This window comes from Kitasatospora sp. NPDC059327 (assembly GCF_042752535.1).
Lineage (GTDB): Bacteria > Actinomycetota > Actinomycetes > Streptomycetales > Streptomycetaceae > Kitasatospora.
The window spans coordinates 1-57155 of sequence record NZ_JBHYYB010000015.1 but is presented as its reverse complement, the minus strand read 5'-3'; the positions used below and the strand labels follow the sequence as shown (position 1 = coordinate 57155).

The 57155-nt window shown below is 73.6% G+C and carries 47 protein-coding genes, 2 tRNA genes and 1 pseudogene (1 of these 50 running past the window's edge); 39 read left to right on the top strand and 11 right to left on the bottom strand.

Annotated features, from left to right (window positions below):
- The 3 genes from ACFXHB_RS12190 to ACFXHB_RS12180 form a co-directional block, all read left to right on the top strand.
- Positions 1–745 carry the final stretch of a penicillin-binding transpeptidase domain-containing protein gene (locus tag ACFXHB_RS12190; protein WP_380573912.1) on the top strand. The gene continues 764 nt to the left of window position 1, outside the view, so the window shows 745 of its 1509 coding nt (coding positions 765–1509); its start codon lies off the left edge, out of view; its stop codon occupies positions 743–745.
- Between the two features lie 203 nt (positions 746–948).
- On the top strand, positions 949–2514 hold the full coding sequence (locus ACFXHB_RS12185; protein ID WP_380573910.1) for an amino acid permease: 1566 nt from the start codon (positions 949–951) through the stop codon (positions 2512–2514).
- A gap of 132 nt (positions 2515–2646) precedes the next feature.
- Positions 2647–4056 carry a glycosyltransferase 87 family protein gene (locus ACFXHB_RS12180; RefSeq protein WP_380573909.1) on the top strand — a complete coding sequence of 470 codons (1410 nt, stop codon included), beginning with the start codon at positions 2647–2649 and terminating at the stop codon, positions 4054–4056.
- A 24-nt stretch (positions 4057–4080) separates the two neighbouring features.
- Here the strand turns inward: ACFXHB_RS12180 and ACFXHB_RS12175 are convergent, their stop codons facing one another.
- Positions 4081–5850, bottom strand: a complete 1770-nt coding sequence (locus tag ACFXHB_RS12175) for a penicillin-binding transpeptidase domain-containing protein (protein ID WP_380573908.1) — start codon at positions 5848–5850, stop codon at positions 4081–4083.
- Positions 5851–6025: 175 nt separating this feature from the next.
- The gene (locus ACFXHB_RS12170) at positions 6026–7846 is read right to left on the bottom strand and encodes a dolichyl-phosphate-mannose--protein mannosyltransferase (protein ID WP_380573907.1); all 1821 of its coding nucleotides are present in this window, start codon (positions 7844–7846) and stop codon (positions 6026–6028) included.
- A 106-nt stretch (positions 7847–7952) separates the two neighbouring features.
- On the opposite strand from ACFXHB_RS12170, the gene rsmI reads away from it, so the two are divergent.
- The 8 genes from rsmI to ACFXHB_RS12130 all read left to right on the top strand — a co-directional run bounded on the left by rsmI (position 7953) and on the right by ACFXHB_RS12130 (position 16549).
- Positions 7953–8810 carry a 16S rRNA (cytidine(1402)-2'-O)-methyltransferase gene (gene rsmI, locus ACFXHB_RS12165; protein WP_380573906.1) on the top strand — a complete coding sequence of 286 codons (858 nt, stop codon included), beginning with the start codon at positions 7953–7955 and terminating at the stop codon, positions 8808–8810.
- A gap of 235 nt (positions 8811–9045) precedes the next feature.
- A complete protein-coding gene (locus tag ACFXHB_RS12160; RefSeq protein WP_380573905.1) occupies positions 9046–9471 on the top strand; it encodes a hypothetical protein in 426 nt (141 codons plus the stop codon).
- 151 nt (positions 9472–9622) lie between these two features.
- On the top strand, positions 9623–11245 hold the full coding sequence (metG, locus tag ACFXHB_RS12155; protein WP_380573904.1) for a methionine--tRNA ligase: 1623 nt from the start codon (positions 9623–9625) through the stop codon (positions 11243–11245).
- Positions 11245–12123, top strand: coding sequence for a TatD family hydrolase (locus ACFXHB_RS12150; protein ID WP_380573903.1), 879 nt, complete (start codon positions 11245–11247; stop codon positions 12121–12123). Before metG ends, ACFXHB_RS12150 begins: the two co-directional genes overlap by 1 nt.
- Before the next feature lie 70 nt (positions 12124–12193).
- On the top strand, positions 12194–12793 hold the full coding sequence (locus ACFXHB_RS12145) for a Uma2 family endonuclease (protein WP_380573902.1): 600 nt from the start codon (positions 12194–12196) through the stop codon (positions 12791–12793).
- A gap of 28 nt (positions 12794–12821) precedes the next feature.
- Complete coding sequence (rsmA, locus tag ACFXHB_RS12140) at positions 12822–13706, top strand: 16S rRNA (adenine(1518)-N(6)/adenine(1519)-N(6))-dimethyltransferase RsmA (protein ID WP_380573901.1); 885 nt, start codon at positions 12822–12824, stop codon at positions 13704–13706.
- Positions 13703–14629, top strand: coding sequence for a 4-(cytidine 5'-diphospho)-2-C-methyl-D-erythritol kinase (locus ACFXHB_RS12135; protein WP_380573900.1), 927 nt, complete (start codon positions 13703–13705; stop codon positions 14627–14629). The genes rsmA and ACFXHB_RS12135 overlap by 4 nt, the downstream gene beginning before the upstream one ends.
- A 114-nt stretch (positions 14630–14743) precedes the next feature.
- Positions 14744–16549, top strand: coding sequence for an ABC-F family ATP-binding cassette domain-containing protein (locus ACFXHB_RS12130; protein ID WP_380573899.1), 1806 nt, complete (start codon positions 14744–14746; stop codon positions 16547–16549).
- A gap of 101 nt (positions 16550–16650) precedes the next feature.
- On the opposite strand, the gene ACFXHB_RS12125 is transcribed toward ACFXHB_RS12130, so the two are convergent.
- Positions 16651–18672: an FUSC family protein gene (locus ACFXHB_RS12125; RefSeq protein ID WP_380573898.1), complete on the bottom strand. Its 2022-nt coding sequence runs from the start codon at positions 18670–18672 to the stop codon at positions 16651–16653.
- A gap of 361 nt (positions 18673–19033) precedes the next feature.
- On the opposite strand from ACFXHB_RS12125, the gene ACFXHB_RS12120 reads away from it, so the two are divergent.
- The 4 genes from ACFXHB_RS12120 (at position 19034) to ACFXHB_RS12105 (ending at position 24319) form a co-directional block, all read left to right on the top strand.
- Positions 19034–19609: a hypothetical protein gene (locus tag ACFXHB_RS12120; protein ID WP_380573897.1), complete on the top strand. Its 576-nt coding sequence runs from the start codon at positions 19034–19036 to the stop codon at positions 19607–19609.
- Positions 19610–19652: 43 nt separating this feature from the next.
- The gene (locus ACFXHB_RS12115) at positions 19653–21302 is read left to right on the top strand and encodes a WXG100 family type VII secretion target (RefSeq protein ID WP_380573896.1); all 1650 of its coding nucleotides are present in this window, start codon (positions 19653–19655) and stop codon (positions 21300–21302) included.
- A gap of 198 nt (positions 21303–21500) precedes the next feature.
- The gene (gene mycP, locus ACFXHB_RS12110; protein ID WP_380573895.1) at positions 21501–22817 is read left to right on the top strand and encodes a type VII secretion-associated serine protease mycosin; all 1317 of its coding nucleotides are present in this window, start codon (positions 21501–21503) and stop codon (positions 22815–22817) included.
- 161 nt (positions 22818–22978) lie between these two features.
- Complete coding sequence (locus tag ACFXHB_RS12105) at positions 22979–24319, top strand: MFS transporter (RefSeq protein ID WP_380573894.1); 1341 nt, start codon at positions 22979–22981, stop codon at positions 24317–24319.
- Positions 24320–24356: 37 nt separating this feature from the next.
- On the opposite strand, the gene ACFXHB_RS12100 is transcribed toward ACFXHB_RS12105, so the two are convergent.
- On the bottom strand, positions 24357–24959 hold the full coding sequence (locus tag ACFXHB_RS12100; protein WP_380573892.1) for a flavodoxin family protein: 603 nt from the start codon (positions 24957–24959) through the stop codon (positions 24357–24359).
- Between the two features lie 269 nt (positions 24960–25228).
- On the opposite strand from ACFXHB_RS12100, the gene ACFXHB_RS12095 reads away from it, so the two are divergent.
- The 4 genes from ACFXHB_RS12095 to galE all read left to right on the top strand — a co-directional run bounded on the left by ACFXHB_RS12095 (position 25229) and on the right by galE (position 27779).
- Positions 25229–25639, top strand: a complete 411-nt coding sequence (locus tag ACFXHB_RS12095) for a winged helix-turn-helix transcriptional regulator (protein ID WP_380573891.1) — start codon at positions 25229–25231, stop codon at positions 25637–25639.
- A gap of 144 nt (positions 25640–25783) precedes the next feature.
- Positions 25784–25859 (top strand) — tRNA-Thr (locus ACFXHB_RS12090).
- Positions 25860–26027: 168 nt separating this feature from the next.
- The gene (locus tag ACFXHB_RS12085) at positions 26028–26696 is read left to right on the top strand and encodes a LuxR C-terminal-related transcriptional regulator (protein WP_380573890.1); all 669 of its coding nucleotides are present in this window, start codon (positions 26028–26030) and stop codon (positions 26694–26696) included.
- 120 nt (positions 26697–26816) lie between these two features.
- Positions 26817–27779 (top strand): UDP-glucose 4-epimerase GalE, encoded by a 963-nt coding sequence (gene galE, locus ACFXHB_RS12080; RefSeq protein ID WP_380573889.1) that lies wholly within the window; start codon positions 26817–26819, stop codon positions 27777–27779.
- Positions 27780–27934: 155 nt separating this feature from the next.
- On the opposite strand, the gene ACFXHB_RS12075 is transcribed toward galE, so the two are convergent.
- Positions 27935–28594 (bottom strand): TetR/AcrR family transcriptional regulator, encoded by a 660-nt coding sequence (locus ACFXHB_RS12075; protein ID WP_380573887.1) that lies wholly within the window; start codon positions 28592–28594, stop codon positions 27935–27937.
- Between the two features lie 118 nt (positions 28595–28712).
- On the opposite strand from ACFXHB_RS12075, the gene ACFXHB_RS12070 reads away from it, so the two are divergent.
- From ACFXHB_RS12070 to ACFXHB_RS12055, 4 genes are all read left to right on the top strand, one after another.
- Positions 28713–29294 carry an NADPH-dependent FMN reductase gene (locus tag ACFXHB_RS12070; RefSeq protein ID WP_380573886.1) on the top strand — a complete coding sequence of 194 codons (582 nt, stop codon included), beginning with the start codon at positions 28713–28715 and terminating at the stop codon, positions 29292–29294.
- Positions 29295–29449: 155 nt separating this feature from the next.
- Positions 29450–30973, top strand: coding sequence for a DHA2 family efflux MFS transporter permease subunit (locus ACFXHB_RS12065; protein ID WP_380573885.1), 1524 nt, complete (start codon positions 29450–29452; stop codon positions 30971–30973).
- Positions 30974–31157: 184 nt separating this feature from the next.
- Positions 31158–32111 carry a LuxR C-terminal-related transcriptional regulator gene (locus tag ACFXHB_RS12060; protein WP_380573884.1) on the top strand — a complete coding sequence of 318 codons (954 nt, stop codon included), beginning with the start codon at positions 31158–31160 and terminating at the stop codon, positions 32109–32111.
- 61 nt (positions 32112–32172) lie between these two features.
- Positions 32173–33759 carry a polysaccharide biosynthesis protein gene (locus ACFXHB_RS12055; protein WP_380573883.1) on the top strand — a complete coding sequence of 529 codons (1587 nt, stop codon included), beginning with the start codon at positions 32173–32175 and terminating at the stop codon, positions 33757–33759.
- Between the two features lie 18 nt (positions 33760–33777).
- Here ACFXHB_RS12055 and ACFXHB_RS12050 read toward each other — a convergent pair whose 3' ends face one another.
- Positions 33778–34275: a MarR family winged helix-turn-helix transcriptional regulator gene (locus tag ACFXHB_RS12050; RefSeq protein ID WP_209417545.1), complete on the bottom strand. Its 498-nt coding sequence runs from the start codon at positions 34273–34275 to the stop codon at positions 33778–33780.
- Positions 34276–34386: 111 nt separating this feature from the next.
- On the opposite strand from ACFXHB_RS12050, the gene ACFXHB_RS12045 reads away from it, so the two are divergent.
- The gene (locus ACFXHB_RS12045) at positions 34387–35253 is read left to right on the top strand and encodes a methyltransferase domain-containing protein (RefSeq protein ID WP_380573882.1); all 867 of its coding nucleotides are present in this window, start codon (positions 34387–34389) and stop codon (positions 35251–35253) included.
- Here the strand turns inward: ACFXHB_RS12045 and ACFXHB_RS12040 are convergent.
- Positions 35250–35999 carry a TetR family transcriptional regulator gene (locus ACFXHB_RS12040; protein WP_380573881.1) on the bottom strand — a complete coding sequence of 250 codons (750 nt, stop codon included), beginning with the start codon at positions 35997–35999 and terminating at the stop codon, positions 35250–35252. The two genes, ACFXHB_RS12045 and ACFXHB_RS12040, sit on opposite strands and share 4 nt — an antisense overlap.
- Before the next feature lie 26 nt (positions 36000–36025).
- Positions 36026–36934: an acyl-CoA desaturase gene (locus tag ACFXHB_RS12035; protein ID WP_380573996.1), complete on the bottom strand. Its 909-nt coding sequence runs from the start codon at positions 36932–36934 to the stop codon at positions 36026–36028.
- Positions 36935–37233: 299 nt separating this feature from the next.
- On the opposite strand from ACFXHB_RS12035, the gene ACFXHB_RS12030 reads away from it, so the two are divergent.
- The 8 genes from ACFXHB_RS12030 (at position 37234) to ACFXHB_RS11995 (ending at position 43951) form a co-directional block, all read left to right on the top strand.
- Positions 37234–37307, top strand: a tRNA-Gln gene (locus tag ACFXHB_RS12030).
- Positions 37308–37446: 139 nt separating this feature from the next.
- Complete coding sequence (gene glmU / locus ACFXHB_RS12025) at positions 37447–38904, top strand: bifunctional UDP-N-acetylglucosamine diphosphorylase/glucosamine-1-phosphate N-acetyltransferase GlmU (RefSeq protein WP_380573879.1); 1458 nt, start codon at positions 37447–37449, stop codon at positions 38902–38904.
- A 201-nt stretch (positions 38905–39105) separates the two neighbouring features.
- Positions 39106–40083, top strand: a complete 978-nt coding sequence (locus ACFXHB_RS12020; protein WP_380573878.1) for a ribose-phosphate diphosphokinase — start codon at positions 39106–39108, stop codon at positions 40081–40083.
- A gap of 286 nt (positions 40084–40369) precedes the next feature.
- On the top strand, positions 40370–40966 hold the full coding sequence (locus tag ACFXHB_RS12015; protein ID WP_380573877.1) for a 50S ribosomal protein L25/general stress protein Ctc: 597 nt from the start codon (positions 40370–40372) through the stop codon (positions 40964–40966).
- Positions 40967–41073: 107 nt separating this feature from the next.
- A complete protein-coding gene (pth, locus tag ACFXHB_RS12010) occupies positions 41074–41655 on the top strand; it encodes an aminoacyl-tRNA hydrolase (protein ID WP_380573876.1) in 582 nt (193 codons plus the stop codon).
- 300 nt (positions 41656–41955) lie between these two features.
- Positions 41956–42282 carry a hypothetical protein gene (locus tag ACFXHB_RS12005; protein WP_380573875.1) on the top strand — a complete coding sequence of 109 codons (327 nt, stop codon included), beginning with the start codon at positions 41956–41958 and terminating at the stop codon, positions 42280–42282.
- A gap of 99 nt (positions 42283–42381) precedes the next feature.
- Entirely contained in the window at positions 42382–42903 is a 522-nt protein-coding gene (locus ACFXHB_RS12000; protein ID WP_380573874.1) for a SigE family RNA polymerase sigma factor, read from the top strand.
- Positions 42893–43951, top strand: coding sequence for a hypothetical protein (locus ACFXHB_RS11995; RefSeq protein ID WP_380573873.1), 1059 nt, complete (start codon positions 42893–42895; stop codon positions 43949–43951). Before ACFXHB_RS12000 ends, ACFXHB_RS11995 begins: the two co-directional genes overlap by 11 nt.
- 73 nt (positions 43952–44024) lie before the next feature.
- On the opposite strand, the gene ppc is transcribed toward ACFXHB_RS11995, so the two are convergent.
- Positions 44025–46838: a phosphoenolpyruvate carboxylase gene (gene ppc, locus ACFXHB_RS11990; RefSeq protein WP_380573872.1), complete on the bottom strand. Its 2814-nt coding sequence runs from the start codon at positions 46836–46838 to the stop codon at positions 44025–44027.
- Between the two features lie 260 nt (positions 46839–47098).
- Between ppc and ACFXHB_RS11985 the strand changes: the two genes are divergently transcribed.
- Positions 47099–48367: a histidine kinase gene (locus ACFXHB_RS11985; RefSeq protein ID WP_380573871.1), complete on the top strand. Its 1269-nt coding sequence runs from the start codon at positions 47099–47101 to the stop codon at positions 48365–48367.
- A gap of 72 nt (positions 48368–48439) precedes the next feature.
- On the opposite strand, the gene ACFXHB_RS11980 is transcribed toward ACFXHB_RS11985, so the two are convergent.
- Both ACFXHB_RS11980 and ACFXHB_RS11975 read right to left on the bottom strand, forming a co-directional pair.
- A complete protein-coding gene (locus tag ACFXHB_RS11980) occupies positions 48440–48946 on the bottom strand; it encodes an SUKH-3 domain-containing protein (protein ID WP_380573995.1) in 507 nt (168 codons plus the stop codon).
- Positions 48947–49031: 85 nt separating this feature from the next.
- Positions 49032–49493: a YwqJ-related putative deaminase gene (locus tag ACFXHB_RS11975; protein WP_380573870.1), complete on the bottom strand. Its 462-nt coding sequence runs from the start codon at positions 49491–49493 to the stop codon at positions 49032–49034.
- Between the two features lie 413 nt (positions 49494–49906).
- Between ACFXHB_RS11975 and ACFXHB_RS11970 the strand changes: the two genes are divergently transcribed.
- The 6 genes and pseudogenes from ACFXHB_RS11970 to ACFXHB_RS11945 form a co-directional block, all read left to right on the top strand.
- Positions 49907–51085, top strand: coding sequence for a Gfo/Idh/MocA family protein (locus ACFXHB_RS11970; protein ID WP_380573869.1), 1179 nt, complete (start codon positions 49907–49909; stop codon positions 51083–51085).
- Positions 51082–52062 (top strand): NAD-dependent epimerase/dehydratase family protein, encoded by a 981-nt coding sequence (locus tag ACFXHB_RS11965; protein ID WP_380573868.1) that lies wholly within the window; start codon positions 51082–51084, stop codon positions 52060–52062. Before ACFXHB_RS11970 ends, ACFXHB_RS11965 begins: the two co-directional genes overlap by 4 nt.
- Positions 52063–52115: 53 nt before the next feature.
- On the top strand, positions 52116–53228 hold the full coding sequence (locus ACFXHB_RS11960) for a DegT/DnrJ/EryC1/StrS family aminotransferase (protein ID WP_380573867.1): 1113 nt from the start codon (positions 52116–52118) through the stop codon (positions 53226–53228).
- Positions 53229–53347: 119 nt separating this feature from the next.
- Entirely contained in the window at positions 53348–54508 is a 1161-nt protein-coding gene (locus ACFXHB_RS11955) for a DegT/DnrJ/EryC1/StrS family aminotransferase (RefSeq protein ID WP_380573866.1), read from the top strand.
- A gap of 212 nt (positions 54509–54720) precedes the next feature.
- Complete coding sequence (locus ACFXHB_RS11950) at positions 54721–55722, top strand: SMI1/KNR4 family protein (protein ID WP_380573864.1); 1002 nt, start codon at positions 54721–54723, stop codon at positions 55720–55722.
- A 72-nt stretch (positions 55723–55794) separates the two neighbouring features.
- Positions 55795–57155: pseudogene (locus ACFXHB_RS11945) on the top strand (hypothetical protein); the annotation flags it as partial.

Sequence of the window (57155 nt, the reverse complement as noted above, 5' to 3'; positions counted from 1 at the left end):
CGGCGCGCCCCACCCGTACGTCCTGCCGGGCACCACCACGCCGCTGGTCAACGACACCCCGGCGTGCGACGAGCCGGGGCAGTCGCTGGACACCGCGATAGTCTACAGCTGCAACAGCGTGCTGGGGTACCTCGGGGTGCGGGTCGGGCTCGACGCGATGGTGGAGACGGCCGAGAACTTCGGCTTCAACGATCCGAAGCTGGACATCCCGGTCCGACCCGCGCGCTCCAACTTCGACACCCGGATGGACCAGTCCCAGCTCGCGCTCTCCTCGATCGGCCAGTTCGACACCGCGGCCACCCCGCTGGTGATGGCGATGGTCGCGGCCGGGGTCGCCAACAACGGCACCGTGATGCGTCCACAGCTCGTGGACAAGCTGACCAAGCAGGACGGGACCACCGTGCAGCTGATGCGTCCGGCCACCTACCGGCGGGCGATGAGCCCGGAGGTGGCCGGGCAGATGCGGCGGCTGATGACCGACGTGGTCGAGCGCGGCACCGGGCGCAACGCGCGGATCGCCGGCGCCGAGGTCGGCGGGAAGACCGGCACCGCGCAGCACGGGGTGGACAACACCGGGACGCCGTACGCCTGGTTCATCTCCTGGGCAGGGCCGGCCGGCTCGGACGCGGTGCCGCCGGTGGCCGTCGCGGTGGTGATCGCGGACAGCGCGGCCACCGACGTCACCGGGGGCGGTCTGGCGGCGCCGATCGCCCGCTCGGTGATGCAGGCCGTGCTGAGCGGCTGACCGGCCGGTCCGGGCCGGGGACTCACCCCGGGGAGCGTCGCTGACCTGCGGCTTAGTCGCTCGCTGGAAGATCCGCCGTTTGCGGAGTGTCCGGTTTGTACACGCCAATGCGACGATTCGTACAATGCGCGCCACGTGACTGTTCGTTTGCGACACTGGTGCTTTCGCGGGGTACTGTCCCATCTTTGTTCGGTTGGTCCCCGATGACACCCCACGGCGCGTCGAGTGACCGGCCGCTAGGACACCCTCCCCCGCCTAGAAGGATCCTCGTTTTGGCCAGCAACACCCTCGGTGCGCGCCTGTTGCGGCGCAAGCCCGTGTCGACCCTGATCGCCGAGAGCGAGGGCCGCGAAGGCCTTCCCGCCGGTGCGCCCGAGGAGGGCGGACGCTCCGGTATCCACCTGCGCCGGTCGATCGGCCTCTGGCAGCTGTCCTCGATCGGCATCGGCGCCACCATCGGCACCGGCATCTTCTTCGTGCTCAGCACCGCCGTGCCGTCGGCCGGTCCGGCCGTGATCCTGTCCTTCGTGATCGCCGCCGTCACCGCCGGTCTCACCGCGCTCTGCTACGCCGAGATGGCCTCCGCGATCCCGGTCTCCGGTTCCTCGTACTCGTACGCCTACGCCACCCTCGGCGAGGGCGTGGCGTTCGCGGTCGGCATCTGCCTGCTGATGGAGTACGGCGTCTCGGCCTCCGCGATCGCGGTGAGCTGGGCCGAGTACCTCAACAAGTTCTTCGACCTGGCCTTCGGGTTCAAGCTTCCGGAGGCGATCTCCGGCGCGCCCGACGACACCCACTGGTTCAACCTGCCGGCGCTGATCCTGGTCGCGCTGGTCTGCGTCCTGCTGATCCGCGGCGTCAGCGAGTCCGTGAAGGTCAACGCGGCCATGGTGGGCATCAAGATCCTCATCCTGCTGCTCTTCATCGGGGTCGGCCTGACCGGCTTCCACTCCGGCAACCTGACCCCGTTCATGCCGCTGGGCATCGGCGGCGTCCAGGTGGCGGCCTCCAGCATCTTCTTCTCGTTCATCGGCCTGGACGCCGTGTCCACCGCCGGTGAGGAGGTCAAGAACCCGCGCCGCACCCTGCCGCTGGCGATCATCATCTCGCTGGTCGTGGTCACCGTGCTGTACATCCTGGTGGCCCTGGCCGGCATCGGCGCCCAGCCCTGGCAGAAGTTCGACGGCCAGGAGGCCGGTCTCGCCCAGATCCTCCAGGACATCACCGGCCAGAGCTGGCCCGCGATGGTCTTCGCGATCGGCGCGATCATCTCGATCTTCAGCATCACCCTCGTGGTGATCTACGGCCAGACCCGCATCCTGTACTCGATGGGCCGCGACGGCATGCTGCCCAAGCGCTTCGCCCAGCTCTCGCCGCGCACCGGCACCCCGGTCTGGAACACCATCGTGGTGGGCCTCGGCGTCGGCGCGCTGGCGGCCTTCATCCCGCTGCGGGTGCTGGCCGACATCACCAGCCTGGGCACCCTCATCGCCTTCTCGGTGGTCTCGATCGGCGTGATCATCCTGCGCCGCACCCAGCCCGACCTGCCGCGCGGCTTCAAGGTGCCCGGCTACCCGGTCGTCCCGCTGATCAGCCTCGGCTTCTGCGTCTACCTGATCACCGGCCTGCACGCCGACACCTTCAAGGCCGGCGCGATCGCGCTGGCGCTCGCCGTGGTCGTCTACCTCGGCTACAGCATGAAGCACTCCAAGCTCGAACGGTCGGCGCAGCCCGGCGCCTCGACGCCGGCCGACCGTCCGGCCGGCTGAGATTCGCGTACCGAGCACCCGTGGACGGGGCCGCCGGAGGGTGATCGCACCCCGGCGGCCCCGTTCGTGCCACCGCCGACTCCCCCGGTGGCCATGGCGACAGGGCGTGGCCCCCACCCATAACCTTCCACCATGGTGAGCACCCGCACGCCCGGCCACTCCCGCCCGCGCGGCCGCTTCACCGGCCGTGGCGGCCCGCCGGCCATGCCCGCGGAGGCCGGTTCGCCGAGCCGGCGCGGCCGTCCGCGCGGCATCCCGGGACCCGGCCCGTTCCCCCGTCAGCGTGGTGACAACGCCACTGGCCCGCCGCCCGATCGGCTGAACCCGGCCAGGCTCGCCTCGCTGCGACGCGTCCAGGGGTTCGGCTGCCTGGTGGCGGCCGGCTGGGCGGCGGCCTTCCCGCTCGTCTCGGACCTTCCCAACCAGCGGCTCTGGGGGGCCGTCGCGGCCCCCGCGTACGTCCTCGCCGGACTGCTCTGCCTGATCCTGCCGCGCCGGACGTCGGCCCGCGCGGCCGCCGGGGTCGCCGTGCTGGGCGCGGTCCTGGTGCCGTTGGCGCTGCTGGCGCTGCAGGGCCGCCACCAGTCCGAGGTGATGGTGGTAGAACGCTCGGCGCACCTGCTGCTCACCACCGGCAGCCCGTACCTGCCGCATCCGGTGGTGGTCACCGACTACAACCCGTACCTGCCGGCGATGACGCTGTTCGGGATGCCGCGCGCCGTGGTGGGCAGCGGCAACCCGGTGGCGCAGGTGGTGGGCGACGCCCGGATCTGGTTCGCGCTGACCTTCCTGGCCTGTCTGCTGGCCAGCTGGCGGCTGCTCCGGCCGTCCCGGGACCGGGCCCCGGTGCTGCCGCTGGCCGTGCTCACCGCCTCGCCGCTGATCGCGCTGGCCCTGGCGGTCGGCGGGGTGGACCTGCCGCTGATCGGGGTCTGTTGTCTGGCCATGGCCCTCGCGGAACGGGACCGCACCATCGCCGCCGGGCTGGTCCTCGCGCTGGCCTGCACGCTGAAGTGGACGGCCTGGCCGGCGCTGCCGGTGGCCGTCCTGCTGCTCTGGCGGCTCTACGGGCGGCGCCCGGCGGCCCGGGCCGGCCTGACCGCGCTCGGGGTGGGCGTGCTGGTGATCCTGCCCTCGGCGCTGGTCCGGGCGGACGCGCTGCGCGAGCAGGTGGTGCGGTTCCCGCTGGGGCTGACCGCGATCCAGACGCCGGCCGGCAGCCCGCTGCCCGGCAAGGTGCTGGCCGGGTTCGGGCCGACCGGGCACACCGTGTCGCTGGCGCTGATGACGGTGGGCGGGCTGGGGGTGGCGATCTGGTTGCTGGCCAGGCCGCCGGTCTCCGCGATCGCCGCCGCCGACCTGCTCGCGGCGGGGCTGGCGATCGCGTTCATGCTCGCGCCGGCCGGGCGCTTCGGCTACCTGGCGCTGCCGGCGGTGCTGGTGATCTGGCCCCGGCTGGCGGCCCGCCGGTGGCGCGGGAGCGGGGCCGTACCGGTCGGCTGTCTGCTGACCCGACCGGAACCGGCGCTGCCCCGGGGGTGACCGCGGGGCAGCGCCGGCCGGGCGTCAGCGGTTGCCGGCCGCCTTGATGACGGCGGCGACGGCCGGGCCGGCCGCGTCGGCCCCGTGACCGCCGGCCTGGACCTCGGCCGCGACCGCGATGTTGCCCCGGTAGGCGGTGAACCAGCTGTTGGTGGTGTCCACCCCGGCGACCTCCGCCGAGCCGGTCTTGGCGCCCGCGTTGTCCGAGATGCCGGCCATCGCGCCCTTGGCCGTGCCGTCCTTGGCGGTGGCGGCCATCATGGCCTTCAGCTTGCCGACGGCGTCGGGGGAGAGGTTCCGGGCGGCCTTCTGCTGCGGCAGGTCGGCGACCAGGATCGGCTGCTTGAACTCGCCGCTCTGCACCGTGGCGGTGATCGAGGCGATGGCCAGCGGGTTCATCTGGACCTTGCCCTGGCCGATCGACTGCATGGCCTGCTCGTCCTTGTTGGTGCCCGGGTCGGGCACCCGGCCGTCGACGTTCGGCAGGCCGGTCTTCCACTCCAGGCCGATCCCGAACACGTCCTTGGCGGTGGCGCCGAGCGTGGCCGGTTTGAGGCTGGCCAGGCCCTGGTCGATGAAGGCGGTGTTGCAGGAGATCATGAAGTCCTGCTGGAGCGTGTTGTTCGGGTAGGCGTCCGGGAACGAGTTGGGGATCGCCTTCGGGTTGCCGCTCTTCACCGGACAGGCGACCGGGGTGTCCGGGTTGACCCCGGCCTCCAGCAGGGCCGCCGAGGTGACGATCTTCATCGTCGAGCCCGGGGCCAGCAGGCCGACGAAGGCCCGGTTCTGGCCGGTGGCCGGCGCGTTGGCGAAGGCCAGCACCTGACCGGTACTCGGCTCGATGGCCACGATCGAGCCCTGCTTGCCGCCGAGGTCCGTCATCGCCTTCTCGGCGGCGGCCTGCACGGTGTTGTCGATGGTCACCTTGAACGGCTTGGCCGGCTTCGGCTCGACGATGGTGAACAGCTTGTCGGTGGTGCCCTTGCCGGCCGCGTCGGTGATCACCACGCCGCTGCCCGCGTCGCTCTGGTCCTTGGTCGGGTCGGCCTGGAGGAGCTTGCGGGCGTTGTCCTGCAGGGTGGCGATCAGCGCCGGGGTGATCGAGGCGCCCTGCAGCGGCTTGTTGTTGCGGTCGACCACGTTGGACGGCGGGGCGAAGACCGGCTGGGTGGAGATCACCTCGCCCGCGGCCAGGTGCGGGTGGATGACCGACGGGGCCCAGTGCACGGCCGGGGTGTCGTCGCTCATCTTCACGACGCCCAGGAAGCCGTTGTAGTCCCAGACCCGGTTGGTGCCCTCGAACTCGGCGCGGGCCTTGAAGCCCATCAGCACGCCGGTGGGGGCGGCCGAGGCATCGGCCGAGGGGGACTCGCCACCCGCCGCGGACGGCGTCGCGGAGCCGGCGGCGGTCGAGGGCTTGGCGGAGGTCGGCGCGGGGGTGCCGGTCGCGGACGCGAACGCGGCCGGGGTGGCCGGACCGGCCGGCGCGAGGGTCAGCGCGCTGGGCTTGACCTGGTCCCGGAAGGCGGTCAGCGCGGTGGTCGCGGCCGCCGGGTCGTCGGTCAGCCCGGCCGCCTTGGCGATGTCACCGGCGGCCCAGGCCGCCAGGAAGTCCTTGGCACCGGCCGCGGCCTGCTCGGCGCTGGGGGGCTCGGCGACCACCGTGCGGGCCTTCTTGCCCTCGGGCGCGTCGGAACCGCCCGACCCGACGAGGCTGTAGGCCCCGTACCCGCCGCCCGCGAGCACGGCGACGGACACGCCAGTGATGATGCCGATCTTGGCGCCTCTGCGCATGGTGCTGTTCCCCCAAGGGTCTGGCGACTGGCCGCAGCCGGAGATGGCCGGATACGCGTTCGCTCACCACCCTAGGCAGCCCAACTCCGTGCCCCGTCGAAATGCCCGGGTCTTGTGACGCATCTGGTACGTGTCACGCACCACGTCGGTACGGTTCCCCCCTCCGGGGCCGCCGTCAGATCCAGCTGTTGAACCACATCCGCTTGCGCCAGTCGTCCATCGGAATCGTCTGCCCCGTGTACAGGGGGTAGAAGAAGAGGAAGTTCCACACGATCAGCAGGACCAGCAGCCCGGCCGCCGCGGAACCGATGATCCGGCGGTCGCGGGACGCCCCGGACGGCCCGATCAGCGCACCGACCAGCATGGTCACGGCGAGCACCAGGAACGGGACGAAGGCCACCGCGTAGAACAGGAAGATGGTCCGCTGCTGGTAGGCGAACCAGGGCAGGTAGCCGGCGGCCAGACCGCAGAGCACCGCGCCGGCCCGCCAGTCGCGCCGGGCGGCCCAGCGCCAGAGGCAGTACGCGAGCGCCACCACGCCGGCCCACCAGAGCAGCGGGGTCCCGATGCCCAGCACCTCGCGGGCGCAGTCGCTCGCGGTGCAGCCGGCCTGGCCCTGCTTCGGGGACTCGTAGAAGAAGGACACCGGGCGGCCGACGAACAGCCAGCTCCACGGGTTCGACTGGTAGGTGTGCGGGTCGCTCAGGTGGGTGTGGAAGTCGTACACCGTGGAGTGGTAGTGCCAGAGCGCGCGCAGGCCCTCCGGTATCCACGGGAACGCGGTGTCCCGGCCGACCGCCCAGTCCCGGCCGTAGCCGCCCCGGCCGGGCACGGTGCTGCTGGCGAACCAGCCCCACCAGGAGGTGATGTACACGACGACGGAGGCCACCACGATCGAGACGAAGGCCGGTACGACGTCCCGGACCAGCGTCCACAGGTAGGGGCGGTCCGCGCCGGCGAGGCGACGCGAGCCGGCGTCCCAGAGCACCGTCAGCACCCCGAAGGCGGCCGCCACGTACAGGCCGCTCCACTTGGTCGCGCAGGTCAGGCCGACGCAGACGCCGGCCGCGATCCGGTACGGGCGCCAGCCGAGGTTCAGCCGCCGAGCCGCGGCGGAGTCCGCCACGCCGTCCAGTCGGGCCGCGATCCGGGCCCGGGTGCGGTCGCGGTCCAGCAGCAGGAAGCCGAACGCCGCGAGGATCCAGAACATCACCACGAGGTCCAGCAGCGCGGCCCGGCTGAGCACGAAGTGCAGGCCGTCCACGGCGAGCAGCAGCCCGGCGACACAGCCCAGCAGGGTCGAGCGGAACAGCCGGCGGGCGATCCGGGCCACCATCAGGATCGACAGCGTGCCGAGCAGCGCCACCGCGAACCGCCAGCCGAAGGGGTTCATCCCGAACAGCTGCTCGCCGGCGCCGATGATCCACTTGCCGACCGGCGGGTGGACGACGTAGCTCGGGTCCGGCCGGTAGGGCACCGGCCCGCCCGCCATGATCTGCTCGTTGGCGCCGTCCGGCCAGCTGATCTCGTAGCCGCCGTGCCAGAGCGCGTAGGCGTCCTTGGCGTAGTACGTCTCGTCGAAGATGATCGCGTGCGGCTCGCCGAGGCCGCTGAACCGCAGGAGCCCGCCGAACAGGGCCACCGCGAGCGGGCCCAGCCAGCCCGCCCAGCGGCAGAGCCAGGACCAGAGCGGCGCCGGCACGGGTATCCCGAGCCGCAGCAGCAGCGGCGAGGGCGCCACCCGGGCCGGCGTCACGCCCGGGCCGTCCGGCATCGGCGGCACCAGCCGCTCGGCCAACGTCGCCTTCGGCGGCGGCGCGTAGCCGTGCCGGGCCAGCCGGTGCCGCCAGGACGGGCCCTCCGGCCGGTCCGGGTCGGGCGCGCGCGGGGCGGGGACGGCGGGGGACGCCTGGTCCGTCAGGACCGGCACGCCGACGCCACCCTGCGCGGTGTGGTCTGTACCAGTGGGCGTCTGCGCCGCCGTGTCGCCGTTCATCCGCCACATCGTAGGGGCGGTTCCCTCGGGGAGGACGGCTCCCTCCGAAGCTGCCCGAATCGTCACCAAAAACACCCGGGGCCGGGTTACTGGAAGGATGGGGCATGTGACAGGAGTACTCGTTCTCGCAGGCACACCCATCGGCGACGTCTCGGACGCCCCGCCCCGGCTGCTCGCCGAGCTGGCCGCGGCGGACGTGATCGCGGCCGAGGACACCCGGCGGCTGCGCCGGCTCACCCAGGCGCTCGGGGTGACCCCGGCCGGGCGGGTGCTCTCCTACTTCGAGGGCAACGAGGTCGGCCGCACCCCCGAGCTGGTCGAGGCACTGCTGGGCGGCGCCCGGGTGCTGCTGGTGACGGACGCCGGGATGCCCTCGGTCTCCGACCCCGGCTACCGGCTGGTGGCCGCCGCGGTGGCCGCCGACATCAAGGTCACGGCGGTGCCCGGGCCGTCCGCGGTGCTCACCGCGCTGGCGCTGTCCGGCCTGCCGGTGGACCGCTTCACCTTCGAGGGCTTCCTGCCCCGCAAGACCGGGGACCGGGCCCGGCAGCTGGCCTCGGTCGCCGGCGAGCCGCGCACCATGGTCTTCTTCGAGGCCCCGCACCGGATCGCCGAGACGCTGGCCGCGATGGCCGGGGCCTTCGGCGCGGACCGCCCGGCCGCGGTCTGCCGCGAGCTGACCAAGACCTACGAGGAGGTCAAGCGGGGCCCGCTCGGCGAGCTGGCGGAGTGGGCCGCCGAGGGCGTCCGGGGCGAGATCACCGTGGTGGTCGCCGGCGCCCCGCCGGCCGCCCCGCAGGAGCTGACCCCGGCCGAACTGGCCCGTCTGGTGGCCGTCCGGGAGGAGGCCGGCGAGCGGCGCAAGGAGGCCATCGCGGCGGTCGCGGCGGAGCTCGCCCGGCCCAAGCGGGAGGTGTTCGACGCGGTGGTCGCGGCCAAGAAAACGGCGGCCGGCAAGGCCTGAGAGCCGCGGGTGCCGGGGCCGACGGGGGCGCGTACCTTGGAGAGAAGGCCCCGGTAAACGCCTGGTGAGCTGAAGCTTTGGCTGCGGATTTCGGTCAGGACCCACCCTTTCGTATAGGTCTTCCCAACCCGCGTCCAAGTCTTCACAAGACGGGCATCGGCCGGGGCGTTCCGGGCATTTCCTGGGATGGAAAGACCCAGCCGGGCGAGCGCCCGGCGGGCGCTGGGAGACGGCTATGAGCGAGACGATCGGTAGCCCCCGCAGTGGCAATGCGCTGAGCGACCCCGGCCTGACCGGTCGGTCGCAGACCCCTGTCGAGACCGTCCGGGAGGCCTACTCCTTCGCCTGCCTGAGCTGCGGTTACGGCTGGGAGCAGGCGTACGACATCGAGCACCACGCGGCCCGGGACGGGCACGTCGTGTTCGAGTACCACGCCAACGGTGTCCGGGTGCCGTCGCCGCTGCTCAAGCCGACCTGCCCGGGGTGCGGTGGGCACACCGTCCGGATCATGCGCGAGGGCCGGGTCGCCGTCGCCGAGAAGTCCTGGCAGCACGCCCCCGGCTACTCGGCGCACGCCGAGCCGGCGGGGCCCCAGCCGGCGGCCGGGACCGTCGCCCCGCGTGGGCGCCTGGGCCGGCTCTGGGCCCGCCTGACGGGCTGACGGACCGGTCGGACCACCGTCCGGCGCTACGACGGCCCCCGACTCCGGCGGGCCGGGAACCGACCGGCGCGAGGGCGCCGGCCGGCGGCGCCGGCCCCCCGCGGGGTCGCCGGTCGAGGGCCGCCCCCGCACCCGATTAAGCTTGCCGACCATGGCGGCCACTGCAGAACACAGCACCACCGGGGACGCGACCCCGGCGTACTACGTCACCACACCGATCTACTACGTCAACGATCGCCCGCACCTGGGCCACGCCTACACCACCGTGGCGGGCGACGTGCTGACCCGCTGGCACCGCCAGCGCGGCGAGAAGGTGTGGTACCTGACCGGCACCGACGAGCACGGTCAGAAGATCCTGCGGACCGCCGAGGCCAACGGGGTGAGCCCGCAGGAGTGGTGCGACAAGCTGGTCGAGGAGGCGTGGAAGCCGCTCTGGCAGCACCTGGAGATCGCCAACGACGACTTCATCCGCACCACCCAGCAGCGGCACACCGACCGGGTGCAGGAGTTCGTCCAGGACCTGTACGACAAGGGCGAGATCTACAAGGGCGGCTACTCCGGCCCGTACTGCGTCGGCTGCGAGGAGTACAAGCTCCCCGCCGAGCTGCTGGACGGCGCCACCGAGGGCGAGAAGCTCTGCGCGGTGCACAAGCGGCCGGTCGAGTGGCTGGAGGAGGAGAACTACTTCTTCCGGCTCTCCGCCTACGCCCCGAAGCTGCTGGAGTTCTACGCCGCCAACCCGGACTTCATCCAGCCCGCCTCGGCCCGCAACGAGGTGCTGCGCTTCGTCGAGCAGGACCTCAAGGACCTCTCGATCTCCCGCTCCACCTTCAACTGGGGCGTGCCGCTGCCCTGGGACGAGAAGCACGTCCTGTACGTCTGGGTGGACGCGCTGCAGAACTACATCACCGCCGCCGGCTACGGCACCGACCCGGAGCGCTTCGCCGAGCTGTGGCCGGCCTCCGTGCACCTGGTGGGCAAGGACATCCTGCGGTTCCACGCGGTGATCTGGCCGGCCATGCTGATGGCCGCCGGACTGCCGCTGCCCAAGCGGGTCGTCGCCAACGGCTGGCTGATGGTCGGCGGCGAGAAGATGTCCAAGTCCAACCTGACCGGCATCGCGCCGCAGGACCTCACCTCGCACTTCGGCGTGGACGCGTACCGCTACTACTTCCTGCGGGCCATCCCGTTCGGCACCGACGGCTCGTTCTCCTGGGAGGACTTCACCGCCCGGTACACCTCCGAGCTGGCCAACGACTTCGGCAACCTGGCCTCCCGGGTGGCGGCCATGGTCGGCAAGTACTTCGGCGGGGTGCTGCCGGCCGCGACCGACCACGGTGCGGCCGAGCAGGCCGTCGCGGACGGGCTGACCGCGGCCGTCGCGACCGCCGACCGCAAGATCGGCGAGGAGCTGGACTTCGCCGGCGGCCTCGCGGCGATCTTCGAGTTCGTCAAGCAGGTCAACGGCTACCTCAGCGACCAGGAGCCCTGGAAGGTCGCCAAGGACGACTCGCCGCAGGGCCGGGCGCGCCTCGCGACCGTCCTCTACACCGCCGCCGAGGCACTGCGGGCCGCCGCCGTGCTGCTCAACCCGGTGATGCCGGCCACCGCCGAGAAGCTCTGGGTCTCGCTCGGGGCGGAGGCCGCCGGGCTCGGCGCGCTGTCCGCGCAGACCGTCGCCACCGCGGCGGACTGGGGCCGGCTGCCCGTCGGGGCCACCGTCACCAAGGGCGAGATCCTGTTCCCCCGCCTCGAAGAGAAGCCCGCCGCCTGATGGCCGCCAAGGACGACGACCGGTCGACGCCGCCGCCACTGCCCGCCCCGCTGGCGGTGGCGGTCGCCGACTCGCACACCCACCTGGACATGCAGTCCGGCACTCCCGCCGAGGGGCTGGCGCGCGCCGCCTCCGTCGGCGTGACCACCGTCGTCCAGGTGGGCTGCGACGTGCCCGGCTCGCGCTGGGCCGCCGACCTGGCGGCCGAGTTCGAGCAGGTGCACGCGGCCGTCGCCCTGCATCCCAACGAGGCGCCGCGGCTCTACCTCGGCGACCCCGACGGCTGGTCCGGACAGCGGCGCCCGGCCGGCGGGCAGGCGGCGCTCGACGCGGCCCTCGCCGAGATCGACGCGCTCGCCGCGCTGCCCCAGGTCCGCGCCGTCGGCGAGACCGGCCTGGACTACTTCCGCACCGGACCCGAGGGCGTGGAGATCCAGAAGGAGTCGTTCCGCCGCCACATCGAGATGGCCAAGCGGCACGGCAAGGCCCTGGTGATCCACGACCGGGACGCCCACGAGGACGTCATCGCCGTCCTGCTGGAGGAGGGCGCCCCGGAACGGACGGTCTTCCACTGCTACTCCGGTGACGCCGCGATGGCCCGGACCTGTGCCGAGCACGGCTGGTACCTCTCCTTCGCCGGACCGGTCACCTTCAAGGCCAACCAGCCGCTGCGCGACGCCCTCGCGGCCACCCCGCTCGACCGCGTCCTGGTCGAGACCGACGCGCCCTTCCTCACCCCGCACCCCTACCGGGGCCGCCCCAACGCCCCGTACCTGATCCCGGTCACGGTGCGGTCGATGGCGGACACCCTGGGACTGCACGAGGACGAGCTGTCGGCCGCCGTCGCGGCGAACACGGCGCGGGCGTTCGGGTACTGAGCCGCTCGAACGGATTTCGGGTTCGGAGGAAACGGTTCGGCACTCTCCCGGCGCTGCGATGCCGGCTAGCATGAGTGCAGTGAGGGAGGTGGCGATGACCGCCGAGCCGATCGACTGGATGCATCCGCCGTCCCAGGGCTGGACGTACGAGCAGGTCAAGGACCTCGACCTGCCGTTCGAATGGGATCTGGTGGACGGAGTTGTCGTGGTCCGGGGACAGACGAACTTCTGGCACGACCAGGTCCGCACCGGGCTCGACCGGGCCCTGTACGCCGCACGGGTGCTTCCGTACGCGGTGATCACCGAGCGGTGCGTGCTGGTGGACGAGTACAACCCGGTCAAGCCCGACGTCTCGGTCTTCGACAAGACCGGTCTGGACGTCTTCGAGCTGGAGTGCCTGCCGATCGAGTCCGTGGCCCTCGCCGTCGAAGTGGTCTCGCAGGGCTCCCGCAGCGACGACCGCTTCCGCAAGCCCGGGATCTACGCCGAGTCCGGCATCCCGTACTACTGGCGCGTCGAGCGCGGGGTCGACGACCTCCCGATCGTCCACGAGTTCCACCGGGACGAGGAGAAGGGCGTCTACCTGCCCGTCGCCCAGCACGAGGGCGTGCTGCGCGCCGAGCTGCCCTTCCCCGTCGAGATCGACCTCCGGCAGGTCGTCGAACTGTGAGCCCCCGCCGCGCCCGTATCCTTGGCGCGTGAGCACCACCGACCCCACCTCTGACATCCACCTGCTGGGCGCCGCCGACATCCGGGAGCTGGCCGCCGCGTTCGGTGTGAAGCCGACGAAGCAGCGCGGGCAGAACTTCGTCATCGACGGCAACACCGTCCGGCGGATCGTCCGGGCCGGCGGGGTGACGGCCGAGGACTCCGTGGTGGAGGTCGGACCCGGACTCGGGTCGCTGACGCTGGCGCTCCTGGAGGTCGCCGCCCACGTCACGGCGGTCGAGATCGACCCGGTGCTGGCGCAGCACCTGCCGGACACCATCGCCGCGCGGTTGCCCGCCCGCGCCGAGGACTTCGACCTGGTGCTGAGCGATGCCATGGAGGTCACCGAACTCCCCGGCCCGCCGCCCACGGCGCTGGTCGCCAACCTGCCCTACAACGTGGCCGTCCCCGTCCTGCTGCACATGCTTGCCACCTTCCCCAGCATCGAGCGCACCCTGGTGATGGTGCAGAGCGAGGTCGCCGACCGGCTCGCCGCCAAGCCCGGCAACAAGGTGTACGGCGTCCCGTCGGTCAAGGCCAACTGGTACGCCGAGGTGAAGCGGGCCGGCGCCATCGGGCGCAACGTGTTCTGGCCGGCGCCGAACGTCGACTCCGGGCTCGTCTCGCTGATCCGCCGCGAACCGCCGCGCACCACCGCCAGCCGCAAGGAGGTGTTCGCGGTCGTCGACGCCGCGTTCGCCCAGCGCCGCAAGACCCTGCGCGCCGCCCTCGCCGGCTGGGCCGGCTCCCCGGCCGGGGCGGAGGAGGCCCTCACCGCCGCCGGCATCGACCACAAGCTGCGCGGCGAGATGCTGACGGTGGAGCAGTTCGCCGCGATCGCCGAGCACAAGCCAGCGAAGCCGGAGTCCGAGTGATCACGGTACGCGTCCCCGCCAAGGTCAACGTCCAGCTGGGGGTCGGCGGGCTGCGCGCCGACGGCTTCCACGACCTGGCCAACGTCTTCTTCGCCGTCGCCCTCGGCGACGAGGTGACGGCGAGCGCGGGCGCGCCGGGCGAGGGCGTCACCCTCACCTGCACCGGTCCCGACGCGGCCGTCGTCCCGCTCGACGGCAGCAACCTCGCCGCCCGCGCGGCCCGGCTGCTCGCCGCCCGGCACGGCATGGCCGACCCGGACGTGCGCCTGCACATCGCCAAGGCCATCCCGGTGGCCGGCGGGATGGCCGGCGGCAGCGCCGACGGCGCCGCCGCCCTGGTGGCCTGCGACGCGCTGTGGCAGCTCGCCACCCCCGTCGCGACCCTGCTGGAGCTGGCCGCCGAACTCGGCTCCGACGTGCCGTTCGCCCTGCTCGGCGGCGTCGCCCTGGGCCGGGGACGCGGCGAGATCCTGGACCCGCTGCCCGTCACCGGGACGTTCCACTGGGTCTTCGCCGTCGCCGACGGCGGGCTCTCCACCCCCGCCGTCTTCCGCGAGTGCGACCGCCTCCGGGAGGAGGCCGGCACCGGCTCCGGCGACACCGACGTGGCCACCCCCGACGCCGATCCCGCGCTGCTCGCCGCCCTCGCCGACGGCGACGCCGTCGCGCTGGCCGGCGCGCTCGCCAACGACCTGCAGTCGGCCGCCCTCTCGCTGCGACCGTCGCTCGCCGCCACCCTGCGGGCCGGCACCGAGGCCGGTGCCCTCGGCGCCCTGGTCTCCGGCTCCGGCCCGACCTGCGCCTTCCTGGCCAAGGACGCCGAGGCGGCCGCGGCCGTCGCCGACGCCCTGCGCGCGTCCGGCACCTGCCGTACCGCGCACGCGACGCACGGCCCCGTCCCGGGGGCGACCGTACTGCCGTAGCGGGCACCCGGGGCTTCCCCATTAGGCTGGGAGGGATCGGGGCGTCCCCGAGTGGGGCGCGCACCGGCAGATCGGGGCGGCCCCGAGACCGCCGAACCCAGGAGCGCAGCGCACGTGGCCGTCAACCTCGCCACCATCGAGTCCGTCACGAAGGTCTACGGCACCCGGGCCCTTCTGGACGGGGTCAGCCTCGGCGTCAGTGAGGGGGACCGGATCGGCGTCGTCGGACGCAACGGTGACGGCAAGACCACCCTGATCCGGATGCTCGCCAAGTTGGAGGAGCCGGACGGCGGGCGGATCACCCACGTCGGCGGGGTGGAGATGGCCGTCCTCACCCAGCACGACTCGCTCGACCCGAAGGCCACCATCCGGCACGAGGTGATCGCCGGCCGGGCCGACCACGAGTGGCTCGGCGACGCCCGGATCCGCGACATCATCGAGGGCCTCTTCGGCGGCCTCGACCTGCCCGGCTTCGCCGACGGCCTGGACACCGTGATCGGCCCGCTGTCCGGTGGCGAGCGCCGCCGGATCGCCCTCGCCCGGCTGCTGCTCGGCTCGCCTGACCTCATCGTCCTGGACGAGCCCACCAACCACCTCGACGTCGAGGGCATCGCCTGGCTCGCCGAGCACCTCCAGAACCGCCGCTCCGCGCTCGTCTGCGTGACCCACGACCGCTGGTTCCTGGACCAGGTCTGCACCCGGATGTGGGACGTCCAGCACGGCGCGGTGCACGAGTACGAGGGCGGCTACTCCGACTACGTCTTCGCCCGCGCCGAGCGCTCCCGGATCGAGGCCACCGAGGAGCAGAAGCGCCAGAACCTCGCCCGCAAGGAGCTGGCCTGGCTGCGCCGCGGCGCCCCCGCGCGGACCTCCAAGCCGCGCTACCGGATCGAGGCCGCCAACGCCCTGATCGCCGACGTGCCGGACCCGCGGGACAAGAGCGAGCTGATGAAGTTCGCCAACGCGCGGCTCGGCCGGACGGTGTTCGAGCTGGAGGGCGTGACCGTCACGGCCGGTCCGAAGCTGCTCCTGGAGAACCTGACCTGGCAGCTCGGCCCCGGTGACCGGATCGGGCTGCTCGGCGTCAACGGCGCCGGCAAGACCTCGCTGCTCCGGGCGATGCGCGACGCGTACGCCTCGGAGGGCGACGTGCAGCCCGCGTCCGGCGTGATCAAGGTCGGCAAGACCGTCCGGCTGGCCTACCTCTCGCAGGAGGTCGCCGAGCTGGAGCCGGAGATCCGGGTGCTGCAGGCGGTCGAGCAGGTGCGCTCGCGGGTGGACCTCGGCAAGGGCCGGGAGATGAGCGCCGGGCAGCTCTGCGAGCAGTTCGGCTTCGGCAAGGACAAGCAGTGGACTCCGGTCGGCGACCTCTCCGGCGGTGAGCGGCGCCGGCTGCAGCTGCTCCGGCTGCTGATGGACGAGCCCAACGTGCTGTTCCTGGACGAGCCCACCAACGACCTCGACATCGAGACGCTCAACCAGTTGGAGGACCTGCTCGACGGCTGGCCCGGCTCCATGGTCGTGATCAGCCACGACCGCTTCTTCATCGAGCGCACCACGGACGTGGTGCACGCGCTGCTCGGCGACAAGAAGCTGCGGATGCTGCCGAACGGCGTCGACGAGTACCTGGAGCGCCGGGCCCGGATGGCGGCCGCCGCGGTGCCGGCCGCGGCCGCCGTCACGGAGGCGCCGTCGACCGGTCTGTCCGCCGGGGACGTGCGGGCCGCGAAGAAGGAGATGCAGAAGCTGGAGCGGCAGATCTCCAAGCTGGACGAGAAGGAGTCCAAGCTGCACGCCCAACTGGCCGAGCACGCCGCCGACTTCTCCAAGGTCGCGGAGCTGGACAGCAAGCTCCGCGGCGTCCGGGAGGAGAAGGAGGAGCTGGAGATGAGCTGGATGGAGCTCGCCGAGCAGGTCTGAGGGCGGGCCGGGCCGCCGGGGCCCGTCGGGTCGCCCGGGGGCCGGTGCTCGACGCGGGCCGCCGGTCGGCCCGGTTGGCGCGGTCAGCCCGGTCGGCCCGGTCAGCCCCGGTCGGCGAGGAGCGTTTCGAGTTCGTCCGCCGCACGGCCCAGCGCACTGCGCGCCGGGTCGTGCGGCCGGGTCGGGCGGGCCGCCGGCCGGGTCGGCGGCCGGTGCTCGCGGGCCGCCGCGGTGAGCTCGTCCAGGGCCCGCCGGACCCGGGCCACCTCGGCCGGATCGGGGACCCGGCCGCCGTAGCGGATCTGTGCCGCGTACGCCGCCACCGCGCCGCTGAGGCGCTCCAGGGCGGCGGTCGCGGGCAGCCAGCGCTCGGCGAGCCGGCCGGTGGGCGGCGGCTCCGCCAGGCCCTGCCGCACCTCCTGGCGGGCGTCGGCGAGGGCGCGGTACGCGGTACGGCGGAGCCAGACCTCGGCGACGGGGGCTTCCGGGGTGGCGGGGGTCCGAGGGGCGCCGGGCGTCCGAGGGGTGGCAGGGGTCCGCGGGGTGCCGGTGGCGGGATCCGTCCGGGGCTGCGCGGTGACCGCGGCGAGGTAGGCCCGGAGCGCGGCGGCCGCGTCGACCAGGCGCGGCTCGATCCGGTGGCGCGGGCGTTCCGGCCAGAGCAGATAGCCGAAGAGCAGCACGACGGCACTCGCGAGCACGGTGTCCAGGACCCGCGGCCAGAACTCGGCCGCGCCGCTCTGCCCGCCGAGCTGCAGCAGGATCAGTGCCATCGGGGTCATCACGACGGTGTTCAGGCCGTAGTGCGCCGCCGTCGCGTACGGCAGCAGGGCCACGCAGAGCGCGGCGGTCGCCGTCAGCGCCCAGGTGTCCGTGGTGAGCGACAGCACCCCCGCCGTCACCGCCACCCCCAGCACGGTGCCGATCGAGCGGCTGACCGCGCGCAGGAACACCGAGCCGAGGTCCGGCTTGAGCACGAAGGCGATCGTCATCGGCACCCAGTAGCTCCTGCTGAGCGGGAGCGCGGCGGTGGCGGCGGAGCCGACCGCGATGCAGAGCGCCACCCGCAGGCCGTACCGGACCGACCCCCGGGAGAGCAGCCGCACCCGCAGCCGCCACGGGTCCGGGGGCGGGGGCGGCGCGGTGCCCAGTTCGGCCTCGCGCCCGGCGACGGTCGCGGCGGCGGCGCGCAGGGCCACGTCCAGGGCCTGCCGGGACGGCGTGTCGGGCTGCCAGTCGGGCACCACGACCTCCCCGCCGCCGCGCTCCACGGCGCGGGCCAGCCGACCGGGCACGGCGGCGACCTCGGGCGGGACGGGCCGCCAGGCCCAGAGCAGCCCGCTCGCCGCCTCGGTGGCCGCCAGCGCCGCCTCGTACATCCGACGGATCCGGACCGTCCGGGGGGACTCGGGGACCCGGGAGCGGGGCGGCGGCAGGAGGTCCTGGAGCTGGTTCAGACGGGCCGTCAGGACCTGGCGGGAGGTGGCGCCCCGAGGGGTCCCGAGGTCGGCCAGGGTGCGGCCGAGCGCGTCGTACGCGGCGGCGAGCGCCCGGGCGCGCGGGTCGGCCCGGGGCCGGCGGTGGCCGCGGCGCGGCAGGCCGAGCAGCACCACGAAGGCGGCCCCGGCCAGCATCATCGGCGCCGCCGCCCACCACGGGTGGGCCAGCGGCATCCCGCTGCCCAGCGCGGCGGAGACCAGCAGCAGCATCCCGGCCGCCGATCCGCGCGGCCCGGTCGCGCTCAGCGCGCCGGACACGAAGGCCGTGGTGGTCAGGGCCGTGCCGATCACGAGGGCGGTCGCGAGGAAGCCCTGGGGCCGGAACTCCTGCAGGGCGGTGCCGATCAGCATGCCGAGCGCGGAGGCGAGGACGGCGGAGGCGATCCGCGGGGCACGGAGCCGGGTGGGCTCGACGCGGTCGTTCATGGTGGCGTGCATCGCGCCGAGACCGGCGAAGACGCCGAGGTCCAGGCGGTGGGTGAGCAGTCCGAGCGCGAGCGGCACCGCCATCCCGACCGCCGCGCGGGCCATCAGCGCGAGCGGCAGCGGTGGCCGGGCCGGGCGGGCGGCCCGGGCCCACCAGGGGGTGCTCGGCTGTACGGGATCGGCCGGCCGGGACGGCACGTGATCACATCCATTCCGCTGCCAAGCCGCCTCGCGCGCTCGCGGGCGGGGCGGTGGGTCGCTGCTGTGCGACATTGCGCGGCAGATGAGGTCGTACCCGGCCGAACCGGACCCGGTCAGTCTAGCGGCCGGCCGGGCGGGCCCCGGCGGGACTTGTACGTGTCAAGTTCGTACCGATCGCGCTCGGTCGTGACACCGGCCCTGCCGACGTGACGGAGCGGGTGGCTACGATGGACGCGGCGATCGCCGTGCCACAGGACGGCGGCGCGCCGAGTACGACTGTAGGACCGAGAAGTTGACGGTGTGTTGCGGTGCGGTGGCCTGCGGGTCGCCCCGCACGCGGGGGAGAGGTGGATTTGCGATGGCTGACGCACCAGTAGGCGGAGAAACCGGGACGACGACGGACCCGACGGCGACCATGGACGACAAGCCGTTCTCGCTCGGCTCCCATGGCAACGGCTGGTTCGGCATGTTCGGCGTGGTCGACAGCGTCGTCCGAACCGTGGAGACGAACGTCAGCGCCTCGGCCCTGGTCTCCGCCTTCGGCAGTCATGACGTCAAGGTCGAGCTGGACACGCTGACCGCCTTCACGAAGAAGATCGAGGCGCTGCTCAAGACGATGGACGGCTCGGAGGCGGCTCCGTCCAGCCTTGAGGAACAGCGGCTGCACGCCGACAACTTCGGTACGGGCTTCACGCAGTCCACCGACCTGACGGCCGCGTACGGGAAGACGCACGACGCCTTGGTCAAGCTGCACAAGGACTTCGTCTCCCAGATCGAGGCGATGAGGACGGCGGTCGCGAAGACGGCGGGGAACTACGCCGGCAACGAGGAGCACACGACGGCCGCCCAGAAGAGCATCGCCAAGAACGCCGGTGTGGTGACCCCGGCGGCGGGGCCGGACGGGCCGGGGCCGAAGAGCGGCCAAGGGCTCTGACGGTGGCGCAGGGTGGGACGTTGATTGACACGGGGAGTGAGTGATGGCAGGCGGAACGGACTTCGAGGGCAAGCGGCACGAAGAGCTCAAGGCGATGGTCGCCAGCACCGATCCGACAAAGGTTCTGAGTCGGGGCACCCAGCTCAAGGCGGCTGGTCGTGTGCTGAAGGAGCTCAGTGAGGCTCTCAAGGCTCACGTCGACCAGATTCAGTGGGAAGGCCCGGCTGCCGAGAGCTTCAAGGGCTGGGCCGGCAACTTCCACAAGTCGGCGGCACTGCTCGGTGAGTACTCCTTGGGCGCCGGTGACGCGATGCACCAGGCCGGTGAGGCGCTCAGCACCGCCAAGACCGCGGTGCCCGAGGTGCCGAAGACCGAGGTCGCGACAGTCTCCAAGCACAACAGCCAGCCGTGCCCCAACATCACTCTGGTGATGGAGATGAAGTACGGCGGTATCGGCAGCTCGCCCGACCAGATCATGAAGCGGGTCGACTCGAACTGGGTGACCGCGGCCGAGGCGGCGACGGCGAAGAAGAAGGTCGACCAGGAGCACCAGGAAGCCATCAACCAGATGGTGAAGCTGGGGCAGGCCTACGAGGCGGCGACCACGAAGCTGAACGCGCTAGAGATGCCGACTCTGCCCGGCGCGCCGGGCGGCGACGAGGTCTCCGGCGGCGAGAACGTGCCGGTCGGTGGCGGCGGTGGCGGCACCGGTTCGGGCGGCTACTCCCGTACCCCTCACGCGGGTGTCGGCGGTGGTGGCGGTAGCTACAGCCCGCCCGGCGGTGGCGGTGGTGGCGGCGGATCGGTGACACCTCGTCCGCCCGTGCCGGGCCCGCAGGGCCCGGGCGGCTCGGGGCACGTCGATCCCGTCCCGCCGCGCACCGGCCCGTCGCCGCTGCCGCAGGACCCGGGAGTGCCGGGACCGACGCCGACCCCGGTTCCGACGCACCCGGGCGGGGACCGTCCGGGAACCGGCATCGACAGTGTGCCGACCGCGCCGACCATTCCCGGGCAGACCGGTCCGGTCGGACCGGGAGGTGGCGGCAGCCTGCCGCCGACCGTCCCGGGCGGCACCCCGGCGCACCCCGGCTTCCCGGGCGGCCAGCCCGGCGGCGGGCCCCTGCCGTTCAACACCTTCGGCCCCAGCGGTGGTGGCGGCGGTTCCCTGCCGCCCAAGGGCGTCGGGCCGGCCTCCGGTCGGACGAGCACCTTCGGTGGCGGCGGCGCGCTTCCTCCCAAGAGCACGCCCGGAGTACCCGGCGGCGGGCAGGCCTTCGGGGCCCGCGAGGCCCAGGGCGGCCGTGCCGCGGCCGGCAACGGGATGGGCGGCTCGGGCGGCGGCATGCACCCGGGCATGGGCGGCGGCCACGGTGGCGGGGCCTCCGGCGGCAGCGCACGTGGGCGGGGCCTGACCTCGACCGGTGGCGGCACGGTCGGTGGGTCCAAGGGCCCGGCCGCGGGTGGCGCGTTCACCCCCGGAGGCACCGGTCTGCGGAGCCGGGCGGCCGGCGCCGGAGCGGGTGGGGAGAACGGGTCGCGTTCGGGGCAGAACGGCATGCCGGGCGGTCCCGGTATGACGGGCGGCGCGGGCAAGAGCGAGCGCGACCGGCGCAAGCGTGCCGACTACCTGCACGAGGACGAGGAGACCTGGACGAGCGGTACGCCGCAGAGCAATCCGGGCGTGATTGAGTAGGACTGCTACGACTGCCCGGCCACTGGGCTCACCCCGGTGGCCGGGCAGAGCTGTCCGGGGCATGGTCCCGGCCGACGGGGAGATCGACGAGGAGTGGTGATGCGGCGGACGGACGTACGGGGACGCAGGCGCGGGTTCGCCGCTGTGTTGGTGGCTGCGGGAGTTGTCGCGGGGCCGGCGGTGGGGCCTGCCGCCGCGGTGGATTCGATTCGCGCGCAGCAGTGGCATCTGGATGCCATGAAGGCACCGGAGATGTGGAAGACCACCAGGGGCGAGGGCGTCACCGTTGCCGTGATCGACGGTGGGTTCAAGCTGGATCACCCGGACCTGGTGGGGCAGTTGTTGCCGGGCAAGGACTTCAGTGGTCTGTCCGGGGGAGTCGGGGACTTCAAGACCGGTCATGGCACCGGTGTTGCCAGTCTGATCGCAGGGACTGGAAAGGGTTTGGGCGGCCAGGGTGCCTACGGTCTGGCTCCCGGCGCCAAGATCCTGCCACTGAAGATCAAGAACGACTCCAACGCGGGAAATGTCAGCACCTCCGAGTTCCTCGACCGCATCGGTCAGGCCATCAGTTACGCGGCGGACCAGGGGGCCAAGGTCATCAACATCTCCCAGGCCGGCCCCGCGTTGCAGGCCTCGGCCGAGTCCGTTGCCGCGGTGAACGCCGCGATCGCCCATGCGACTGCGAAGGGCGCGCTGGTCGTGGCAGGCGTGGGCAATTCTGCCCAGGCGGGTAACCCTGTCGAGTATCCGGCCGCACTTCCCCAGGTGGTCGGGGTGGGAGCGATCGACCAGAACGTCACGACCACGGCCGAGTCGGAGCAGGGCCCGCAGGTCGACCTTGTCGCGCCCGGCATCGACATGTACGACGCCTGCACCGGCCCCTCGGGGTACTGCAAGACCCATGGGACGTCCGATGCGACCGCCATCGTCTCCGCTTCGGCGGCGTTGGTCTGGTCGGTTCACCCCGACTGGAGCGCGAACCAGGTGCTCCGGGTGCTCATCAACACCGCGGGAAAGCCCACGGATGGTTCCAACCGCAACGACGGAATCGGTTATGGCGCGGTGCGGCCGCGCATCGCCTTGACCACGCCGGGCGATCCGGGGCCTGCGGACGTGAGCCCGATCCCTGAGGCGCCGGTTGGTGGGACCGCGCCGACCGTGGGTCCGTCGTCGACGGCCCCCTCCACCACGTCGAGTCCGTCGGCGGCTCTGCCCACGGCACCGACCGAGGACAGCACGCCGGTGGGGCAGCCGGTGGGGGAGAAGGCGTCCGACTCCGGTGGTGTGTTGCCGGTCGTCGTGGCGGTGGCTGTCGGGTTGGTGTTGGTGGCGGGTGTGGTGTTCCTCGTGGTGCGTCGGCGTGCGCGGTCGGTGGGGGCAGGGTCGGCGCCGGTGGGGTATCCGCATGTGCCGGGGCAGCCGCCGCAGCAGCAGGTGGGGCCCGGGGTGCCGCCGGGGCCGCCGTCGTACGGGCCGCCGGCTCCGCCGAGTGACAATCCGTACGCCCGGTAGGGAGTAGGACCGACTGCCCGGCCGCTGGGGTTCGCCCCGGTGGCCGGGCAGTCGTCGTTGGTGGTGACAGGGGTGCGGGGTGGGCGTGAGGTCCCGGTTGTGCGCTGCTGTCACTCGGGTGGGTGCTGTCGCGGGGTCGCCGGGGTCGCCAGGGTGGCGGTATGGATACGCAGGAAGCCCGCCAGGCGGCGCAGTTGCGCCGGGCCGCGGCGGCGGCGCTGATCGGCACGGCGATCGAGTTCTACGACTTCTTCATCTACGGAACGGCGGCCGCGCTGGTCTTCGGTGGGGTGTTCTTCCCGGAGCTGGGCACTGTGGGCGCGCTGTTGGCGGCCTTCTCGGTGTACGCGGTGGCGTTCCTGGCCCGGCCGTTGGGGGCGGTGGTGTTCGGGCACTTCGGGGATCGGCTGGGCCGTCGGGCGACGCTGGTGGTGTCGTTGTTGCTGATGGGCCTGTCGACGGCGCTGGTCGGGGTGTTGCCCGGCTTCGGGGCGTGGGGGTGGTGGGCACCGGTGGTGTTGGTGGTGCTGCGGGTCTGCCAGGGTGTGGGGCTCGGCGGGGAGTGGGGCGGGGCCGCGTTGCTGATCGCCGAGAACGCGCCGGCGGGGCGGCGCGGGAGGTACGGAGCGTTTCTGCAACTGGGGCCGACCAGCGGGTTCGCGCTCGCCAACGGGGTCTTCCTGGTGCTCCAACTGACCTTGGACGACCGGGCATTCCACAGCTGGGGTTGGCGGGTGCCGTTCCTGGCCTCGCTGGCGCTGGTGGCGGTGGGGCTGTTCGTGCGGCTGCAGATCGAGGAGTCGCCGCTGTTCCGGGCCGAGGAGGTGCGGGCGCGTCCGCCGGTGCTGGAGGTTCTGCGCTGGCACTGGCGGACGGTGCTGGTCGGCTGCGGTGTGATCACCGTGGGGTACGCGCTGTTCTACCTGACCACCACGTACGCGCTGGCGTACGCGACGACCGGGCTCGGGGTGCCGAGCACGGTGGTGCTGTCGATGCTGCTGGCGGGCTCGGTGGGGATGGCCGGGACAGTCTGGGTGAGTGCGCGGCGCAGTGACCGGTGGGGCCGCCGGCGGACGTTGCAGGTGGGGACGGGCCTCGCGGTGTTCTGGTCGCTGCTGCTGTTCCCGTTGCTGGAGACGGTGAGCCGGCCGCTGATGTTCCTGGCCCTGGCGGGGGCGATGGTGGTGCTGGGGTGTCTGCTCGGGCCGATGGCGGCGTACCTGCCGGAGCTGTTCCCGACCCGGGTGCGGTACACGGGGGCCGCGCTGACGTACAACCTGGGCGGGGTGGTGGGCGGTGCGACCACGCCGCTGATCGCGACCAGGCTGACCGACGCGTACGGGACGGCGGAGCCGGTCGGCTGGTACCTGGCGGCGCTGGGGGTGGTGTCGCTGCTCTGCCTGCGACTGCTCCCCGAGACCAGCGGTACGGACCTCGCGCTGGCCGGGGCGGACGGCGGACGCCGCCGGGCGCCCGTGCTGGGGGCGGATCCGGCGGCGTAGCGCGTGGCGGGGCGAGCGGGCCCGACGTCCGGGCAGGTCAGACGGTGGCGGCCTGGGCGGCGCGGCCGGCCAGCAGGGTCGCGGTGTGCTTGGCGACCCGGTCGCCGAGGTGCTCGGCGGTGGCGATGTCGGCCTTGTGCACGGCGTCGGCGCCGCCGTCGGAGGGGGTGGAGGCGGCGGCACCGGCGAAGAAGCCGAGGCGGTTGATGTCGTTCTCGCTGCCGGTCGAGGAGTTCCAGCCCGGCTTGAGGCCGAGGTTGACCCAGTTCATGCCGTGCTGGGCGGCCAGGGTCTGGAAGAAGCCGAGGGTGCCGGACTTGTCGCCGCTCTTGGAGGCGGAGTTGGTGAAGCCGGCGGCGACCTTGTCCAGCCAGGCGTCGCCGAACCAGCGCTTGCTGCTCGCCTCGGCGAAGGTGTGGAAGGCGCCGGAGGCGGTGCCCATGTAGGTGGGCGAGCCGAAGATGATCGCGTCCGCGGCGTCGAGCCGGGCCCACTGCTCGTCGGTGATGGTGTCGACGGCGACGGAGACGACCTCGGCGCCGGTGGCGGCGGCGCCGCGGGCGACGGCCTCGGCGATGACGGCGGTGTGGCCGTAGCCGGAGTGGTAGGCGATGGCGACGGTCGGGCGGATGGCGGTCATGGTGGGGTGCTCCTCGGCGGGGCTCGGGGGAAAGCGGCGGAACCGGCCGGAAGGCCGGGCAGATCAGGAAGGCAGGTGAGGCAGGTGAGGCAGGCAAGTGGGTGAGGCAGGCAAGCGGGTAAGGCAGGCAAGGCGGGCAGAGCGGGCGCAGCCGGGCAAAGCGGCAGGGGCGCTGGGCGACGGCGTCCCGCTCCAATGGTCTCCAATATAGACCAGGTCTCCAATAGTTACCAAGAGCGGATTGGAGACCACGGGCTACCCTGGAGGGCATGACGACGCAGGAGCAGTCCCAGGCCGGGGCCGGCCAGGCTCAGGAGCTCGATGTCTTCGCCCAGCTCTGTCCGAGCCGCGCCATGCTCGCGGACCTGGCGGACAAGTGGTCGATGCTGATCCTGATGGGCCTCGGCGAGTTCGGTCCGCAGCGGTTCTCCGAGCTTCAGCGCGCGGTGGACGGGGTCAGTCGCAAGATGCTCACCCAGTCGCTGCGCACCCTGGAGCGGAACGGCCTGGTGCGGCGCACCGTCCACCCCGAGACGCCGCCGCGCGTGGTCTACGACCTGCTGCCGCTCGGTCGGGAGCTGGCCGTGCTGCTCGCGCCGGTCGGCCGCTGGACGGAGGAGCGGACCGCGCAGATGCTGGCCGCGCGCGAGGAGTTCGACCGGGCGCACGCCGACGGCTGACCGCTCGTGCCGCGTGCGACGCGTCGTCGGACGCCGCCGTGGCCGGCCGCCGACACGGGGTGCGGGTGCCCTCGGTCGGGTGGGTGGAGCCGATTTCCCTTCCGGGCCGTCCGCCGTGTAATGTCTTCCTTGTTCGACCGGTTCGCCCCTATAGCTCAGTCGGTAGAGCGTCTCCATGGTAAGGAGAAGGTCTGCGGTTCGATTCCGCATGGGGGCTCCAACAGAAAGACCCTCGCCCAACGGCGAGGGTCTTTCTCGTTTCCGGCCGCACCCGCCGAGCCTGAGGCGGGCTAGCGGGTCGGGTACGGAATGCGCTGTGATGGTGCGTCATCGGCCGCCCGCCCCACCGGGTGCGGGCGCGGGGCCGGACCCCGACCGGGAGGGTGTCATGGGCGTTCGACTCGTGGTGGTCGACGACCATCGGCTGCTGGCGGAGGCGCTGGCCACCGCGCTCCAACTGCGCGGTCACCGGGTGCTGGCGGTCGGCTCGCCGGCCGCGTCCGCCGCCGATCTGGTGGCCGGGCGCAGACCGGAGGTGTGTCTGCTCGGGGTGGCCGCACCGGCCGAGCCCGGCGCATTCGACGGGCTGCGCCGGATCCGTCGGGAGCGGCCCGAGGTGGCCGTCATCGTGCTCGGGCCGGTGGGTGAACTGCGGGGTGTGGCAGGCGCGTTCGCGGCCGGTGCGGCGGGGTACGTGCCCAGCGACGAGCGGATCGAGGTGGTCGAGCGGGCCATCGGACGGGCCCGGGCCGGCGAGGCGGCGGTCACGGTGGACGTGCTCCGCGGTGCCTTCGACCAGTTGCTGCGGCCGGCGGTGGAGCCGGACGACGAAGCGCTGCGGCTGCTGCGGCTGCTGACCCGTCGTGAGGTCCAGGTGCTGGCCCGGATCGCGGACGGGGAGGACACCGCGGCGATCGCGGCCGGGATGCGGATCGCGGCGAGCACTGCCCGCACCCATGTCCAGCGGGTGCTCATGAAGCTCGGCGCGCGCACCCGGCTGGAGGCGGCGGCGGTGGCCGCCCGGACGGGGCTGCTGGAGCGGATGGCGCGGGACTGAGCGGGCGACCCCGGTCGACGGTCCGGGGCACTCCGGCGGCCAGGGACAATGGGCCCCAGTCGTATGTACGTCACCGATGGCCGCCCACGCGGCGGACCATCGCCCGCTGGAGGTCTCATCATGAGTAAGTACCTGGTCACGGGTGGCGCCGGCTATGTCGGCAGCGTGGTCGCCGCCCACCTGCTGGAGGCGGGACACCAGGTGACCGTCCTGGACGACCTCTCCACCGGCTTCCGCGAGGGTGTCCCGGCCGGTGCCGAGTTCGTCCAGGGGCGGATCCAGGAGGCCGGCACGGTGCTCGACGCCTCCTTCGACGGGGTGCTGCACTTCGCCGCCTCCTCGCAGGTCGGCGAGTCGGTCGTGGACCCGGAGAAGTACTGGCGCAACAACGTGGCCGGCTCGCTGGAGCTGATCAGCGCGATGCGCGCGGCGGGCGTGCGCAAGCTGGTGTTCTCCTCCACCGCCGCCACCTACGGCGAGCCGGAGTCGGTGCCGATCTCCGAGACCGCCCGCACCGCGCCGACCAACACCTACGGCGCCACCAAGCTGGCCGTCGACCACCTGATCACCAGCGAGGCCGTCGCCCACGGCCTGGCCGCCGTCTCGCTGCGCTACTTCAACGTGGCCGGCGCGTACGGCGCCTACGGCGAGCGGCACGACCCCGAGTCGCACCTGATCCCGCTGGTCTTCCAGGCCGCCCTCGGACAGCGCGAGCACATCGCGGTGTACGGTGACGACTACCCGACCCCGGACGGCACCTGTGTCCGCGACTACATCCACGTCGCGGACCTGGCCGAGGCGCACCTGCTGGCCCTGGACGCGGCCACGTCGGGCGAGCACCTGATCTGCAACCTGGGCAACGGCAGCGGCTTCTCGGTGCGCGAGGTCATCGAGTCGGTCAAGCGCGTCACCGGCCGGGAGATCCCGGTGGTGACCTCGGGCCGTCGCGCGGGTGACCCGGCCGTGCTGGTGGCCTCCGCCGAGCGCGCCCACCAGGCCCTGGGCTGGACCCCGGGCCGTCCGAACCTGGACGACATCGTCGCCGACGCCTGGAAGTTCACCCTGGAGAAGAACGGCCTGTAGGCAGGGCTCGCGGGTACCGGCCGGACGGGCCGGTACCCGTGGGGCCGAAGCGCCGCTCCCGCCGCGGGGGCGGCGCTTCGGCGTTCCCGGCCTCCGCCCGCCTCCGCCTGCCGCCGTCCGCCGCGCACCGGGGCCCGTCGGGCCGCGCGGTCCGGCTAGGGCGTCGGGCGGGCGGCGTACGCGCGCAGGAAGACGTGGACACCGGCGGTGATGATCTCCTCGGTCTCCGACGGGGCGAGCGGATGCGCCCCCCAGTACGAGCGTTGGGTGACCTCGCTCCCGATGAGCAGGACGAAGTGCTGGGCGGCGCGCGCCGGATCGGGCGCGTCCAGCAGGCCCCGGTCGGCCAACCTGCCGAACCGGTTGGCGAGTTCGGCCATGGCGGGGCGCGGCCCGGTGGCCTGCCAGGCGTCCAGCAGGTCCTTGGGGAGGTGTGCCGCCTCGGCGTTGATCTGCCGGACCAGGGCGAAGTGGTCGGCGAAGGTGGTGAGCGTCGCCACCCAGGCCAGGCTCAGGGCGACGAGGTCCGCCTCCAGGTCGGTGACCTTGGCCAGCTCGCGGTCGATGACGTCCAGCTGGGCGTCCCTGACCTGGCCGGCGCTCTCCTGGACGACGGTCCGGAAGAGCAGCTCCTTGCCGGTGAAGTGGTTGTAGATGGTGCGGGTGGACACCCCGGCCTCCGCCGCGATGGCGTCGATGCTGGCCCGGGAGTAGCCGTCCCGGCCGAACACCGTCCGAGCGGCCCGGGTGATGGCCTGCCGCTTCTCGGCCAGCCCCCGGCGGGGTGCGGTCGGGGCTTCGTTCTCACTGGTCATCGTGGGTCTCCCAAGAAGTTTGCAGTAAGCGTTGTACTCATTGCCATGCACGTTGTACTTTACCTGATGTGCCGTCCGATCGGGCGGTGACCGCCGAGCGCAACCCCAGGAGACCGCCATGTCCCAGACTCCCTTCCGCGTCGCCGTCATCATCGGCAGCACCCGCCAGGGCCGGGTCGCGCCCACCGTCGCCGAGTGGTTCCTGCGCACCGCCGGGCAGCGGGACGACCTCGACCTCGACGTCGTCGACCTGGCCGAGCACCCGCTGCCGCACCTGGGCGAGGAGCCCGATGCCGAGCAGGCCGCCTGCCTCGCCGCCCTCTCGCCGCGGCTGGCGGCCGCCGACGCCTTCGTGGTGATCACGCCCGAGTACAACCACAGCTTCCCCGCCGTGCTGAAGAACGCCATCGACTGGCACCGCGCCGAGTGGCAGGCCAAGCCGGTCGGCTTCGTCTCCTACGGCGGCCTGGGCGGCGGGCTGCGCGCGGTCGAGCAGCTCCGGCTGATCTTCGCCGAGCTGCACACCGTCACCGTCCGGGACTCCGTCAGCTTCCACGGTGTCTGGGCCGCCTTCGGGGAGGACGGCGAGCCGGTCGACCCGACCGTCCCGAACGGCGCCGCCAAGGGCATGCTCGACCAGCTCGCCTGGTGGGCCCACGCGCTGCGGGACGCCCGCGCCGTCCGCCCGTACGGCGCCTGACCCGGCACCCGGCACCCGGCACCCGGCACCCGGCACCCGGCACCCGGCACCCGGCACCCGGTATCCGGCATCCGACATCCGACATCCGCGATCGGGCGTCCGGCAGCGACGCCCGACGCCCTGATGCCCTGACGCCCGTCGCCCAGGGGGGACCGATGAGCACCACCACCGCCAAGCCCGCCCTCACCGGGGCGGCCGCCGCCCCCGGCCCGCGTACCGCGGCGATCGCCGCCGTCGTGGTCCTCGGTTCGCTGATGACCGTCCTCGACACCACGATCGTCAACGTCGCCCTCAACCACCTCGCCGAGGACTTCCACGCCCCACTGGCCACCATCCAGTGGGTGACCACCGGCTACACCCTGGCGCTCGCCACCGTCACGCCGGTCACGGCCTGGGCGATCGGGCGCTTCGGCACCCGGCGCCTCTACCTGACCGCGCTCGCCCTGTTCGTGCTCGGCTCGCTGCTGGCCGGCGCGGCCTGGGACGCCCCGTCGCTGATCGCCTTCCGGGTGCTCCAGGGGCTGGGCGGCGGCATGGTGATGCCGGTCGGGATGACCGTCCTGGTCCGGGCCTCCGACCCGGCGCGCACCGGGCGGACCATGAGCGTGCTCGGCATCCCGGTGCTGATCGGGCCGCTCGCCGGGCCGGTGCTGGGCGGCTGGCTGGTGGACGAGGCCTCCTGGCGCTGGGTCTTCCTGGTCAACCTGCCGATCGGCGCGCTCGCGCTGGTGCTGGCCGCCCGGCTGCTGCCCCGCGACGCCGCCGGCGCGGCCGCCGCCCGTCGGCTGGACCTGCCCGGTCTGCTGATGCTCTCCCCGGGGCTGGCGGCGCTGATCGACGGACTGGGCGCCGAGCACGGGGGGCCCGGCGCCGCCGGTCCGGTGTCCCTCCTGGGCGGGGCGGTTCTGGTCGCCGGGTTCGTCGTCCGGGCGCTGACCGCCCGTGACCCGCTGCTCGACCTGCGCCTGCTGGGCCGCCGGGTGTTCGCCGGCCCCGCCGCCACCATCGCGCTGTTCGGCTGCGGCTACTTCGGCTCGATGCTGCTGCTCCCGCTCTACTACCAGCTGGTGCGCGGCCAGAGCGCGACCGACGTGGGCCTGCTCGGCATCCCGCAGGCCCTGGCCACCGGTATCACGATGCAGTTCTCCGGGCGGCTGGCCGACCGCTTCGCCCCGGGCCGGATCGTCCTCACCGGCGTCGCGGTGGCCGCCGCGGGGTTCCTCGGCTTCACCGTCCAGCTCGGCGCGACCACCCCGTACTGGCACCTGATCGCCGCCCTGGTGGTGATGGGGACCGGCGTCGGCATGACGCTGATGCCCGCCATGGCGGCCGCCACCCGCGGCGTCGCCCCGGTCGAGGTCCCGGCCGCCACCACCCTGGTCACCATCGTCCAGCAGGTCGCCGGCTCGGTCGGCACCGCGCTGATGTCGGTCCTGCTGTCCGCGGGGCTGGCCGAGCGGCTGCCCGGCGCGGCCGGGGGTGGCCTGGCCGCGGTGCACGCCCTGGACCCGGCGGCGCGGGCCGCGCTCGCCCCCGGCCTGGCGGAGGTCTTCCGGGGGACGTACGGGTGGGCCGTCGCGCTGCTGGCGCTGGCCGTGCTGCCCGCGCTGGCGCTCTCCCGTCGTGCGCCGGGAGGTGCCGTCGAGGGTCTCAAGTCACGCCAACTTCGCACCTCCTGACGAAACTTCACCAAACCCCCACCGAGCCGCCCCCCACCCCGTACGCTGATTCCGGTACCGGTGGGGGTCGGTGCCATTGGTCCTCCCGGGAGCCGGGGGGTGGGCGGCGGAGCAGTACCCGTGCCACGGCGGTGGAACGGGTCGGCGCCCCGGTCGCAGGCTCGGCCGAACAGGGGGAGTGACGATGGGGCGGATCCGCGTCCTGGTGGTCGACGACCACCGGATCTTCGCCGAGGCGCTGGCCGCGGCGCTCGCCGCCGAGCCCGATGTGGAGGTCGGCGCGGCCGGCAGTGCGGCCGCCGCCGAACGCGCGCTGGAGCGCGCCGCCACCGAGGGCCGGGCCTTCGACGTCGTCCTGATCGACGCCGATCTCGGTGTCGAGCCCGACGGCACCCGCACACCGCGCCAGCCCGGGGCCGACCCGCCCGACGCCGTCCGGCGCCGCCCGCCGGTCACCCTGCCCGGGCCACGCCGCCCGGCCGCCGTGCCCGGCTTACCCTCCGCCGGTACGCCGGCCCGAAGTTCCCCGCCCCCGGCCTGCTCGACCGCCGGGTACCCGCCCGGGCCGTACCCGGCCGACCGGTACCACGCGGCCGGCCCGGTGCCCGACGGGATCACCCTCCTCGCCCGGGTCCGTCGCCACCACCCCGCGCTGCGGGCGATCGTCCTGGCCACCGCCGACGACCCGCTCCGCGCCGCCCGCGCCCTGCACGCCGGCGCCACCGGTTGGGTGGCCAAGGAGAGTTCGCTGGCCCGTCTGCTGGCCGTGGTCCGGGGCGTGCTGCGGGACGAGACGCATCTGCCGCCCGCTCTGCTCACCGGCGTCATCCGGGAGCTCACCACCGCCCGGCGGGACCGCACCGAGAGCGAACGCCTCGTCGAGACGCTCACCCCCCGGGAGAAGCAGATCCTGCGCTGTATGGTCGCCGGCCTCGGCCGGCAGGCCGTCGCCGAGCGGCTCTACCTCTCCCCGCACACCGTGCGCACCCATATGCAGAACGTCCTCGGCAAGCTCGGGGTGCACTCCACCCTGGCCGCCGTCGCGGTCGCGCGGCGGGCGGGCGTCAGCCCCTCCGAGCCGGCCGCCCCCACAGTCCCGCCGTCCGTCGCCTCGACCACAGCTCCCGGCGCCGGCTGATCCGCCCGTCATACCCAGGTACCGGCTCAGGTTCGTCAGGTCAGGGAAATCCGGAGGACAGATGTCGCCGCACAGCACTTCCGCACGCCCGCACACGGCCCAGCCCGGCGCGAACGGGGGCGCCGGCGCCCCCTCGGCGGCCGCGAGCACCCTCGCGGCGACCCCGCCGACGGGCCTGCGCACCCTGATCGTCGGAGCCGGCGCGGCCGGGACGGCCCTGGTCCGCGACCTCGGCCGGACCCCGGAGTTCGGCCTCGACCCGATCGGCCTGCTCGACGACGACCCGGCCAAGGCCGGCCGGTCCGTGGGCGAGGTGCCCGTCCTCGGCACGCTGGCCGAGCTGACCGGACTGGCCGTGCGCCACCGCGCCCAGGTCGTCGCGCTCGCCATCCCCGGTCTGGCCCCGCAGCGGGTCCGGGCCCTGGCCACCGCCGCTGCGGCGGCCGGCGCCGCCGTCCGCTACCTGCCGTCCTTCCTCGCCGCACTGCGCCGCGAGGTGGTCGGGTCGGACATGCGCAGCCTGGACGTCAACCGGCTGATCGGGCGGCACGAGGTGCACGTGGTCTCCGCCGACGTCCGGGACGTGATCGAGGGCCGGCGGGTGCTGGTGACCGGGGCCGGCGGCTCGATCGGCAGTGAACTCTGCCGCCAGGTCCACGCGTTCAATCCGAGCGCGCTCTACATGCTGGACCACGACGAGTCGAATCTGCACCGCCTCCAGCTGGAGATCTGGGGCGAGGCGCTGCTCACCGACGAGTCACTGGTGATCGCGGACATCCGGGACCGGCCGCGGATCCAGCAGATCTTCCGCGACCTGGAGCCCGAGGTGGTCTTCCACGCCGCCGCGCACAAGCACCTGCCGCTGCTGGAGCGGCACCCCAGCGAGGCGGTCAAGTCCAATGTGCTGGGCACCGACCACCTGGTGGAGGCGGCGCTGGCCACCGGCGTCGAGCGGTTCGTCCTGATCTCCACCGACAAGGCGGCCGACCCGACCTCGGTGCTCGGCGCCAGCAAGCGGCTGGCCGAGCTGATCGTGCAGGCGAACGCCCGGGACGCGCGCAACCTGGGCGCCGGGGTGTTCTCCGCGGTCCGCTTCGGCAATGTGCTGGGTTCGCGCGGCTCGTTGCTGTCGGTGCTGGCCGAACAGTTGCGCAGCGGCGGTCCGGTGACCGTCACCCACCCCGATGTGACGCGGTTCTTCATGACCATCGAGGAGGCCGTCGGGCTGGTGCTGGAGTCCGGCCGGATGGCCCGGGGCGGGGAGGTGTTCGTGCTCGACATGGGTGAGCCGGTGCGGATCGTCGACCTGGTGCACAACTTCGCCGAGCAGGTGCAGCTGGGCCGGGACGAGGTGGAGATCCGCTACACCGGCCTGCGGGCGGGGGAGAAGCTGAACGAGGCGCTGTTCTCGGAGGGCGAGGAGCGGCTGCCCACCGCGCACGCCCGGATCTACGCCACGGTGGCCGAGCGCGGCGCCGGCCCGGAGGACCTGGCGGGCGGCCTGACCGGTCTGTACGAGGCGGCGGCGGGCAACAGCGACGAGGAGGTGCGCCGGCGGCTGGCCGAGCTGCTGCCCGGCTACCGCACCCCCGAACTCGCGCCGGCGCCGGTACCCGCGCTCAGCACCCCGTACCCGGACGGTTTCTGACGGCCGACGGGCTGCGGGTCAGCCCGGGATGTTGTCGAAGGGGGCGACCAGCTGCCGCAGCAGCCCGGCGAGTTCGCCCTGCTGGGCGCCGGTGAGCTGGGCCAGCAGCTCGCGTTCGTGGGCGAGCAGCCCGGCGAGTGCCTGGTCGGCCCGGTCGCGTCCGTCCTCGGTGAGCCGGACGAGTACGCCGCGCCGGTCGTCCGGGTCGGGCAGGCGCTTCACCAGGCCCTTGCCGGTGAGCCGGTCGATCCGGTTGGTCATGGTGCCGGAGGTGACCAGGGTCTGGGTGAGCAGCTGGCCCGGGGAGAGTTGGTAGGGGGAGCCGGCGCGCCGCAGCGCGGTCAGGACGTCGAACTCCCAGGGCTCCAGGCCGTGCTCGGCGAAGGCCGTCCGGCGGGCGCGGTCGAGGTGCCGGGCGAGTCGGCTGACCCGGCTGAGCACCTCAAGTGGTTCCACGTCGAGGTCGGGGCGCTCTCGGCGCCATGCTGCGACCAGGCGGTCGACCTCGTCCTCCATGACGATCAGTGTATCGGGGGATGTGTCGATGTGAAGTCTCTTGATGTCGAGAAATGTAACGTGGAAGCTGCGGCTGGATATCTTGATGTCGAGATACTTGTGAGGTCGACCATGAGCACCCCCGTCTGGGACCCGGAGCAGTACCTGCGCTTCGGCGACGAACGGACCCGCCCGCTGCGCGACCTGCTCGCCCGCGTCCCCGCCCTCGCGCACGAGCCGGCCGCCACGATCCTGGACATCGGCTGCGGCCCCGGCAACTCCACCGCCGTCCTGCGCGAGCGCTGGCCGGCGGCCCGGATCACCGGCGTCGACAACTCCGCCGAGATGCTCGCCACCGCCCGCGCCGAGGGCGAGCCCACCGCCGACTACCTGCTCGCCGACGCGCGCGCCTACGACCCGGCCCCCGCCGCGCCGGACCTGATCGTCTCCAACGCGGCGCTGCAGTGGATCGGCTTCGCGCCGGAGCGGGGCGCCGGCCCGGAGGCCGGCGGGCCGCGGGGGGAGGGCGGCCACCTCGGCCTGCTGTCCCGCTGGGCCGCCGCGCTGCGGCCCGGCGGCGTGCTCGCCTTCCAGGTGCCCGGCAACTTCGACGCGCCCAGTCACACCTTGCTCGCCGGACTCCGCCGCGCCCCCCGCTGGCGTGCCGCGCTGGGTGAAGGTGCCGCCCGGGCCGGTGTCCACGAGCCCGGCGCGTACCTGGCGGCCCTCGCGGGGGCCGGCTGCTCCGCCGATGTCTGGGAGACCACCTACAGCACCCTGCTCCCCGGGCCGGACCCCGTCCTGGAGTGGGTCAAGGGCACCGCGCTGCGGCCGGTGCTCACCCGGCTCGCCGACCCCGTCGAGCGCGCGGCCCTTCTCGCCGAGTACGGCGCGCTGCTCCGCGAGGCCTATCCCGCCGGGCCGTACGGCACCGTCTTCCCGTTCCGGCGGATCTTCGCCGTGGCCGTGAAGCGGTGGCCGACGACGGGGCCGGGCTAGGCCTTGCGGTCCCCGACCAGCTTGGGGTGGCGCTCCATCCCCTCCAGTCCGTGCCAGGCCAGGTTCACCAGATGGGCGGCGACCTCGGCCTTCTGCGGCTTGCGCACCTCCAGCCACCACTGGCCGGTCAGCGCCACCATTCCCACCAGCATCTGCGAGTACATCGGGGCGAGGCGCGCGTCGAAGCCCCGCGCCTTGAACTCCAGGCCCAGGATGTCCTCCACCTGCGTCGCGATGTCGCTGATCAGCGAGGCGAAGGTGCCGGTCGACTGGGCCACCGGGGAGTCCCGGACCAGGATCTTGAAACCGTCCGTCGAGGTGTCGATGTAGTCCATCAGCGCGAACGCCGCCTGTTCCAGCAGCTCCCGCGAGTGCCCGCCGGTCAGGGCCCCGGTCACCATGTCCAGCAGCAACTGCATCTCGCGGTCCACCACCACCGCGTAGAGCCCCTCCTTGCCGCCGAAGTGCTCGTACACCACCGGCTTGGACACCCCGGCCCGCTCGGCGATCTCCTCCACCGAGGTGCCGTCGTAGCCGCGCTCCGCGAACACCGACCGGCCGATCTCCAGCAGCTGCTCCCGCCGCTGCTTGCCGGTCATCCGCACCCGGCCGCTGCGGCGGCGGCCGGCCGGCGCGGCCGCGCCCGCCGGGGCAGCGGCACGCGGACGGGCCTGCGCCGCATCGGGCGCGGCGTCCGTCCGCGTGCTCTCGTGGCCGCCTGTGCTGTCTGCGCTGCTCCCGTTCACCCCTACATCATGCTGCAGGCGCGGCCTCATGCGGCGCGGCGGGCGGCGATCCGCTGCGCGTCCGGCCAGCGGACGTCCCGGGCCCAGCCGGCCAGCTCGAACCAGCGGATCAGCCGGGCCGAGGAGTCGACCTGTCCGCGCAGCACGCCGTGCCGGGCCGAGGTCGGGTCCGCGTGGTGCAGGTTGTGCCAGGACTCACCGCAGGAGAGGACCGCCAGCCACCAGACGTTCCCGGAGCGGTCGCGGGAGCGGAACGGGCGGCTGCCGATCGCGTGGCAGATCGAGTTGATCGACCAGGTGACGTGGTGCAGCAGGGCGACCCGGACCAGTGAGCCCCAGAAGAACGCGGAGAGCGCGCCCTGCCAGGACAGCGTGACCAGCCCGCCGACCAGCGGCGGGATCAGCATCGACAGCGCGGTCCAGAGCCAGAACAGCCGGGAGATCCGCCTTATGGCCGGGTCGTCGACGAGATCCGGCGCGTACTTCAGCTGCGGGGTCTGCTCCTCGTCGAAGAGCCAGCCCATGTGCGCCCACCAGAGACCCTTGAGCAGGGCCGGGACGGTCTCGCCGTAGCGCCACGGCGAGTGCGGGTCGCCGTCCTTGTCGCTGTAGCGGTGGTGCTTGCGGTGGTCGGCCACCCAACGGACCAGCGGCCCCTCGATGGCCAGCGACCCGGCCACGGCGAGGGTGATCCGCAGCGCCCGGTTGGCCTTGAAGGAGCCGTGGGTGAAGTAGCGGTGGTAGCCGATCGTGATGCCGTGGCAGGTGAGGAAGTACATGACGGTGGCGATCGCGAGATCGGTCCACCCCAGGCCCCAGCCCCAGGCCACCGGCACGGCCGCCAGCAGGGCGGCGAACGGCACGGCGATGAACAGCCCGAGCGCGACCCGCTCGGCGAGCCCCTGGCTCTCCCCGCCGCGGGTCGCGGAGAGCATGGTGGGGGCGGGATCGATGGAGAGCGCGGTATCGGCGCGCGCCTCGCCGGCCTGGATGGTCATGGGTGTCCCTTGAGGGCGGGGGTGGAGGTTACGTATGCGTAACCTACGGCATCGTAGGTTGCGTTCGGCCGTCAGGGGAATACGTGACCGCGGGCGGATCGGCGTATTTCACCCGACTGGATGGACAACACCCGGAATCCGCGCGGTCCGGGTCCGTCGCGCCGGGTGGTGGAGGTACACGGCCGTAACCCTTAGGCTGTGTCGAAGCGCCCCGGGCGCTGCGAGTTGATGATCGATCCGCCGTGGTGTAATGGCAGCACAGGGCCCTTTGGAGGCCTTTGTCTGGGTTCGAATCCTAGCGGCGGAGCCAGTTGGCGCCTCTGTTTCGGGTGTATCACCCGCCCCCCGGTATTGTCGGGGCTGCTCGGCGGACTGTGCGAAGGCGACCGGCCTGGGTCCCGGCCGGGCTGCACTGCCCTCTCTGTGAACCGACTGAGGAGCCTCCCCCCGTGAGTGCCAATTCGCCTGCCGCCGTTGTCGTGCTCGCCGCCGGTGGCGGGACCAGGATGAAGTCGAACAGCCTGCCCAAGGTGCTGCACGAGGTCTGCGGCCGGTCGCTGGTGGGCCACGCGGTGGCGGCGGCACAGGAGTTGACTCCGCGGCAGCTGGTCGTGGTGATCGGGCACCTGCGGGAGAAGGTGCAGGAGCACCTGGGGGCGCACTACCCGGCGGCGCGCGCCGTGGTGCAGGAGGAGCAGAAGGGCACCGGGCACGCCGTCCGTACCGCGCTGGAGGCCCTGGCGGCCGACGGGGTGGAGCTGGACGGCACGGTGATCGTGACCACCGGGGATGCCCCGCTGCTGACCGGTGCGACGCTGGCGGCCCTCGCCGGGGCGCACGCCGAGCAGGGCAACGGCGTCACGGTGTTGACGGCGGTCGTCCCCGAGCCGTTCGGTTACGGGCGGATCCTGCGGGACGAGGCGGACGGCGCGGTCGCGGCGATCGTGGAGGAGAAGGACGCCTCGGACGCCCAGCGGGCGATCGACGAGATCAACTCCGGGGTCTTCGCCTTCGACGCCAAGCTGCTGGCCGAGGCGCTGTCCCGGGTCACCACCGACAACGTGCAGGGCGAGGAGTACCTCACCGACACCCTGGAGATCCTGCGGAAGGCCGGCCACCGGGTCGGCGCCGTGGTGGCCGCGGACTACCGCGACATCCTGGGCATCAACGACCGGGTGCAGCTGGCCCAGGCCCGCCGCCTGCTGAACGACCGCCTGCTGGACCGGGCGATGCGCGAGGGCGTCACCGTGGTGGACCCGGCGACGACCTGGTTCGACGTGCAGGTGTCCTACGAGCCGGACGCGGTGGTCCTGCCGGGCACCCAGCTGCAGGGCGCCACCCACCTGGGCGAGGGCTGCGAGGTGGGCCCGAACTCGACGATCAAGGACACCCGGATCGGCGCCGGCGCCCGTGTGAGCAACACCACGGCGGACGGCGCCGAGGTGGGCGACTTCGCCACCGCCGGCCCGTACGCCTATCTGCGGCCGGGCGCGAAGCTGGCCCGCAAGGCGAAGGTCGGCACCTACGTCGAGGTGAAGAACTCGGTGCTGGGCGAGGGCGCCAAGGTGCCGCACCTCTCCTACATCGGGGACGCCACGATCGGCGAGGGCACCAACATCGGCGCGGCCTCCGTCACGGTGAACTACGACGGCGTGAACAAGCACCGCACGGTGATCGGCGCGCACTGCCGGACCGGGTCGGACAACATGTTCATCGCTCCGGTGACGGTCGGTGACGGCGCTTACACCGCGGCGGGCTCGGTGATCACCGGCGACGTCCCCGCCGGCGCACTGGGCGTGAGCCGGGCGCAGCAGCGCAACATCGCCGGCTGGGTGGAGCGCAAGCGCCCCGGGACCACATCGGCGCAGGCCGCGGCCGCTGCGTCGGAGGAGGCCGGGGAGGCCTGACGGGGCGGGCGGGAGTCCGAGGGGCGGTCCCGGGGCGGACGGTTTCTGCGCGGGCGCGTAACCTTGGGGACATACGTGCGCCACTGGGCTTACCGCCCGTGTCCAGGCGTACCGACATTCCCCCGACCCCTATCGCCAGCGGGCTCGCGCCTGCCTGCGGTGCGGACGGGTTCAGCGTCAGCAACGCGAGGAGACGGTGCAGTGAGCGGGATCACGACGTCGGGTGAGAAGAAACTGAAGCTCTTCTCCGGCCGTGCCCACCCTGAGCTGGCGAGGGAGGTGGCCGAGTCGCTCGGGACCGAGCTGGTTCCGACCAAGGCCCTGGACTTCGCCAACGGTGAGATCTACGTCCGCTTCCTGGAGTCGGCGCGCGGTGCGGACTGCTTCGTGATGCAGAGCCACACGGCTCCCATCAACCAGTGGATCATGGAACAGCTGATCATGATCGATGCTCTCAAGCGGGCCTCGGCCCGGAGCATCACCGCGATCCTGCCGTTCTACGGCTACGCCCGCCAGGACAAGAAGCACCTGGGTCGCGAGCCCATCTCGGCCCGGCTGGTCGCCGACCTGCTGCGCCAGGCCGGTGCCGACCGCCTGATGGCCGTGGACCTGCACACCGCGCAGATCCAGGGCTTCTTCGACGGCCCGGTGGACCACCTGTTCGCGCTGCCGCTGCTGGCGGACTACCTGGGCGAGAAGGTCGACCGCGACCGGCTGACCATCGTCTCGCCGGACGCCGGCCGGGTGAAGGTCGCCGACCAGTGGTCGGACCGTCTGGGCGCGCCGCTGGCGATCATCCACAAGCGTCGCGACATGACGCAGGCCAACACCATCCTGTCCGCCGAGGTGGTCGGTGACGTCAAGGACCGGGTCTGTGTCCTGGTCGACGACATGATCGACACCGCCGGCACCATCTGCGCCGCGGCCGACGCGCTGTTCGAGAACGGCGCCGCGGACGTGATCGTGGCCGCCACGCACGGCGTGCTCTCCGGTCCGGCCGCGGACCGGCTGAAGAACTCGCGGGTCAGCGAGTTCGTCTTCACCAACACGCTGCCGACCCCGGCCGAGCTCCAGCTGGACAAGATCACCACGCTGTCGATCGCCCCGTCGATCGCCGCCGCGATCCGCGAGGTGTTCGAGGACGGCTCGGTCACCAGCCTGTTCGAGGGCGTGCACTGACGAAGCCCCGCGCAGGCGGCCCCGGTCCCTCAGGGGGCCGGGGCCGCCGCCGATTTCACGGGAAGCCACCGGTGCGGTTAGACTCGTGAAAATGCTCGGCGAGGGATGCCGTGTGCCTGCTCGTCGGGTGCCCGCTCCGTGATCGACGCGCTGCTGGAGCCGGTTATCCCGGTTGTCGGCAGAGGTCGTGCGCCGCCGAGTGACCCCCGAACGTACTGTGGGTGTGGTCCCGGCGGTTTTTCGCGTTGCCTGCACCCCCGCGCCAGTTTTCACGAGGAGTGCAGTCGTGTCCGAGATCCGCATCGCCGCTGAGACCCGTTCCGAGTTCGGTAAGGGCGCTGCCCGCCGGGCCCGCCGTGCCGGCCTGGTCCCCGGTGTCGTCTACGGCCACGGCCACGCCCCGGTTCACCTGAACCTGCCCGGCCACGACCTGATGATGGCCCTGAAGACCCCGAACGCCCTGCTGGTCGTTCCGATCGAGGGCAAGGACGAGTACGTCCTGCCGAAGGCCATCCAGCGCCAGGCCATCAAGCGCACCATCGAGCACGTCGACCTGCTGCTCGTGAAGCGCGGCGAGAAGGTCACCGTCGAGATCCCGGTCGTCACCGAGGGCGAGCTGGCCCCCGGCGGCAACCTGCTGGAGCACGTCCTCAACGCGCTGCCGGTCGAGGCCGAGGCCACCCACCTGCCCGAGTCCGTGACCGTCTCGGTCGAGGGCCTGGAGGCCGGTGCCTCCATCACCGCCGGTGACATCCAGCTGCCCAAGGGCACCTCGCTGGCCGTCGAGGCCGACGCCGTCGTGCTGCAGGTCATCGGCGCCCAGGCCTCGCAGGCCGACGCGGACGCCGAGGCCGCCGAGGCCGAGGCCGGCGCCGAGGCCTGAGCCTCCCGCACTGCCTGACCGCTGCCCCGGCCGCTCCGTACTGGAGCGGCCGGGGCAGCGGTGTGTCCGGGATGATGTCGACGAGCGAGAGCACGAGGAGCGATGCGATGAGCGAGGACGCGTACGAGGGCCCCTGGCTGGTGGTCGGGCTGGGCAATCCGGGGGAGCAGTACGCCCGGAACCGGCACAACATCGGCTTCATGGTGGCCGATCTGCTGGCGGAGCGGATGGGCGCCAGGTTCAAGGCCCACAAGAGCCGGGCGCAGGTGGCCGAGGGGCGGCTGTCGGGCCGCCGGGTGGTGCTGGCCAAGCCGATGTCCTTCATGAACCTCTCGGGCGGCCCGGTGACCGCCCTGCGGGACTTCTACAAGGCGCCGGCCTCGGCCCTGGTGGCCGTCCACGACGAGCTGGACATCGACTACGCGGCGCTGCGGCTGAAGCTCGGCGGCGGCGACAACGGCCACAACGGGCTGAAGTCGATCACCAAGTCGCTGGGCCCGGACTACTACCGGGTGCGCTGCGGGATCGGCCGCCCCCCGGGCCGGATGGAGGTCGCGGACTTCGTCCTGAAGGACTTCTCCGCCACCGAGCGCAAGGAGCTGGAGTGGTTCGTCGACCGGTCGGCGGACGCCGTGGAGGCGCTGCTCTCCGACGGCTTGGAGCGGGCCCAGGGCGTCTACCACTCCTGACCGCGGCCCGGCCCGGCCGCCGGTGGGGCGAGGGGCGCCCCGCTCCGGGCCGCCCGGTCCCGGCGGGTACTGACCCGCCGTCAGGGGCGCTGTCGCGCAAGGGGCCCGGCTCCCGCTCGCCGCGCCCCGCCCTCCCGCCGGGCGCGTTGGCGGGATCGCGTGGTGGCGGGTGGTACCCGACGTGGCCGACTGCGCAACAGTCGTACAACGCTTGGCGTCCAAACCTGAATGGGTGTGAGAAACCTGTGCGGGATCGGATAACGTCAGGCCCGTACGCGAACGGGTCCTGGGGAGTTCTCGATGCGGAGTTTGCGGCCGATCCGGCACCTGCGGCCGGTCCGGGTGGCACGGCTGAGGAAGCTCGGCCGGAGGGTCGGTACGGCCGGCGCGCTGGGGGCGGCCGGAGTGCTGCTCTCCGGCGGTGGCGTGGCGCACGCGGACTCGGTGGCGGAGCCCGATCCCGGTGTGGTGTCCCAGGATCCCGCCTCGGCGCAGTTCGGCCCGGTGCTCGGCGGTTCGGTCGGCGGTGACGCGGGCCTGCTGGCCGTCGGCGGCGGCCTGGTCGTGGCGGCGGGCGGCGCGGCCCTCTGGGTGAAGCGCCGGCGCGCGGGCGATCCGGGAGAGTGACGAGGTCCGCGGGGGCCGGGTCCGGGACACCGGGCGCCGGTCCCCGCGGGTTTTCCGGGGCGTGTCATCCGTTTTCCGCCGCCGGTGCGTCCTGGGGGCATGAAGCGCGAATCGATCCGGTCGACGGGCACCGGAAGTGACCCGTTCGACGAGTTCGTCTCGGCGCGGTACCAGCCCTTGCTGCGCGGCGCGTTCCTGATCACCGGGGACGTCCACGACGCCCGGGACCTGCTGCACGACGCCCTGGCCCGGGTCTACCCCCGGCGCGGTGCGATCAGGGACCCGGCGGCGGCCGAGGGCTACGTCCGCAAGGCGATGGTCCGCACCCATGTGTCGCGGTGGCGGCGGACCCGTCGGGAGGTGCTGACGCCCTTTCTGCCGGACGTCCCGGCAGCGGCGGTGGAGACGCGGGACGACCGGCTGGAGGCGGCCCTGCGGGCACTGCCGCCGCGTCAGCGGGCGGTGGTGGTGCTGCGCTACTACATCGACCTGCCGGTGGCGCAGGTCGCCGAGGAGCTCGGCTGTTCGGTGGCGACCGCCAAGACCCATCTGGCCCGCGCGATGAGGACGCTTCGGCAGGAGCTGGCACCGGTGGAGGAGATGGTCGGTCATGGTGGCTGAGGACAGGACGGCGGACGGCCTCGGGGCCGGCGGCGCGGACGCCTTCGAGGAGGAGCTGACCGTCCGGCTCGGGGCGCGGGCACGGGGGGTGAGCGGCCGCGCGCCGCTCGCCGACCTGCGGCGGGCCGGGCAGCGGCGGGCCCGGCACCGGACGGTGGCACGGGTGGTGGCGGGGGCGGCGGTGCTGGCCCTCGGGGCGGGGGCGTTGACGCAGATCGGCGGCGGAGCGGCCGGCGGCACCGCGCGGGTGGCGGCGGTCGGCGGGTCGGGCGCGCCGGAGCTGTCCTGGGAACAGGCCGGACTGCCCATCCTGGGGTGCCCGTCCGGTCCGACGGCGAACCGGACACCGGGCTGGACGGGGGCACCGAAGTCCTCGGGGTCGGCCTCGGGTTCGTCTTCGGGCGGTCCGACGTCGGGTTCCTCGTCGGGGTGGCCGGGTGGTTCGGCGTCGGGGTCGTCGCCCGGGTGGCCGACGGGTTCGTCTTCGGGCGGTCCGACGTCGGGTTCCTCGTCGGGGTGGCCGGGGGGCCCGTCCTCGGCTCCGTCGACCGGGCCCTGGTCGGGCTCGCCGTCGTCGTCCGGGTCGGCCTCCGCACCCGCGGGCCGGCCGTCCCCGGGGTGGCCGAGGAACGTCGAGCTGTTCGAGCTCTCCCGGGTGGTCGTCGAGCTGGCCGCCACCGAGTACCGGGACCAGTACTTCGGGGCGTGCTCCGACTCCTCGACGCTCACCCTCTACGTGATGCGGGTGCCGGGCGGCGACTTCGACCGGGCCGTGACCGAGCGGGTGGCGGAGCGGTTGCCGGGGTCCGGGGCGCGGCTGAGGTTCTGGGACGCGGCCGGTCCGCGGTCGGCGTCGGTCGACCTCGTGAACCGGATCACGGCGGACGCGGCCGGGTACTGGAAGGAGCGCGGGGTCGACATCACCAACGTGTCGCTCTGCCTGGACGGTGCCGGGGTGCGGGTGGACAGCCCGCAGGCGGACAGCGCCCGGGCGGAGATCACCGCCCGGTACGGCCGGCTGGTGGCCGAGGTCGTCCGGGTCGGCTGACCCGGCGACGCGAAGGGCCCTGCGACACCCCTCGGCGGGGGTGTCGCAGGGCCCTTCGGCGTGGCGGCGCCGGTCAGCCGGTGTTGCGCAGGCCGGCGGCGATGCCGTTGACGGTCAGCAGCAGGGCGCGGGCCCGCAGCGGGTCCTCCGGGCGGCCGGTGCCGGCCTCCTCGCGCTGGCGGCGCAGCAGCGCGACCTGGAGGTAGGAGATCGGGTCGAGGTAGGCGTCGCGGACGGTGAAGGTCTGCTTCAGCACGGGGTTGTGCTCCAGCAGTTCGTTCTCGCCGGTGAGCCGGAGCACCTCGCGCAGGGTCCGCTCGTGTTCGGCGGTGATCTGGTCGAAGACGTGGTGCAGCTCGGCGGGCACCAGCTGCTCGACGTAGTGGCGGGCGATCCGCAGGTCGGTCTTGGCCAGCGTCATGGCGACGTTGGACAGGAAGTTGCGGAAGAAGTGCCACTGGCCGTACATCTCGTCCAGGACGTCGCCGAGACCCGCGTCACGGGCGGCGGCGAGGCCGGCGCCGACGCCGAACCAGCCGGGGACGATCTGGCGGGACTGGGTCCAGCCGAACACCCACGGGATGGCCCGCAGGCCGTCCAGACCGGCGCCGGAGTCGGGGCGGCGGGACGGGCGGGAGCCCAGGTGCAGCGAGGCGAGCTGGTCGACCGGGGTGGCCGCGAAGAAGTACTTCGGCAGGTCCTCCTGCTCGACCAGGGCGCGGTAGGCGGTGTGGGCGGCCGCGGAGACCTGGTCCATCGCGGCGTCCCAGCGGGCCAGCTCCTCGGGGGCCTGCCGCGGGGCGGTGTGCAGCGCCGAGGCGGAGAGGGTGGCCGAGATGGTCAGTTCGAGGTTCTCCCGGGCGAGCGAGGGCAGCAGGTACTTGTCGGAGATGACCTCGCCCTGCTCGGTGACCTTGATCTCGCCCTCCAGGGTGCCCCACGGCTGGGCCAGGATGGCCTCGTGCGAGGGGCCGCCGCCGCGGCCGACGGTGCCGCCGCGGCCGTGGAACAGTCGCAGCCGGATCCCGTAGCGGTGGGCGACGTCGCGCAGCCGGCGCTGGGCGCGGTGGATCTCCCACTGGGAGGTGGTGATGCCGCCGAACTTGGAGGAGTCGGAGTAGCCGAGCATGACCTCCTGGACGTCGCCGCGCAGCGAGACGAGCAGCCGGTAGGAGGGGTCGGAGAGCATCTCGTCCAGGATCCGGTCGGCCTCCTGGAGCTCGTCGGTGGTCTCCAGCAGCGGCACGATGCCGATCTTGGCGATACCGGCGTGCAGGTCGATCAGACCGGCCTCGCGGGCCAGCACGGTGGCGGCGAAGACATCGTCGGCGCCCTGGCACATCGAGATGATGTAGCTCTCGACGATCTCGTCGCCGAACCGCTCGAAGCCCTCGCGGATGGTGCTGAAGACGCCGAGGGTCTTGGTGCCGGCGGCGTCCAGCGGAGCCGGGGTGGGGGCGAGCGGGCGGCGCGAGCGGAGCTCCTTGGCGAGCAGCTTCTGCCGGTACTCGCGGGGCATGTCGGCGTAGCGCCAGGCCTCCTCGCCGAGCCGGTCGAAGAGCTGGCCGAGCGCGTGGTGGTGGGCCTCCGCGTGCTCGCGGACGTCCATCGTGGCGAGCTGGAGCCCGAAGGCCTCGATGGTGCGGATGGCGCGGGCGAGCCGGCCGTCGGCGATCAGCCCGCCGCGGTGGGAGCGCAGCGACTCCTGGATCAGCCGGAGGTCGGCGATGAGCTCGCGGGTGCCGAGGTAGTCGCGGCCCGGGAGGTGCGGGGTGCCCTGGGAGAGCCGCTCGCGGGTGTTCTCCAGCTTGAGCCGGACGCAGGTGGCCTTGAGGCGGTAGGGCTCCTCGGCGTTCATCCGCTTGTAGCGCGGGCTGAGCTCGGGGAGCACCTCCAGGTCGGCGTTGAGCGAGGCGAGCAGCTCGGCCGAGGCGCCGGCCAGGCGCTCGGAGGTGGAGAGCGAGTTGCGCAGGTCGTCGACGGCCGCGAGGGCGTCCATGATGCCGTACTCGTGCTGGAGGTTGAGGACGTCCCAGGTGACCTGCGGGGTGACGTTGGGGTTGCCGTCGCGGTCGCCGCCGATCCAGGTGCCGAAGGTGAGCGGGCGGACGCCGTCGGGGAGCGTGAGGCCGACCCGGGCGAGCTCCTCGTGCAGCTCCTCCAGGACCTCGGGAACGGCCTCGCGGTACAGCTCGTCCAGGTAGTAGACGGCGTTGCGGGCCTCGTCGGTGGGCTCGGGGCGGGCGATCCGCAGCTCGTCGGTCTGCCACAGCAGGTCGATGACCTCGGCGAGGCGGCGGTCGGCCTGCCGCTTGGCGGAGGAGGTGCGGGCCGGGTCGGCGTGCGAGAGGCCGGCGGCGATCTGCTCGCGGTGGATCCGGTCGAGGAGTTCGCCGATCCGGCGGAGCTTGTTGAGGACGCTGCGGCGGGCGGCCTCGGTCGGGTGGGCCGTGAAGACCGGACGGACGGCCAGGTGGGCCAGGGTGTCCTGGAGGTGCTTCGGGTCGGCCTCGGCGAGCTGGTCCGCGGTCTGGGCGAGCAGCGAGCCCTCGCGGGCGCGGCGGGTGGCCAGCTCCCGGCCGCGGTGCACCTGCTCGGTGACGTTGGCGAGGTGGAAGTAGGTGGAGAAGGCGCGGACCAGCTTGGCGGCGGTCTCCAGGTCGATGTCGGAGAGCAGCTCGGCGGTGGCCTCGCCGTCGGTGCGACTGAGCAGTCGGACCTGTTCGACCAGGCCCAGCAGCTGGGGGCCCTCCTGGCGGACCAGGGTCTCGCCGAGCAGGTCGCCGAGGCGGCGGATGTCCGCGCGCAGGGCTGTGTTGTCAGCGTCGGCGCCGGCTGAGCCGACACGGCTGGGGCTGTCCGCCGGAGTGGGGACCGGAGCGGTCACGGCTGGCTCCCTGTGGTGGTGGGGTTCGGCAACGGCTCATCGTCACAGTTCCCCGCACGTGTGGCGGGTGTGACGCGTGCGGACCGCGCTGTCCGACGCGACCCAGCATAGGTGTCGGGGCGGTTGCTGTCCGCGAGGTGGCCGGATGGCGGACAAGATCACAGGCCGCCCATGTGGTCTGGACCACTTGAGGGCCCCGACGGGTGTCGGAACGGAACCGGGTGGGGATGGATCAAGGTTCACGCTTAGGCTGTGGTGCTATGAGCAAGTCGCCTGGGGAGCGCGAGCGGGACCGGTCGTTCTGGTGGTGGGAGCGGCGGCGCAGCGCTCTCCTGGACATCGGGCTGGCCGTGTTGGCGGCGTTGGAGTGCGCGGCCAGCGCGGTCGCCTTCGTAATGTCCCGGATCCACCTCGGGGCGGCCGCGATCGTCGGGGTCGCGCTGTTCGGCGCGTTGGCGGGCGTCACCCTGGTCCTGCGGCGGCGCTGGCCGGCGGTGCCGGTGCTGGTGGCCCTGGTGGCGATGCCCGGGATGCTGGGCGTGGTGCTGCTGACGGTGTCGCTCTACACGCTCGCCGAGACCTGGGAGTGGCCGACCCGGCGCCGGCGGGTGGTGGCGCTGTCGGCGCTGGCCTTCGCCGAGGCGGTCGGCGTGATGCTGGTGTCCATGCTCACCCCCTCCGACCTGGCGGTGGAACAGCCGCCGCTCTGGGGACAGGTGCTGCTGTCGGTGCTGGTGGCCGTCGGCCTGACCGTGCCGCCGGTGGTGACCGGCCTGTACGTGGGCGCGCGACGGCGGCTGATCGAGTCGCTCAAGGACCGTGCGCACGGCCTGGAGACCGAGCTGGACCTGCTCGCCGAACAGGCCCGCGAGCGCGCCCGCCGGGCCCGGCTGGAGGAGCGGACCAGGATCGCCCGGGAGATGCACGACGTGGTGGCCCACCGGGTGTCGCTGATGGTGGTGCACGCCGGGGCGCTGGAGCGGATCGTGGCGAAGGACCCGGAGAAGGCGGCGCAGAGCGCCAAGCTGATGGGGGAGGTCGGCCGGCAGGCGCTGAACGAGCTGCGCGAGATCCTCGGGGTGCTGCGGATGTCGGACGACACCGCGGCGGAGCCGGACTCGCTGGTCGCGCTGCCCCGGTTGGTCGACCAGTCGCGGGCGGCCGGCATGGCCGTCACCCTGACCGTCAGCGGCAGCCGCCAGGAGTTCACCGGCGAGGCCGAGCAGACCGCCTACCGGGTGGTGCAGGAGGGCCTGACCAACGCGCACAAGCACGCCGGCGGCGCCCAGGTCTCGGTGCTGCTCGCCTACGCCCCCAACGGTGTTCGGGTCACCGTGGTGAACGCCTGTCCGGGCGGTGAGCGGGCCGCCGCGGCACTGCCCAGCGGGGGCAACGGACTGATCGGGATGCGCGAGCGGGTGGTCGCGCTGGGCGGCACCTTCTCGGCGGGACCGGAGTCGGACGGCGGGTTCCGGGTGGAGGCGGTGCTGCCGTCCCGGCTGGCCGTCCGGGCCGACCGGCTGGCGTGAGGCCGCGGGCCGGGCGCCTCGCGGGCCGGGCGCCTCCGGTGGAGGCGGTTCCGGGTGGGGCCGGTCGGTCGATCAGTCCTCGTCGGCGGTGCGCAGCCGCTCGGGGGCGGTGCCGAGGACGAGGGCGGTGATCGCCTGGTCGATGCCGTGGCCGAGGAACCATTCGCCGGTGTGGTCCAGGCTGTAGACCCGGCCCGCCTCGTCGACGGCCAGCAGGGCCTGGCCGTACGCCTCCTCGCCGAGCGGGGCGAGCCGGGTGTCCAGGGCGCGCCCGAGGTCGGCCAGGGTGCGCGGCTGGTGGAGTCCGCGGAGCGGGTCCACCAGGAAGGGCGTGCGGGCGAGCTGGCGCCCCGGGCCGGCGAGGTCGAAGGCGAGGCCGCCGAACTCGGCCCAGGCCTCCACCGCCGCCGGGAACACGGTGTGTCCGACGTCGGCCGGGCCGCCGTACGCCGCCAGGGTGTCGGCCCACTCCTCGGCCTGGCGGATCTGCCAGCGGCCGGGGTGCCAGCCGGCCGCCTTGAGCTCGGCGGCGACGTCGGCGGGAAAGCGCGGGCGGGTCCGCTGGGCGGGCCCGGCCAGTGTGCTCGGCGGGGGCGGCGGCGGGCTGGGCGGGTTCAGGGCGGGCTCCGGTGGCTCGGGGACAGGGGGCGTACGAGGGGCGTGGTCAGCCGGCGGGCGGGCCGACGGCGACGCTCTGCACGGTGAAGTGCTCCAGCAGCGGCAGGCAGGAACGGCAGGGCGGGGCGTGGGTGCCGTGTGCCGGGTCGTGCTCCTCGCGGATCCGTACGGTGGTCAGCCGGGAGCCCTTGAGCGCCTTGCGGGCCTCGGGCAGGCTCATCGGCTTGCGGGAGGCGCGCTTGGAGCGTTTGCCGTCCACGAGGGTCAGGTACTGGGAGAGCAGGACGGCCTCCGGGCAGCGGCCGGTGAAGCGTTCGCGGTGCTCCAGCGGCAGCGCGTCCAGGAACGCGCCGACCAGCGGGTGCAGGGCCGGGCGCCGGGCGGGCTTGTCGCCGGCCAGGGTGTGTACCTCGCCGCCCTTCAGCGACAGGGCGGCGGCGACGGCGGGCAGCAGGCTGTCGCGAAGATGGCGCAGTACGGGCGGGCCGTCCGGTTCGCCGGTGGTCATGCCTCGTCCTCCTCCTGTTTCTCCGCTGGTGGTACGGCTGAGCGGGGTCAGTCCGGGGCAAGCCTGTCAAATGGCACCGACATCCGCACAACCGGGGGGTGACGGAGGGTGGCGGGCGGCGGCGGGCGGCGCGCCGGGCACGCCGTGTTGGCCGGATCCGCACGCCATCGTCACGACTCGTCCCCGGGTTTCCCCAATCCGCCCCCGGCCGGGGGCGGTGGCCGGTAGCGTTCCAGCAGCGAGCCAAGGGGGTGGCCGGTCCCCGGGGGGTTGATCGGCTGTTCGGCAACTCCTTTGCTCGGCATGGCCGTTGAGGCCGCCGGGGCACGGGCGCCCCGGCGCGCGGCCGGAAGGACGCGCCGGTACGGGCGCCCCGACGGCCAAGTCGACGACGAGCAAGGGGGGTCTTGCTGATGACGGAGACGGAAACCGCCAACGAAGCGCCCGGCGAGCACGTGCCCACACCGGGTGTGCCGCCGCAGCCCGCGCCCGCGCACCCGATCGGGATCGCGGTGGTCGGGGCCGGCTACTGGGGCCCGAACCTGGTCCGCAACGCGCAGCAGACGCCGGCACTGCGCCTGCACTGGCTCTGCGACCTGGACGAGGGCAAGTCCCGGCGGGTGCTGGGGGAGTACAGCACCGTCCGGTCCACCACCTCGTTCGCGCAGGTGCTCGCGGACGAACGGGTCGGCGCGGTCGCCGTGGCCACGCCCGCCGCCGCGCACTACCGGCTGGTCCGGGCCGCGCTGGAGGCGGGCAAGCACGTCCTGGTGGAGAAGCCGATCACCACGTCGGCCGCGGAGGCCGCCGAGCTGGTGGCGCTCGCCGAGGAGCGCGGGTTGGTGCTGATGTGCGACCACACCTTCTGCTACACGCCCGTGGTGCGCCGGATCCGCGAACTGGTGCACGGCGGGGAGATCGGCGACGTCCAGTTCTTCGACTCGGTGCGGATCAACCTCGGGCTGGTCCAGCCGGACGTGGACGTGCTCTGGGACCTCGCCCCGCACGACCTGTCCATCCTCGACTTCGTGCTGCCGCCCGGCGTCGAACCGATCGGCGTCTCCGCCCAGGGCGCCGACCCGATCGGCGCCGGCCGGGCCTGCGTGGCCTACCTGACGGTCCGGCTGAGCAACGGCGCGCTGGCGCACTGCCACGTCAACTGGCTCTCCCCGACGAAGGTCCGCACCACGCTCATCGGCGGCTCGCGGCGCACCCTGGTCTGGGACGACCTCAACCCGCAGGCCCGGCTCGCGGTGCACGACCGCGGCGTGGACCTCACCCCGCCCGACGAGCTGACCGACGCGATCCGCCACCGGACGCAGATCTCCTACCGGGTGGGCGAGATGGTCGCGCCCGCGCTGGTCGAGCAGGAGGCGCTGCGCAACGTGATGGCCGAGTTCGCCGCCGCCATCACCGAGGGCCGGGCCCCGCTCACCGACGGCCGGTCCGGGCTGCGCGTGCTGCAGCTGCTGGAGGCCGCCTCGCTCAGCCTGGAACTCGGCGGCGCCACCGTCCCGGTGGGCGCCGGGCTCGACGACGCTGTGACGATCGACCGACTGTCCGACGCACACGAGAGGGCCGCCGCGCGGTGAACGCTGTACAGATCGAGGGCTCCCGCTGCCTGGTCACGGGCGGGGCCGGCACCATCGGCTCCACCGTGGTCGACCAGCTGATCGAGGCGGGCGCCCGCGAGGTGATCGTGCTCGACAACTTCGTCCGCGGCCGCAGGGCCAACCTGGCGTACGCCCAGGAGATCGCCGCACCCGGACAGCTGCGGGTGGTGGACGGTGACATCCGCGACCGCAGGCTCCTGCGCGAGCTGCTGGACCCCGGCACCGACCTGCTCCTCCACCTGGCCGCGATCCGGATCACCCAGTGCGCCACCGAGCCCCGGCTGGCCCTGGAGATCATGGTGGACGGGGCCTTCGACGTGGTCGAGGCCGCCGCGGAGGTCGGCGTCGGCAAGCTGATCGCCTCCTCCACCGCCTCCGTCTACGGCCTCGCCGACGTCTTCCCGACGCCCGAGACCCAGCACCCGTACCACAACGACACCCTGTACGGGGCGGCCAAGGTCTTCAACGAGGGCCTGCTGCGCAGCTTCCACGCCATGACCGGACTGGACTACGTGGTGCTCCGGTACTTCAACGTGTACGGGCCCCGGATGGACGTCCACGGCAAGTACACCGAGGTGTTCATCCGCTGGATGGAGCGGATCGCCGCCGGGCAGCCGCCGCTGATCTTCGGGGACGGCGCGCAGACCATGGACTTCGTCTACACCGAGGACATCGCCCGGGCCAACCTGCTGGCCGCCGCGGCGCCCGTCACCGACCGGGTCTACAACATCGCCAGTGGTACCGAGGTCTCGCTGCGCGGCCTGGCCGACGCCCTGCTCACCGCGATGGACCGCACCGACCTGGACGTCGAGCACGGCCCGGCCCGGGGCACGGCCGGCGGCGTGGTCCGGCGCCTGGCGGACATCACCGCCGCCGAGCACGACCTCGGCTGGAAGCCCGAACTGGGCCTCGACGACGGCCTGCGCAGGCTGGTCGCCTGGTGGCGCGAGCAGTAGTCCCCCTTGTCTGCACGGCAGTTCGGAGTACACCTGTGTCCACCATCCCCGTCATGATTCCCTGGCTCGGCGAGGAGGAGGCCCTCGCCGCCGCCGAGGCCGTCCGCTCCGGCTGGGTGGCCCAGGGCCCCCGGGTCGCCGCGTTCGAGCGGGCCTTCGCCGAGCACCTCGGGGTGCCGCACGCGGTCGCGGTCTCCTCCTGCACCACCGCCCTGCACCTGGCGCTGATCGGCGCCGGCGTCGGGCCGGGGGACGAAGTGGTCGTCCCCTCGCTCTCCTTCATCGCCACCGCCAACGCCGTCACCTACGTCGGTGCCGTCCCGGTCTTCGCCGACGTGGACGCCACCACCGGCAACCTCACCGCCGCCACCGTCGAACCGCTGCTCACCGGGCGGACGAAGGCGGTGATCGCGGTCGACCAGGGCGGGGTCCCGGTCGACCTGGACTCGCTCCAGGAGCTGGTCGAGCCGTGCGGCGCCACCGTGGTCGAGGACGCCGCCTGCGCGGCCGGCTCGGTCTACCGGGACCGGCCGGTGGGCAGCACGGCCGCGTTCGCCGCCTACTCCTTCCACCCGCGCAAACTGCTCACCACCGGGGAGGGCGGCATGGTCACCTGCCAGGACGGCGCGACCGCCGCCCGGCTGCGCCGGCTGCGTGAGCACGGGATGAGCGTCTCGGCCGCCGACCGGCACGCCGCGCGGGGCGGGGCCGGGCCGCTGGAGACGTACGACGAGATCGGCTTCAACCACCGGATGACCGACATCCAGGCGGCGATCGGCCTGGTCCAACTGCGCAAGCTGCCGGCCATGGTCGCCCGGCGGCGCGAACTCGCCGAACGGTACCGGGCGCTGCTGGCCGGCACCGGCGCCCGGCTGGTGGCCGACCCGGCGCACGGCAGCACCAACTACCAGTCCTGCTGGCTGGTGCTGCCGGACGGTGCCCGCGACAGCCGGACGGTGCTCGACGCCCTCGCCGCCGAGGGCGTCTCCGCCCGGCGCGGCATCATGGCGGCCCATCTGGAGGCCCCGTACAAGGGCACCGCGCGGGTGTCGCTGCCCGCCACCGAGCTGCTCACCCACCGCTCGCTGATCCTGCCGCTCTACCACGCGCTCACCGAGCGGCAGCAGGACCGGGTGGTCGACGCCCTGCGCGCGGCCCTCGGCTGAGCCGGACCACCCGGCCCCCGTCGACGGCCCCCGCTCCCGGGCCCGCCCACCGGCGGGTCCGGGCCGTCGTCGCCGCACGCCCACTCCGATCCGCCGAGACGCCCCAGGGGGAGACCAGGATGACCACCGATCAGTCCGCCGACCGGCCCGTCGATCAGTCCGCCGACCGGTCCGTCGACCAGTCCGTTCCGCTGGTGGACCTGAAGGCCGCGCACGCCGAGGTGGCGGCCGAGGTCCGGGCCGGTTTCGACCGGGTGCTCGCCACCGGCGGCTACATCAGGGGCCCCGAGACGGCCGGCTTCGAGGCCGAGTACGCGGCCTTCTCCGGTACCCGGCACTGCGTCGGCGCCGCCAATGGCACCGACGCGCTCGAACTGGCCCTGCGCGCCCTCGACCTGCGGCCCGGCGGCGGTGTGGTGCTGCCCGCCAACACCTTCGTCGCCACCGCCGAGGCCGTGCTCCGGGCCGGGCTGCGCCCCGTGCTGGTCGACGCCGACCCGGACCACCTGCTCATCGACCCCGAGCGCGCGGCGGACGCGCTGCCCGGTGCCGTCGCGCTGCTGCCCGTCCACCTCAACGGCCAGCTCGCCCCGATGGCCCCGCTGCTGGAACTGGCCGCGGGCCGGCCCGTGGTGGAGGACGCCGCGCAGTCCCAGGGCGCCCGGCAGCACGGCCGGGCCTTCCACGGGCTGATCTCCGCCACCAGCTTCTACCCCGGCAAGAACCTCGGCGCGTACGGGGACGCGGGCGCCGTCGTCACCGACGACGACGGGCTGGCCGCCGCCGTCCGGCTGATCGGCGACCACGGCTCGGGCCGCAAGTACGAGCACGAGCGGTTCGGCTTCAACTCCCGGATGGACGCGCTGCAGGCCGTCGTCCTGCGGGCCAAACTGCGCCGGCTGCCCGACTGGAACGAGGCCCGCCGCGCCGCCGCCGAGCGCTACCACCGGCTGCTGGCCGGCCTCGACGGCGTCACCCTGCCGCGGGTCGCACCCGGCAACGAGCACGTCTGGCACCTGTACGCGGTGCGGATCGGGCCCGGCCGGGACCGGGACGCCGTCCTCGCCGCGCTGCAGGCCGCGGGCATCGGTGCCGGTGTGCACTACCCCGTGCCGGTCCACCTCCAGCCCGCGTTCCGTCATCTCGGCCACGGCGCGGGCGCGTTCCCGGTCGCCGAGCGGGCCGCCCGGGAGCTGCTCACCCTGCCGCTCTACCCGCAGATCACCGGGGGGCAGCAGGAACGCGTCGCCGAGGCGCTGGCCAAGGCGCTCGCCGCCTGATCCCGGCGGGCCGCGCTCCGCCGGTGCCCCCCGGCCCTACCGCTGCCCGTGCGCGTGCGCGTGGCCCCCGTCCGTGCTCTCCGTCCGTGCTCTTCGCCCGCGTGCTCCGGTCGGGCGGAGTCCCCCGGGCGGGGGGCCGCGGGCCGGGGCGACCCCCTACGCTGGTGTCCAGCAAGCGCACCGAATTTGCAGCAGCCAGTGGGGGCTCCCAGATGACGACAGGTCGGCCCGGCGTCGCCGCCGCGCCCAACGCGGCGTACGCAGGTCAGGTGGTGCAGTTCCCGGACCCGGTCCGCGCCGAGCGGCACCCCGCCGGAGTCCGGGTGGACGAGCACGGCCACCCGGACTTCGGCCCGTACGCGGCCGCCGCGGCCGAGGTGGCCGACCCGCCGGCGGGCTTCGGCGTCGACGAACTGCGGCTGACCGACTACGTCTCGGCCAACGCCACGCAGTTCACCCTGGGGCATCCGCTCTGGGCCGACCTGGAGACCGCCGTCGCCACCCCACCCGGGTGGACCTGGCACCACGCGGTCGGCCGGGCCGCGCCCGGCTGGCGGCGGATGGAGCTCGTCCCGGTCGAGGTCAAGGCGCTGCTGCGGCACCACGGCGGCCTGGCCACCTCCACCGCCGACCACAGCCGCCGCGGCACCCGCCCGCTGCAGGAGCGCCGGCCGGTGCACTTCTCGCTCGCCAGGGACGGCGGCGACCCGATCGGCGTCCCCGAGGACCTGGTGCAGCGGGCCGAGGAACGCCTCGGCTACCGGCTGCCCGGCGCCTACCGCACCTTCCTCAAGCTGGCCGGCGGCCGGGCCCCGGTCGGCGTGGCCCTCGACCCCGGGCTCGGGCTGCTGCTCGACCAGCCGTTCCTGACCCTCAGCGAGGAGTACGGCACCGAGGACGTCGTGTACGCCAACAAGTGCCTGCGCGACCACCTCACCAAGGACTACCTGGGCATCGCCTACGCCCAGGGCGGCATCGTGGCGCTCAAGGTCCGCGGCGACCGGATCGGCTCGGTCTGGTTCTGCCTCTACGACGACGCCCGCGACATCGGCACCCCGGAGGCGCCCGAGGAGCGGGTCGCCCGGCTGCTGCTGCCCTGTGGCGAGGACTTCGACGACTTCCTGCTCCGGCTGGCCGGCAGCCCGCCGGAGCTGGAGACGGTCGCGGAGCTGATGGTGGACGGCGGGTTCGCCCGCGCCGTGCCGGTGGGCTGACGTGGCCCGGACGGCTCCGGCGGTGGTGGTAGCGGAACAAGCGGGGACGAAGGGGACAGGGGTGAACCGGGCGTGGTGACGTACGCGCAGGCACAGGAGCTCGCCGACGACTGGATCAACGGCGGGGTGCCGCGTTCGCAGCAGCGCGAGGTGCGGGTCCGGGAGTTCGACCTGGGCTTCGTCTGCTGGGCGGTGCAGCCCGCGGAGGGCGCGGCCGGCGAGACCGGCGGCCGGTCGGACGGCTCCGACGGGACGGGTGGCGCCGGGGGTTCGGCGGCCTCGGGCGGTTCGGTGGCCTCGGGCGGTTCAGCGGGGGAGGCGCGGTTGGTGATCGCCCGTGACTCCGGCGCCAGTACGCTCTGGCCCGCGCTGCCGGTCAACGAGGTGGTCCGGCAGTACGAGGAGGTCTACGGGCGGCCGGTCGCGGCCAATCCGGCCGGGGCGGCGAAGCCCGCGCCCGGGCCGGTCGAGGCGACGTCCTTCCTGCTCAGCCCGCCGCAGTGGCTCCAGGAGGCGGGGGCCGCGGCGATCGCCGCGGAGGCGGAGCGGCTCGGGGCTCCGGCCGCCGTCCCGTCCGTCCCGCCCGCCCCGGCGCCCGCTGTCGCGCCGGCCGTGCCGGTCCCGCCGGTCGTGCCCGAGGCCGGGCCGGCGCCCGCCGTGCTGACCACGCCGCCGGTGTCCGAGCGGCCGGCCGGGGACGCGCCCACCATGCTGGCCCCGCCGCCCGCCCACGGCGGGCCGCTCCAGACGGCCCCGCCCGTCGCCGCGCCGGTGGCCGAGCCGTCGTTCGCCCCGCCCGCCCCGCCCGTCGGCGGTGCCGGTGGTGCCGAGGCGGCGACCGTGCTGCTGCCCGACGGGCTGCGCACCAACGGCGCCGGACTGCCCGGCGCGCCCCGGCCCGGTGCCGAGGCGGCCACCGTGTTGCTGCCCGAGGGCGGTTACGGCATGGCCGCGGTGCCCGCCCCCGCGCCGGCGGCCGAACCCGCGCCGACGGTGCTGGCGCCGCCGGACGGCCTGCCCGGACTGCTGGGTCTGGCCGGCGCACCCGGCCCGGGTGGCCCCGGCGCACCGGCTGCGGGGGTTCCGGCTCCGCCGGCGCCGGGCGGCCCCGGCGTCGATCACGCCGCGACCATGCTGGCCTCGCCGGACGCGCTGCCCGGACTGCTGGGCCTGCCCGGCGCGCCTGGCCCCGGCGCGCCCGCCGCTCCGGCGGCCGGGCCGCCGCACGGGGCGCCCGGCCGGGGTTCGGCCTCCACCCCGCCCCCACCCCCGCCGGCCGCCCTGCGCGGCGGCCCGGCCGCACCGGGCGCGGCACCGGTCTCGCTCGGCCGGGGTTCGGCCTCCGCTCCGCCGCCGCCCCCGCCGGGCGGGCTGCGGCAGTCCCCGGGCGCGGGTGCCCCCGCCGGGGGCGCGGGGGGTCGTGGCGCGGGCTC

Coding starts and splice junctions, on each gene's coding strand:
- ACFXHB_RS12185 (WP_380573910.1), top strand. CDS start 949: ATGACACCCCACGGCGCGTCGAGTGACCGGCCGCTAGGACACCCTCCC.
- ACFXHB_RS12180 (WP_380573909.1), top strand. CDS start 2,647: ATGGTGAGCACCCGCACGCCCGGCCACTCCCGCCCGCGCGGCCGCTTC.
- ACFXHB_RS12175 (WP_380573908.1), bottom strand. CDS start 5,850: ATGCGCAGAGGCGCCAAGATCGGCATCATCACTGGCGTGTCCGTCGCC.
- ACFXHB_RS12170 (WP_380573907.1), bottom strand. CDS start 7,846: ATGAACGGCGACACGGCGGCGCAGACGCCCACTGGTACAGACCACACC.
- ACFXHB_RS12160 (WP_380573905.1), top strand. CDS start 9,046: ATGAGCGAGACGATCGGTAGCCCCCGCAGTGGCAATGCGCTGAGCGAC.
- metG (WP_380573904.1), top strand. CDS start 9,623: ATGGCGGCCACTGCAGAACACAGCACCACCGGGGACGCGACCCCGGCG.
- ACFXHB_RS12150 (WP_380573903.1), top strand. CDS start 11,245: ATGGCCGCCAAGGACGACGACCGGTCGACGCCGCCGCCACTGCCCGCC.
- ACFXHB_RS12145 (WP_380573902.1), top strand. CDS start 12,194: ATGAGTGCAGTGAGGGAGGTGGCGATGACCGCCGAGCCGATCGACTGG.
- ACFXHB_RS12120 (WP_380573897.1), top strand. CDS start 19,034: ATGGCTGACGCACCAGTAGGCGGAGAAACCGGGACGACGACGGACCCG.
- ACFXHB_RS12115 (WP_380573896.1), top strand. CDS start 19,653: ATGGCAGGCGGAACGGACTTCGAGGGCAAGCGGCACGAAGAGCTCAAG.
- ACFXHB_RS12105 (WP_380573894.1), top strand. CDS start 22,979: ATGGATACGCAGGAAGCCCGCCAGGCGGCGCAGTTGCGCCGGGCCGCG.
- ACFXHB_RS12100 (WP_380573892.1), bottom strand. CDS start 24,959: ATGACCGCCATCCGCCCGACCGTCGCCATCGCCTACCACTCCGGCTAC.
- ACFXHB_RS12095 (WP_380573891.1), top strand. CDS start 25,229: ATGACGACGCAGGAGCAGTCCCAGGCCGGGGCCGGCCAGGCTCAGGAG.
- ACFXHB_RS12085 (WP_380573890.1), top strand. CDS start 26,028: ATGGGCGTTCGACTCGTGGTGGTCGACGACCATCGGCTGCTGGCGGAG.
- galE (WP_380573889.1), top strand. CDS start 26,817: ATGAGTAAGTACCTGGTCACGGGTGGCGCCGGCTATGTCGGCAGCGTG.
- ACFXHB_RS12075 (WP_380573887.1), bottom strand. CDS start 28,594: ATGACCAGTGAGAACGAAGCCCCGACCGCACCCCGCCGGGGGCTGGCC.
- ACFXHB_RS12070 (WP_380573886.1), top strand. CDS start 28,713: ATGTCCCAGACTCCCTTCCGCGTCGCCGTCATCATCGGCAGCACCCGC.
- ACFXHB_RS12065 (WP_380573885.1), top strand. CDS start 29,450: ATGAGCACCACCACCGCCAAGCCCGCCCTCACCGGGGCGGCCGCCGCC.
- ACFXHB_RS12060 (WP_380573884.1), top strand. CDS start 31,158: ATGGGGCGGATCCGCGTCCTGGTGGTCGACGACCACCGGATCTTCGCC.
- ACFXHB_RS12055 (WP_380573883.1), top strand. CDS start 32,173: ATGTCGCCGCACAGCACTTCCGCACGCCCGCACACGGCCCAGCCCGGC.
- ACFXHB_RS12050 (WP_209417545.1), bottom strand. CDS start 34,275: ATGGAGGACGAGGTCGACCGCCTGGTCGCAGCATGGCGCCGAGAGCGC.
- ACFXHB_RS12045 (WP_380573882.1), top strand. CDS start 34,387: ATGAGCACCCCCGTCTGGGACCCGGAGCAGTACCTGCGCTTCGGCGAC.
- ACFXHB_RS12035 (WP_380573996.1), bottom strand. CDS start 36,934: ATGCTCTCCGCGACCCGCGGCGGGGAGAGCCAGGGGCTCGCCGAGCGG.
- pth (WP_380573876.1), top strand. CDS start 41,074: ATGAGCGAGGACGCGTACGAGGGCCCCTGGCTGGTGGTCGGGCTGGGC.
- ACFXHB_RS12005 (WP_380573875.1), top strand. CDS start 41,956: ATGCGGAGTTTGCGGCCGATCCGGCACCTGCGGCCGGTCCGGGTGGCA.
- ACFXHB_RS12000 (WP_380573874.1), top strand. CDS start 42,382: ATGAAGCGCGAATCGATCCGGTCGACGGGCACCGGAAGTGACCCGTTC.
- ACFXHB_RS11995 (WP_380573873.1), top strand. CDS start 42,893: ATGGTGGCTGAGGACAGGACGGCGGACGGCCTCGGGGCCGGCGGCGCG.
- ACFXHB_RS11985 (WP_380573871.1), top strand. CDS start 47,099: ATGAGCAAGTCGCCTGGGGAGCGCGAGCGGGACCGGTCGTTCTGGTGG.
- ACFXHB_RS11975 (WP_380573870.1), bottom strand. CDS start 49,493: ATGACCACCGGCGAACCGGACGGCCCGCCCGTACTGCGCCATCTTCGC.
- ACFXHB_RS11970 (WP_380573869.1), top strand. CDS start 49,907: ATGACGGAGACGGAAACCGCCAACGAAGCGCCCGGCGAGCACGTGCCC.
- ACFXHB_RS11960 (WP_380573867.1), top strand. CDS start 52,116: ATGATTCCCTGGCTCGGCGAGGAGGAGGCCCTCGCCGCCGCCGAGGCC.
- ACFXHB_RS11955 (WP_380573866.1), top strand. CDS start 53,348: ATGACCACCGATCAGTCCGCCGACCGGCCCGTCGATCAGTCCGCCGAC.
- ACFXHB_RS11950 (WP_380573864.1), top strand. CDS start 54,721: ATGACGACAGGTCGGCCCGGCGTCGCCGCCGCGCCCAACGCGGCGTAC.